The 57,671-nt window shown below is 38.3% G+C and carries 50 protein-coding genes, 1 tRNA gene and 1 pseudogene (2 of these 52 cut by a window edge); 24 read left to right on the plus strand and 28 right to left on the minus strand.

Going from position 1 to position 57,671, the window contains the following annotated elements:
• A protein-coding gene (locus tag AC1M9M_RS11365) for a flavin-containing monooxygenase (protein WP_481596382.1) crosses the window boundary here: on the plus strand, nt 1–315 show its final stretch. Its footprint begins 1,206 nt before the window's first position; only the last 315 of its 1,521 coding nucleotides appear in the window; its start codon lies beyond the left edge, outside the window; its stop codon occupies nt 313–315.
• Between the two features lie 38 nt (nt 316–353).
• Here the strand turns inward: AC1M9M_RS11365 and AC1M9M_RS11370 are convergent, their stop codons facing one another.
• Nucleotides 354–836: a glutathione peroxidase gene (locus AC1M9M_RS11370; RefSeq protein ID WP_035266096.1), complete on the minus strand. Its 483-nt coding sequence runs from the start codon at nt 834–836 to the stop codon at nt 354–356.
• Nucleotides 833–1,252 carry a peptide-methionine (R)-S-oxide reductase MsrB gene (gene msrB, locus AC1M9M_RS11375; protein ID WP_035266138.1) on the minus strand — a complete coding sequence of 140 codons (420 nt, stop codon included), beginning with the start codon at nt 1,250–1,252 and terminating at the stop codon, nt 833–835. Before msrB ends, AC1M9M_RS11370 begins: the two co-directional genes overlap by 4 nt.
• A 151-nt stretch (nt 1,253–1,403) precedes the next feature.
• On the opposite strand from msrB, the gene AC1M9M_RS11380 reads away from it, so the two are divergent.
• The 11 genes from AC1M9M_RS11380 (at nt 1,404) to AC1M9M_RS11430 (ending at nt 17,090) form a co-directional block, all read left to right on the plus strand.
• The gene (locus AC1M9M_RS11380; RefSeq protein ID WP_481596383.1) at nt 1,404–2,639 is read left to right on the plus strand and encodes a pyridoxal phosphate-dependent aminotransferase; all 1,236 of its coding nucleotides are present in this window, start codon (nt 1,404–1,406) and stop codon (nt 2,637–2,639) included.
• 186 nt (nt 2,640–2,825) lie between these two features.
• Nucleotides 2,826–3,884 (plus strand): type II asparaginase, encoded by a 1,059-nt coding sequence (locus AC1M9M_RS11385; RefSeq protein ID WP_481596384.1) that lies wholly within the window; start codon nt 2,826–2,828, stop codon nt 3,882–3,884.
• Nucleotides 3,885–4,057: 173 nt separating this feature from the next.
• Entirely contained in the window at nt 4,058–7,636 is a 3,579-nt protein-coding gene (gene dnaE, locus AC1M9M_RS11390; protein ID WP_481592097.1) for a DNA polymerase III subunit alpha, read from the plus strand.
• A gap of 13 nt (nt 7,637–7,649) precedes the next feature.
• Nucleotides 7,650–8,492 carry an RNA methyltransferase gene (locus AC1M9M_RS11395; protein ID WP_481596385.1) on the plus strand — a complete coding sequence of 281 codons (843 nt, stop codon included), beginning with the start codon at nt 7,650–7,652 and terminating at the stop codon, nt 8,490–8,492.
• The gene (gene cysE, locus AC1M9M_RS11400) at nt 8,485–9,297 is read left to right on the plus strand and encodes a serine O-acetyltransferase (protein ID WP_035266113.1); all 813 of its coding nucleotides are present in this window, start codon (nt 8,485–8,487) and stop codon (nt 9,295–9,297) included. The genes AC1M9M_RS11395 and cysE overlap by 8 nt, the downstream gene beginning before the upstream one ends.
• A gap of 110 nt (nt 9,298–9,407) precedes the next feature.
• Nucleotides 9,408–10,325, plus strand: a complete 918-nt coding sequence (locus AC1M9M_RS11405) for an ABUW_2363 family tetratricopeptide repeat lipoprotein (RefSeq protein ID WP_092767751.1) — start codon at nt 9,408–9,410, stop codon at nt 10,323–10,325.
• Between the two features lie 113 nt (nt 10,326–10,438).
• Nucleotides 10,439–12,442 carry an esterase/lipase family protein gene (locus tag AC1M9M_RS11410; RefSeq protein ID WP_481596410.1) on the plus strand — a complete coding sequence of 668 codons (2,004 nt, stop codon included), beginning with the start codon at nt 10,439–10,441 and terminating at the stop codon, nt 12,440–12,442.
• 229 nt (nt 12,443–12,671) lie between these two features.
• Nucleotides 12,672–14,108: an anthranilate 1,2-dioxygenase large subunit gene (gene antA, locus AC1M9M_RS11415; protein ID WP_035266117.1), complete on the plus strand. Its 1,437-nt coding sequence runs from the start codon at nt 12,672–12,674 to the stop codon at nt 14,106–14,108.
• Nucleotides 14,109–14,110: 2 nt separating this feature from the next.
• The gene (gene antB / locus AC1M9M_RS11420) at nt 14,111–14,602 is read left to right on the plus strand and encodes an anthranilate 1,2-dioxygenase small subunit (protein ID WP_035266119.1); all 492 of its coding nucleotides are present in this window, start codon (nt 14,111–14,113) and stop codon (nt 14,600–14,602) included.
• Nucleotides 14,603–14,613: 11 nt separating this feature from the next.
• On the plus strand, nt 14,614–15,648 hold the full coding sequence (gene antC, locus AC1M9M_RS11425) for an anthranilate 1,2-dioxygenase electron transfer component AntC (protein ID WP_180028207.1): 1,035 nt from the start codon (nt 14,614–14,616) through the stop codon (nt 15,646–15,648).
• Nucleotides 15,649–15,746: 98 nt separating this feature from the next.
• On the plus strand, nt 15,747–17,090 hold the full coding sequence (locus tag AC1M9M_RS11430) for an MFS transporter (RefSeq protein ID WP_092767747.1): 1,344 nt from the start codon (nt 15,747–15,749) through the stop codon (nt 17,088–17,090).
• Between the two features lie 43 nt (nt 17,091–17,133).
• On the opposite strand, the gene AC1M9M_RS11435 is transcribed toward AC1M9M_RS11430, so the two are convergent.
• Nucleotides 17,134–18,114 carry an AraC family transcriptional regulator gene (locus tag AC1M9M_RS11435; protein ID WP_481596386.1) on the minus strand — a complete coding sequence of 327 codons (981 nt, stop codon included), beginning with the start codon at nt 18,112–18,114 and terminating at the stop codon, nt 17,134–17,136.
• A 460-nt stretch (nt 18,115–18,574) separates the two neighbouring features.
• Here AC1M9M_RS11435 and AC1M9M_RS11440 point away from each other — a divergent pair, with 460 nt between their 5' ends.
• On the plus strand, nt 18,575–19,612 hold the full coding sequence (locus AC1M9M_RS11440) for an AraC family transcriptional regulator (protein ID WP_092767742.1): 1,038 nt from the start codon (nt 18,575–18,577) through the stop codon (nt 19,610–19,612).
• Nucleotides 19,613–19,660: 48 nt separating this feature from the next.
• Here AC1M9M_RS11440 and AC1M9M_RS11445 read toward each other — a convergent pair whose 3' ends face one another.
• The 5 genes from AC1M9M_RS11445 to AC1M9M_RS11465 are packed head-to-tail and all read right to left on the minus strand — an operon-like array spanning nt 19,661 to nt 24,520.
• Nucleotides 19,661–20,605, minus strand: coding sequence for a SphA family protein (locus tag AC1M9M_RS11445; protein ID WP_481596387.1), 945 nt, complete (start codon nt 20,603–20,605; stop codon nt 19,661–19,663).
• 53 nt (nt 20,606–20,658) lie between these two features.
• Nucleotides 20,659–21,183 (minus strand): flavin reductase family protein, encoded by a 525-nt coding sequence (locus AC1M9M_RS11450; RefSeq protein WP_035266396.1) that lies wholly within the window; start codon nt 21,181–21,183, stop codon nt 20,659–20,661.
• A 19-nt stretch (nt 21,184–21,202) separates the two neighbouring features.
• The gene (locus tag AC1M9M_RS11455) at nt 21,203–22,441 is read right to left on the minus strand and encodes a styrene monooxygenase/indole monooxygenase family protein (protein ID WP_481596388.1); all 1,239 of its coding nucleotides are present in this window, start codon (nt 22,439–22,441) and stop codon (nt 21,203–21,205) included.
• Between the two features lie 21 nt (nt 22,442–22,462).
• On the minus strand, nt 22,463–23,248 hold the full coding sequence (locus AC1M9M_RS11460) for an SDR family oxidoreductase (protein ID WP_481596389.1): 786 nt from the start codon (nt 23,246–23,248) through the stop codon (nt 22,463–22,465).
• Nucleotides 23,249–23,269: 21 nt separating this feature from the next.
• Nucleotides 23,270–24,520: a dienelactone hydrolase family protein gene (locus AC1M9M_RS11465; RefSeq protein ID WP_481596390.1), complete on the minus strand. Its 1,251-nt coding sequence runs from the start codon at nt 24,518–24,520 to the stop codon at nt 23,270–23,272.
• Between the two features lie 298 nt (nt 24,521–24,818).
• Here AC1M9M_RS11465 and mutS point away from each other — a divergent pair, with 298 nt between their 5' ends.
• From mutS to AC1M9M_RS11485, 4 genes are all read left to right on the plus strand, one after another.
• Nucleotides 24,819–27,470: a DNA mismatch repair protein MutS gene (gene mutS, locus AC1M9M_RS11470; RefSeq protein WP_481596391.1), complete on the plus strand. Its 2,652-nt coding sequence runs from the start codon at nt 24,819–24,821 to the stop codon at nt 27,468–27,470.
• Between the two features lie 235 nt (nt 27,471–27,705).
• Nucleotides 27,706–28,029 carry a ferredoxin FdxA gene (gene fdxA, locus AC1M9M_RS11475; RefSeq protein WP_035266386.1) on the plus strand — a complete coding sequence of 108 codons (324 nt, stop codon included), beginning with the start codon at nt 27,706–27,708 and terminating at the stop codon, nt 28,027–28,029.
• Between the two features lie 131 nt (nt 28,030–28,160).
• On the plus strand, nt 28,161–28,880 hold the full coding sequence (locus tag AC1M9M_RS11480; RefSeq protein ID WP_035266384.1) for a D-Ala-D-Ala carboxypeptidase family metallohydrolase: 720 nt from the start codon (nt 28,161–28,163) through the stop codon (nt 28,878–28,880).
• 135 nt (nt 28,881–29,015) lie between these two features.
• Complete coding sequence (locus AC1M9M_RS11485; RefSeq protein WP_035266381.1) at nt 29,016–29,681, plus strand: O-methyltransferase; 666 nt, start codon at nt 29,016–29,018, stop codon at nt 29,679–29,681.
• A 279-nt stretch (nt 29,682–29,960) separates the two neighbouring features.
• Here AC1M9M_RS11485 and AC1M9M_RS11490 read toward each other — a convergent pair whose 3' ends face one another.
• The 11 genes from AC1M9M_RS11490 to AC1M9M_RS11540 all read right to left on the minus strand — a co-directional run bounded on the left by AC1M9M_RS11490 (nt 29,961) and on the right by AC1M9M_RS11540 (nt 41,772).
• Nucleotides 29,961–30,803, minus strand: coding sequence for a universal stress protein (locus AC1M9M_RS11490; protein WP_035266378.1), 843 nt, complete (start codon nt 30,801–30,803; stop codon nt 29,961–29,963).
• A gap of 110 nt (nt 30,804–30,913) precedes the next feature.
• Entirely contained in the window at nt 30,914–31,531 is a 618-nt protein-coding gene (locus AC1M9M_RS11495) for a DapH/DapD/GlmU-related protein (protein ID WP_092767727.1), read from the minus strand.
• Nucleotides 31,518–32,120: an IMPACT family protein gene (locus tag AC1M9M_RS11500; protein ID WP_481587668.1), complete on the minus strand. Its 603-nt coding sequence runs from the start codon at nt 32,118–32,120 to the stop codon at nt 31,518–31,520. Before AC1M9M_RS11500 ends, AC1M9M_RS11495 begins: the two co-directional genes overlap by 14 nt.
• Nucleotides 32,121–32,228: 108 nt before the next feature.
• On the minus strand, nt 32,229–33,416 hold the full coding sequence (locus tag AC1M9M_RS11505) for an HlyD family type I secretion periplasmic adaptor subunit (RefSeq protein WP_035266373.1): 1,188 nt from the start codon (nt 33,414–33,416) through the stop codon (nt 32,229–32,231).
• Nucleotides 33,413–35,548 (minus strand): type I secretion system permease/ATPase, encoded by a 2,136-nt coding sequence (locus AC1M9M_RS11510; RefSeq protein ID WP_481587669.1) that lies wholly within the window; start codon nt 35,546–35,548, stop codon nt 33,413–33,415. Before AC1M9M_RS11510 ends, AC1M9M_RS11505 begins: the two co-directional genes overlap by 4 nt.
• A complete protein-coding gene (locus AC1M9M_RS11515; protein ID WP_481596411.1) occupies nt 35,545–36,951 on the minus strand; it encodes a TolC family outer membrane protein in 1,407 nt (468 codons plus the stop codon). The genes AC1M9M_RS11510 and AC1M9M_RS11515 overlap by 4 nt, the downstream gene beginning before the upstream one ends.
• A gap of 1,425 nt (nt 36,952–38,376) precedes the next feature.
• Nucleotides 38,377–39,123: an LPS export ABC transporter ATP-binding protein gene (gene lptB, locus AC1M9M_RS11520; protein ID WP_481589320.1), complete on the minus strand. Its 747-nt coding sequence runs from the start codon at nt 39,121–39,123 to the stop codon at nt 38,377–38,379.
• Entirely contained in the window at nt 39,123–39,653 is a 531-nt protein-coding gene (gene lptA, locus AC1M9M_RS11525; RefSeq protein ID WP_373683313.1) for a lipopolysaccharide transport periplasmic protein LptA, read from the minus strand. The genes lptB and lptA overlap by 1 nt, the downstream gene beginning before the upstream one ends.
• Nucleotides 39,654–39,678: 25 nt before the next feature.
• Complete coding sequence (gene lptC / locus AC1M9M_RS11530) at nt 39,679–40,224, minus strand: LPS export ABC transporter periplasmic protein LptC (RefSeq protein WP_180028221.1); 546 nt, start codon at nt 40,222–40,224, stop codon at nt 39,679–39,681.
• A 39-nt stretch (nt 40,225–40,263) separates the two neighbouring features.
• Nucleotides 40,264–40,803, minus strand: a complete 540-nt coding sequence (locus tag AC1M9M_RS11535; RefSeq protein ID WP_179999563.1) for a KdsC family phosphatase — start codon at nt 40,801–40,803, stop codon at nt 40,264–40,266.
• 3 nt (nt 40,804–40,806) lie between these two features.
• Entirely contained in the window at nt 40,807–41,772 is a 966-nt protein-coding gene (locus AC1M9M_RS11540) for a KpsF/GutQ family sugar-phosphate isomerase (protein WP_481596412.1), read from the minus strand.
• 222 nt (nt 41,773–41,994) lie between these two features.
• Between AC1M9M_RS11540 and cysS the strand changes: the two genes are divergently transcribed.
• The 6 genes and pseudogenes from cysS to AC1M9M_RS11570 all read left to right on the plus strand — a co-directional run bounded on the left by cysS (nt 41,995) and on the right by AC1M9M_RS11570 (nt 46,562).
• Nucleotides 41,995–43,416, plus strand: coding sequence for a cysteine--tRNA ligase (gene cysS / locus AC1M9M_RS11545; protein ID WP_481596392.1), 1,422 nt, complete (start codon nt 41,995–41,997; stop codon nt 43,414–43,416).
• Between the two features lie 64 nt (nt 43,417–43,480).
• Nucleotides 43,481–43,556, plus strand: a tRNA-Gly gene (locus AC1M9M_RS11550).
• 486 nt (nt 43,557–44,042) lie between these two features.
• Nucleotides 44,043–44,287: pseudogene (locus AC1M9M_RS11555) on the plus strand (PAAR domain-containing protein); the annotation flags it as partial.
• A gap of 304 nt (nt 44,288–44,591) precedes the next feature.
• On the plus strand, nt 44,592–45,188 hold the full coding sequence (locus tag AC1M9M_RS11560; RefSeq protein WP_481596393.1) for a hypothetical protein: 597 nt from the start codon (nt 44,592–44,594) through the stop codon (nt 45,186–45,188).
• Nucleotides 45,181–45,672 (plus strand): hypothetical protein, encoded by a 492-nt coding sequence (locus AC1M9M_RS11565; RefSeq protein WP_481596394.1) that lies wholly within the window; start codon nt 45,181–45,183, stop codon nt 45,670–45,672. The genes AC1M9M_RS11560 and AC1M9M_RS11565 overlap by 8 nt, the downstream gene beginning before the upstream one ends.
• Before the next feature lie 230 nt (nt 45,673–45,902).
• Nucleotides 45,903–46,562, plus strand: a complete 660-nt coding sequence (locus AC1M9M_RS11570; RefSeq protein WP_481596395.1) for a cupin domain-containing protein — start codon at nt 45,903–45,905, stop codon at nt 46,560–46,562.
• Between the two features lie 48 nt (nt 46,563–46,610).
• On the opposite strand, the gene AC1M9M_RS11575 is transcribed toward AC1M9M_RS11570, so the two are convergent.
• Together AC1M9M_RS11575 and AC1M9M_RS11580 are read right to left on the minus strand one after the other, a co-directional pair.
• On the minus strand, nt 46,611–47,687 hold the full coding sequence (locus AC1M9M_RS11575; protein ID WP_180028226.1) for a nitrilase-related carbon-nitrogen hydrolase: 1,077 nt from the start codon (nt 47,685–47,687) through the stop codon (nt 46,611–46,613).
• A 97-nt stretch (nt 47,688–47,784) separates the two neighbouring features.
• A complete protein-coding gene (locus AC1M9M_RS11580; protein ID WP_092767707.1) occupies nt 47,785–48,234 on the minus strand; it encodes a MarR family winged helix-turn-helix transcriptional regulator in 450 nt (149 codons plus the stop codon).
• A 172-nt stretch (nt 48,235–48,406) separates the two neighbouring features.
• Here AC1M9M_RS11580 and AC1M9M_RS11585 point away from each other — a divergent pair, with 172 nt between their 5' ends.
• Nucleotides 48,407–49,768: a spinster family MFS transporter gene (locus AC1M9M_RS11585; RefSeq protein ID WP_481596396.1), complete on the plus strand. Its 1,362-nt coding sequence runs from the start codon at nt 48,407–48,409 to the stop codon at nt 49,766–49,768.
• Between the two features lie 606 nt (nt 49,769–50,374).
• On the opposite strand, the gene AC1M9M_RS11590 is transcribed toward AC1M9M_RS11585, so the two are convergent.
• The 7 genes from AC1M9M_RS11590 to AC1M9M_RS11620 form a co-directional block, all read right to left on the minus strand.
• Nucleotides 50,375–51,361: a TauD/TfdA family dioxygenase gene (locus AC1M9M_RS11590; protein WP_481596397.1), complete on the minus strand. Its 987-nt coding sequence runs from the start codon at nt 51,359–51,361 to the stop codon at nt 50,375–50,377.
• Nucleotides 51,362–51,378: 17 nt separating this feature from the next.
• Nucleotides 51,379–52,122, minus strand: coding sequence for a class II aldolase/adducin family protein (locus AC1M9M_RS11595; RefSeq protein WP_481596398.1), 744 nt, complete (start codon nt 52,120–52,122; stop codon nt 51,379–51,381).
• Nucleotides 52,112–53,113 carry a ketopantoate reductase family protein gene (locus AC1M9M_RS11600; RefSeq protein ID WP_481587678.1) on the minus strand — a complete coding sequence of 334 codons (1,002 nt, stop codon included), beginning with the start codon at nt 53,111–53,113 and terminating at the stop codon, nt 52,112–52,114. The genes AC1M9M_RS11595 and AC1M9M_RS11600 overlap by 11 nt, the downstream gene beginning before the upstream one ends.
• A 38-nt stretch (nt 53,114–53,151) precedes the next feature.
• Nucleotides 53,152–53,925 carry an ABC transporter ATP-binding protein gene (locus tag AC1M9M_RS11605; protein WP_481596399.1) on the minus strand — a complete coding sequence of 258 codons (774 nt, stop codon included), beginning with the start codon at nt 53,923–53,925 and terminating at the stop codon, nt 53,152–53,154.
• On the minus strand, nt 53,922–55,724 hold the full coding sequence (locus tag AC1M9M_RS11610; RefSeq protein ID WP_481592084.1) for a branched-chain amino acid ABC transporter ATP-binding protein/permease: 1,803 nt from the start codon (nt 55,722–55,724) through the stop codon (nt 53,922–53,924). The genes AC1M9M_RS11605 and AC1M9M_RS11610 overlap by 4 nt, the downstream gene beginning before the upstream one ends.
• On the minus strand, nt 55,721–56,758 hold the full coding sequence (locus AC1M9M_RS11615; protein ID WP_481596400.1) for a branched-chain amino acid ABC transporter permease: 1,038 nt from the start codon (nt 56,756–56,758) through the stop codon (nt 55,721–55,723). Before AC1M9M_RS11615 ends, AC1M9M_RS11610 begins: the two co-directional genes overlap by 4 nt.
• Nucleotides 56,759–56,843: 85 nt before the next feature.
• Nucleotides 56,844–57,671, minus strand: the 3' portion of a protein-coding gene (locus AC1M9M_RS11620; RefSeq protein ID WP_481587680.1) for an ABC transporter substrate-binding protein. 312 nt of this gene lie beyond the right edge of the window; only the last 828 of its 1,140 coding nucleotides appear in the window; the start codon falls outside the window, past its right edge; the stop codon is at nt 56,844–56,846.

Raw genomic sequence — 57,671 nt, forward strand, 5'->3', positions numbered from 1 at the left:
CTTTTAGGCCCGAATACTGTTTTAGGTCATAACTCTGTAATTTTTATGATCGAATCTCAAGTGAATTATATTCTGCAATTGATTGAAGCTGTCGAAAAATCCAAGACTAAAGCAATTGTGGTCAAAGATGTAGTCCAAGAAGAATTCAACCGTAAAATCCAAAAAAAATTTGCAGGCACAGTTTGGCAATCTGGCTGTGTGAGTTGGTATCAGCAAGAAGGCGGAAAGAATTTTTCACTTTGGCCGAGTTATACATGGAAGTATTGGCTAGAAACCAAAAATGCAAATCTAGCCGATTATCGTTTCTTAAATTAAATGAATAAAAAAAATCAGCTCAATTGAGCTGATTTTTTTTACTGAGCCAGCGCTTTTTGAATATCATCTTCAATGCTTTCTGGTTTAGTTGTAGGTGCATATCGATTAAGCACTTTGCCATCTTTTCCAATCAAAAATTTGGTAAAGTTCCACTTAATTCCACTTCCTAAAATGCCTTTGCTGTTGTTGGTGAGATACCGAAAAATCACATGGGCTTCAGGACCTTTTACATCCACTTTAGCGAACATCGGAAAGGATACACCGTAATTTCTCTGGCAAAAACTACCAATTTCTTCGTGCGTACCCGGATCTTGCCCACCAAATTGATTACACGGAAATCCTAATACCTCAAAACCTTGATCTTTATACTTTTCATACAGCGCTTCCAACCCTGCAAATTGTGGCGTAAATCCACATTTGCTGGCTGTGTTGACTATCAATAGCACTTTACCTTCATAGTCCGAAAATTGCTTATTTTCCCCTTCTAGCAATTCTGCCTCAAATTGATAAATATTGGTCATGGATAGGTTTCCTCATCATTTTTTTCTTGGGTTTTTAATTCTAATGAAGCTGAGTTTACACAATAACGAAGACCTGTAGGTTCAGGTCCATCCTCAAAAACATGACCTAGATGTGCGTCACAATGATGACAAACAATCTCAGTACGAATCATGCCATGTGAGTGATCATCATGTTCTTCAATGACTGTTTGGTTGATTGGACGATAAAAACTAGGCCATCCACAACCACTGTCATATTTGGTTTCTGAAGTAAATAAAGGTTCGCCACAGCAACGACAAACATAAGTTCCTTCTTGTTTGGTATTCCAATATCGCCCTGTGAAAGCAGGCTCAGTTCCCTTTTGACGGGTAATGCGATACTCCTCTGGTGATAACTCTCTTTGCCATTCTCGGTCTGTTTTATTGAGTTTTCCCATGATTAACTCCTTTAAATCTTTGACATTCAATGTCATGCTTCAGTACCTTCATATTTACGCTAGAGCTTGAAAAATTTCTAGCTAAATTTCTACATAGATTGTGATATTTAGTAATCTATTTTTATTCACTCAAAAATAATTGGATGGGAATATGTCCGTTTTAGGTAACACTACTCCACGCGAAATTAAGAAATCGTCTAAGCTCGAGCATGTATGCTATGACATTCGTGGACCTGTGTTACGCGCCGCCAACGAAATGGAAGAAGCCGGACATAAGATAATTAAACTCAATATCGGCAACCCAGCGCCCTTCGGTTTTGAAGCACCTCAAGAAATTATCAATGATGTTGCGTTGAACTTACCAAATGCAATTGGCTATACAGACTCAAAAGGGATTTTCCCTGCCCGCAAAGCGGTTTGTCAGTACTATCAACAAAAAGGTATTTTCAATATGCATGTCAATGACGTTTATATTGGGAATGGTGTTTCTGAGCTGATTGTAATGGCTATGCAAGGCCTGTTAGATGACGGCGATGAAATGCTGGTGCCAATGCCAGATTATCCATTATGGACTGCTGCCGTTAATCTTTCTGGTGGTACTGCAATCCATTATAAATGTGATGAAGAAAACAATTGGTATCCTGATATTCAGGATATGGAAAACAAAATTACGCCTAATACTCGTGGGATCGTGATTATCAATCCGAACAACCCAACGGGTGCTGTTTATCCACGTCATGTCTTAGAAAAAATTGTCGCTCTTGCAAAAAAATATGACCTGATTTTATTTGCTGATGAGATCTACGATAAGATCGTTTACGATGGAATCGAACATGTATCGGTCGCTGCCCTTGCGGGTAATCAACTGTGTATTTCATTTAACGGATTATCTAAATCCTATCGAATTGCTGGATACCGTTCAGGCTGGATGGCAATTACGGGTGATAAGACACGTGCAGCAGATTATATTGAAGGTCTAGACATGCTCGCGTCAATGCGCCTGTGTGCTAACCATCAAGCTCAATATGCTATTCAAACTGCATTGGGTGGCTACCAGTCTATCAACGATTTAATTCGTCCAGGTGGTCGTTTGTATGAGCAACGCAATATTGCTTGGCAAATGTTGAATGAAATCCCAGGTGTAAGCTGTATTAAACCTGAAGGTGCAATGTATTGTTTCCCTAAACTTGATCCTGAAATTTATCCGATTCAGGATGATGAACAGTTTATGCTTGACTTCCTCAAAGCAGAAAAAGTGTTATTGGTTCAAGGTACAGGATTCAACTGGCCTACCCCTGATCATTTCCGTGTGGTGTTCTTACCTGCTGAAAATGAACTTCGTGAAGCGATTAACCGTCTAGGAAGATTCTTGGCGAAAATGCGTTAATTCAGTCGTTTTATGTGAATGATGTATTTAAAACCCCCAGATTTCAATGTGGGGGTTTTATATTTAATATTTTGATTATTTCATGATATTAATTTCATTTTGATTATATACAAGCACCCTTCTTTTCCTTTATCGTGATTAAGCATTATCCATGCACAATACTATAAAAAACATTTAGGAAAAAAGATGAAAAAGACGCTAACCGCACTGACTCTATCGATTGGCTTGTTATTACCCCTAACGAGCTTTGCTAAAAATAACGTTGTCGTCGTTGCAACTGGGGGAACGATTGCGGGTGCTGGTGCAAGCTCAACCAACAGCGCCACTTACACTGCCGCAAAAGTTCCAGTGGATGACTTACTGAATGCCGTTCCTCAAATTAAAGATTTAGCCAATGTGAGCGGCGTACAAGCAATGCAGGTTGCTTCTGAAAGCATTACAGACAAAGAATTACTTTCCCTTGCCCGCCAAGTCAATGATTTGGTTAAAAAGTCAGATGTAAATGGCGTTGTCATTACACATGGCACAGATACTTTAGAAGAAACCGCTTTTTTTCTTAATCTAGTCGTACAAACGGAAAAACCTATTGTTGTTGTCGGCTCAATGCGCCCATCGACGGCTTTATCTGCGGATGGCCCACTAAATTTATATAGTGCAGTTGCTCTGGCAGCAGACCCGAGTGCAAAAAATAAGGGGGTGTTCGTCCTTATGAACGATAGTATTTTTGCAGCTCGAGATGTGACTAAAGGCATTAATATTCATACTAATGCCTTTGTAAGCCAATGGGGAGCTTTAGGGACGTTGGTAGAATCTAAACCTTATTGGTTCCGAAGTTCTGTTAAGCGATTTAATCAGCGGTCAGAATTTAATATCGAGAATATTAAGGGTGATACACTCCCATTAGTTCAAATTGTCTATGGCTCTGGCAACATGATTCCTGATGCTTATCAAGCGTATGCCAAGGCTGGGGTTAAAGCCATTGTCCATGCAGGTACAGGAAACGGCTCAGTCGCGAAAAATATTGTTCCCACGCTGAATCAACTTCAGCAAAGTGGTATACAAATTGTACGTTCTTCACGAGTGCCACATGGATTCGTTCTCCGTAATGCCGAACAGCCAGATGACAAATATGGTTGGGTAGTTGCACATGACTTCAACCCTCAAAAAGCTAAAATTTTAACCGCGCTTGCTTTAACCAAAACCAAAGATGCAAAAGAAATACAACGCATGTTCTGGGAATATTAAGCCCAATTTTCATGTTATAAAAAAGTGCCGAATGGCACTTTTTTTGATTGATATAAAATCGCCTTTATTCAAATCGAAGATAATTTGTGCGAATCATATAAAATATCGTGGATTCTCAGCTCTAAATCACTTTGCATGATAAAATACGCTCTGCTCTTGTAAAGGACTCATCTATGCAGTTTGTTCATCTCGGTGTTCATACAGAATTTTCTATTACTGAATCAATCGTACGTATACCTGATCTAATGAAGTCTGCTGTACAGGATTCTATGCCTGCACTCGCGATGACAGATTTATCGAACTTACATGCAGCAGTGAAGTTTTATACCTCGTGTCTTAAAAAAGGGATTAAACCTATTTTAGGAAGTGTGATTCGTTTGAATGATGAATCACATCGTATGACTTTACTGGCGATGAATAATGAGGGTTGGCGTAGTTTAACTGAAGTAGTATCGCGCGGCTTTATTGAAGGACAACAACTCAGTATCCCGTGTGTAAAAAAAGAATGGGTGTTAGAACAAGCGCCGGGCATGATTGCACTTTTAGGGATTAAAAGTGATGTTGGAGAAATGCTGTGTTCAAGTAGCCCTGAAAAAGCTGAACCCTTACTTGAAGCTTGGATCGAAAAATTTGGCAATCGTGTCTATTTAGCACTCACGCGCACCAATCGCCCACAAGAAGAAGATTTTATTATTGAAGCTGTTAAATTAGCCGCAAAATATCAAATCGGTGTTGTCGCTCATAATGATGTTCATTTTATTAGAGAAGAAGACTTTGAAGCCCATGAAGCGCGCGTCTGCATCGCAGATGGCTATGTTTTAGGTGATAATCGTCGTCCACGTACTTACAGCCCTGAGCAATATTTCAAAACAACAGCGCAAATGGTGGAGTTATTTGCTGATATCCCCAGTGCTATTCAAAATACAGTTGAAATTGCTAAACGCTGTAATGTGACACTTCGCTTAGGTAAATACTTTTTACCTGACTATCCAATTCCTGAAGGTCATACAATTGATACCTTCTTTGCCCATTTGTCTAAAGAAGGATTAGAAGAACGTCTTAATCACCTTTATCCTGTGGAGAAACGTGGAGAAGACTGGCCTGAAATTCGCAAAGAATATGACGACCGATTAGATTTCGAAATCAAGATCATTAACTCGATGGGATTCCCAGGTTACTTCTTGATTGTCATGGACTTCATTCAGTGGTCCAAGAATAATGGCGTACCTGTAGGCCCGGGCCGTGGTTCAGGTGCAGGCTCATTAGTTGCATACAGTTTAAAAATTACAGATTTAGATCCACTACCATACGGACTTCTTTTCGAACGTTTCTTAAACCCTGAACGTGTTTCGATGCCAGACTTTGACGTGGATTTTTGTATCGCAGGTCGTGATCGTGTAATTGATTATGTAGCACGAACTTATGGGCGTGACGCTGTATCTCAAATTGCAACCTTTGGTACGATGGCAGCGAAAGGTGCAATTCGAGATGTTGCACGAGTTTTAGGTAAGTCTTACGGCTTAGCAGATCGTATTTCTAAAATGATCCCGACTAAACCTTTGGGTTTAAGTTTAGAAGAATCTTTAGAAGCCGAACCACAACTTAAAGATATTGTAACCAACCCATCCAACCCAGATTATGAAGATGCATCAGAAATCTGGGAAATGGCGCTTAAACTTGAAGGAATAACGCGTAACACTGGTAAGCACGCAGGTGGTGTTGTAATCGCACCGACCAAGATTACGGACTTCTCAGCTGTACTGTGTGACGAAGATGGTACCGGTCGTGTCGCTCAATTTGATAAAGACGATGTTGAGGCGGCAGGACTTGTTAAATTTGACTTCTTGGGATTGCGAAATCTTACTGTAATTGAAGATGCTATTCAGCACATTAACCAACGATTGAAGTTTGATATACCTCTAAAGATTGAGAATATTCCGCTAAATGACAAAGCTGCATATTCTATATTTGCCGAAGCAAATACCACTGCGGTATTCCAATTTGAATCCGTGGGCATGAAAAAAATGCTCAAGGAAGCACGCCCAAGTAAATTTGAAGAAATTATTGCTTTCGTGTCATTGTACCGCCCGGGCCCAATGGATCTAATTCCAGACTTTATTCATCGTATGCATGGTGGAGAGTTCGAATACTTACATCCCCTATTAGAAGGTGTCTTAGAACCTACCTATGGGATTATGGTATATCAAGAACAGGTTATGCAAGCAGCTCAGTATTGTGCCGGATATAGTCTAGGTGGTGCGGACTTACTTCGTCGTGCGATGGGTAAAAAGAAACCTGAAGAGATGGTTAAACAACGCCAAATCTTTATTGAAGGTGCTGCAAAAAAAGATATCGATGAGCAAACGGCGAACCATATCTTCGACTATATGGAAAAATTTGCAGGCTATGGTTTCAACAAATCACATGCTGCAGCCTATGCATTAGTGGCTTATCAGACGGCTTGGTTAAAAGCACACTATCCTTCTGAGTTTATGTCCGCTGTACTGACTTCGGAAATGCAAAACACGGATAGTATCGTATTCTTGATTGATGACTGTCGTAACAATGGTCTCGACGTGTTACCACCTTCCGTCAATATGTCGATTTATCAATTCCATGCAATTGATGAAAAAACCATTGTATATGGTCTAGGTGCAATCAAGGGTGTTGGTGAAGCAGCTATGCAATCCGTCATTGATTCACGTAAGCAACTTGGACCTTATAAAGATTTATTTGATTTCTGCCATCGCATTGATCTGAAGAAAATCAATAAACGTACACTTGAAGCTTTGATTCGCTCAGGTGCATTAGATTGTCTCGGACTTGAACGCGCGACTTTAATGGCTCAATTGCCTGAAGCTGTACAAGCTGCCGAACAAGCTCGTTCAAATCGCGAAACTGGCATTATGGATTTATTTGGTGAAGTTGAAGAAGTTCAACGTAAACCCACTAAACCTGTAAAACCTTGGTCTGATGAAGTCCGTTTAAAAGGTGAAAAAGACACCTTAGGTTTATACTTAACGGGACACCCGATTGATGTGTATCGCCCCGAGTTAAAAGCATTTATTTCTAACAAAATTAATGAGCTGACTCCAACACGTCGTGGCGTGACTACAGTATTTGCCGGCTTGGTTGTGGATGTCGCAAATTTCCCTAACCGCATGATGATCACACTCGATGATGGTACTGCTCGAATTGAAGTCTCAGCAAATCATGAACGCTTCCAACGTTTTAAAGACATTATTGTGAATGAAAGAGTGATCGTGATTGAAGGTGAAATTTATGAACGTGAAGGCTTCGACCGTCCGATGGGACGTCTTACAAAAGCGTTTACATTAAATGAAATTCGTCAAAAACGTGCGAATCACATCCTCATCAAATTACAACCTGAGCATATTCAGCCAAATCTTGGTCAAGAGCTTTCACAGATCATTCAACCATTTTGTGATGTAGATATGTGTCAGCATGTGCCATTACAAGTACAACTCGACTTTCCATATGCAACGGCTGATTTTCATTTACCACCACAATGGAATGTCGCACCACTCGATGACTTATTGTTCAAACTGCGCGACTATTTTGGTAAAGAGGCCTTACATGTGGAGTATCATGTCAAGTCAAAAGCTGCACGTTCCCACGCCGCAGAACCAAAATCAGAACCAGTCATCACATCACATGCCTCTCCACCTGACCAGATCAGTATGGATGAAGCAATGGATCAATACATGACGGAAGTCAGTCAATACTCTTAATTTTGGAAGATTTATGAATTTAATTGATAATGCTGCTGTCTCAGCGCATTTGTCTCATGTGCGTATTGTCATGGTGAATACTACCCTGCCTGCGAATATCGGTAGCGCACTTAGAGCAATGAAAACCATGGGGCTTTCAAAATTGGTTTTAGTTGCACCTAAAACTTATCCTCATCCTGATATTGATGCACTTGCAGCCGGTGCAACCGATTTAATTGATCAAATTCAGATTGTAGAAACGCTTGAAGAAGCCATCGCAGATTGTCATTTAGTCTTTGGTACAAGTGCTCGTAGCCGAACTATTCCATGGCCTTTATTAGATGCTCGACCTGCTGCTGATAAATCGATGCAAGCGGTGATCAAAGAACAACAAGAAATTGCCGTAATATTTGGGCGTGAAGATCGCGGATTAACCAATGAAGAGTTGGCCTTGGCGAATTACCATGTGACCATCCCTGTGAATACAGACTATGGGGTACTCAATGTCGCTCAAGCCATTCAAATTATTTGCTATGAAATGCGAATGGCGACCACGGCTATCATGGAACAAGTTGAAGATCCTCAAGCAGTTATGAAAGTGACTGATGAAGATTCTATGCATTGGGATGAGCCGTTGGTAACACATCAACAGATGGAACAATTTTATCCTCATTTTGAAAAAATGTTGCACGAAATCGAGTTTTTAGACCCAGAAAACCCACGATTATTGCCTTTACGCTTGCGTCGCTTATTCGGACGTATACAATTAGATCGTATGGAGTACCATCTTCTTAGAGGTATTTTCAGTCGTGTTCAGGCATTGAACAATGGCACATGGAAAAAGTCAGATTCTAAAGAGAAATCAAAAGATGCTTAAACAGCTTAAAGAAGATATTCAAGCTGTGTTTGCCCGCGATCCTGCGGCGCGCAACACATTTGAAGTTTTAACCACTTATCCAGGAATTCACGCACTGATTATGCATCGTGTTGCGCATGAGCTTTGGAAAAAAGAGTGTAAAACTTCAGCCCGCATGCTGTCTTCTTTTAGTCGTTTTGCAACTGGTATCGAAATTCACCCAGGTGCCAAAATTGGCAAACGTTTTTTTATTGATCACGGTATGGGTGTGGTCATTGGGGAAACAGCTGAAATTGGTGATGATGTGACGCTCTATCATGGCGTGACATTAGGTGGTACCACTTGGAATAAAGGCAAACGTCACCCAACTTTAGAAGATGGTGTAGTCGTTGGCGCAGGTGCGAAAATTTTAGGACCATTTACCGTGCATAAGAATGCGAAGGTGGGTTCGAATGCTGTGGTCACCAAAGAAGTCCCTGAAGGTGCTACTGCCGTAGGTAACCCAGCGCGATTTATTATTAAAAATCAGCAAAAAGATTTGGACAAAGAATCCGAACGACGCAATTATGCAGAAAGCATCGGTTTTCAGCCTTATGCGACAACCCAAGATCAATCAGATCCTATGTTAGAAGGTATGCGAGTATTATTGGATCGTATACAGCACAATGAAAAGCGCATGAACACTCTATGTCAGCGACTTTCATTACTTGATCCAACATTTAATAACGCTCAAAGTAATGGACAACCATTTAGTGCTGAAGAGTTAAAAATCATTGACGAAGTTCGTCGTGAGTGCGAAGCTCAAACTGCACAATCAAAAGCTTAATGTATAAGTTTGACTAAGTTAGGTGAATCTGAGTTGCATGTTGTTTCGACTTTTCATAGACTCAGATACAACCTGAACTAGAATTTAAAAACATAATATTGGAAGAAAATATGACGATTAAGCCCCTCATTGCCACCATGATCGCTGTTTCATTATTGAGTGCTTGTAGCTCTCCAGCAGTAAAAAAACAATCTAAAACAAACGATCCAATCGTCTTTTCTGAGCCTGATTTAAGTGCGCCATTTTATGCATTAAATCCTTTTAATTATAGCCAACCACCAGTATTCGAGCTTGAACTAAAAAAAGCTGCTGCTGCACCACTTCAAAAACTTGAGGTGACTGATCCAAATAATCCAAACAGAAAGATGATCCTCGACCAAAACAAATTAATCGTACCAACTGTGAATAGTTCACAACGTGCGATGAAATACACGGTTTTAGCGGGTCAAAATGAAATCGATATTACAGAAATTGATGACTTCCTCCAGATGGTTGAAGGTAAAGCACGTCACTATCCTCCTCGCTTTACAGATCGTCAAGAACGTCGCGGTTTTGAAGCTAAATTACGTGAAGTTTCAGCTCAACTAGATACTTTAGCAGCGAAAGATAACGCGTCATTCGATATCCTAATTCGTGCATTTAAAGCAAGTATATTGGGTCGTAACCTCGATCTTGGTTCTGCTTATACCACTAAATCATTAAAATATGCACAACAAATCCTGAAGATCAACAAAGAAGACGCTGAAGCGAACTTCTGGTTTGGTTTCTCTTTGTCTGAAGGTGGTGGTCAAAAAGAAGCTATTCCATATATCGATAAGGCCATCAAAGCGGGTGTTCAAGAAGCTTATCTCGTAGCTGTTAATAACTACCTCGCATTGAGCCAAAAGAAAAATGCAATCACAACTTTAAAAAATTACAAGGTGAAATATCCTGAAGAAACTGAAGTTGCTGACCGCTTGATTCAAGAAATTGAGAAACAAGGTCGTTACAATGTTTGGCAAATTTTAAACAATCCAGCGAAATCATAATCTTATTAAAAAAAATAGACTGATCATTCAGTCTATTTTTTTTAGCACTTATTTTTATCTCCCTAAAAATAACGTATGCTCAGCGTTAATGATTCATGCTGACAGTTGAAAATATGTTTATGATGAACAATAAATACATCGGCGTCCTACTGCTCGCAACACCACTATTTATGACAGGTTGCCAAGTCGTCAGTGTAAAAAATCAAGCGCTTAATGTTTCGATCGCGAATGAACGAGATAGCATATTAACGCGTAAAAAAATGAGTGAAGCGAGTCTTAATGTCCTCTCCATGACAGGCAGTGAGGCTGAAAGTTGTTCTAATGATCCAGATAAATGCGTATCTGATCTAAAAAAAATAAAACAAATTCAAGATGAACAACTTTATTCAACTGCAAGTGAAGCATATTTGACACGGGCATTAACCCTCAGTAATTCTTCTGATTGTAATACCAGTTTAATTAATAAATATCAGTCAGAAGAAAAGCAAAAACTTCATCAAGAAAACTATAGTCAATGTCTTGACCAACAGTTAGCAATGCTTGATAAAAGTATTCGTTATAGTTATGCCTATCTATTCAAGACAAAACGCCAACCAAGCGACCGTATTTTCGATAATAGACAAGTTCAAATACGAGATTTCTACAATCAAGCCTTGGCGAAAATGGTGATGACCTATGGTATGCGCTATACGGGTGAAAAAGTTCCCAAACAAATAAAAATTGGTGAAAGCATTTATACCATCAACTATGACCATTACCCTCAGATTGCTAATCAAAAATTAGATAGCCTGCTTTCAAGCTACAACCTCAATTTTAGTGGCTTGCGTTCGATTAACCGTCGGGATGGTTTCGGTGCGGAATTTGTCGCAACGCTTCCAGCGCCAGAGCGAAATAGCGATTCAGGTAAATATATTGTAGATCCATTAAATCACGCTTATAAAAATGGTCGTAACCCTAATATTCATCCACCACGTTATCTTTCAGTCACGATGACCGCTGAGCCTGCGCGTCAAACTAATGTAGAGGATATTCTGAATGAACCGCATTTCACCCTGAATATTTATGATCCTTATGGATTAGATCAATTAAAAGTAGGTGGAAAAGTTTATCCTTTAGCTGCGAATTACTCTGCACCTTATGGTTTGTGGCTTGCCGAAAATAACTTAGGTGCTGCTGCATATTTGAGTTTGATTGATCGTGACAATACAATCACAATGCCCCATCTCTTTATGCTCGAACCCTATAATCCAAACAAAAAAATTATTGTTTTGGTGCATGGACTTGCAAGCAGTCCAGAAGCTTGGATTGCATTAACCAATGACATTATGGGAGATAATGTTCTAAGAGAGCATTATCAAGTTTGGCAAGTATTTTACTCAACCAATATGCCAATTTTAGAAAGTCGCTTTCAGGTGAATGCGATCATTCAACAAGCATTTAATTCACTTGATCAATCTACGGCGTCAGCTAAAGATGCAGTTCTGATTGGACATAGTATGGGTGGTATTATTTCAAGATTATTGGTGAGCCAAGCTGATTTAACACAACCTGCATTGTCTCAATTAAAAAATTCTCAAATTAGCCGCTTTAAGAATGAACCTTTATTTAAAGCTCGTTTACAAATCAAACCTGTGCCGCAGTTTAATCGTGCTATTTTCTTAGCAGCACCTCATCGAGGTACAGATTATGCTGATCGTTGGTTTACACGAGCTGCGCGTAAAGTGATCAAGTTGCCAGGTGCATTTTTGGGTGCATTTGCTGAATCGCTCTCAGATAAAGATATTAATATTAAACATTTTGTCAAAGACTTAGGTCATGGATTGATTCAAAATGGTCCGAGTGATCTGAGTCACAACTCTCCTTTCACCAAATTAACCTCACCTGTGACGCCAGTTAAAGGGTTTAAATTTCACTCCATCATGGGGAATGTGACTGAGAGTAAAGATCCTACTGTTATGTCAGATGGGATCGTGCCTTATCAGAGTGCGCATCTTAAAGGGGCACAATCTGAGATTATTATCAAAGGTGGTCACTCAATTCAGGAAACGCCTGAAGCTGTTTTGGAATTAAGACGAATCCTAAGACTTCATTTGACAGAGCTTGGAATTGCCAAATAACGATTTCCTTTAGCTTTTATCAGCCGATGTATCAAAGATGCATCGGCTTTTTGTTTTTATAGTCCCAAAGTACAACTTTTGAATCCCACTCATATTTTAACTACCTTCTCCATAAAATATTTGAGAAAAAATGGATAACGATTAGAACAAACTGGATAGCCTGACTCCGTTAATCACTGTTCAATAGATTCAAAGATAAATGAAATCAAGTGATATAAGGAGTTAGACCATGGGATCTCGTAGCAGCATCGAATGGCATGATTTTATTGAAGGATGTATCGATTTTCGACCAGAGGATGGCGTCTATCGTATCGCACGTGACATGTTTACTGAACCAGAACTTTTTGATCTAGAAATGGAAATGATCTTTGAAAAGGTGTGGATCTACGCGTGTCATGAAAGTGAAATTCCAAAACCAAATGACTTTGTCACTGTTCAAATTGGTCGCCAACCGCTCATCATTAACCGTGATGGTCAAGGTAATTTAAATGCAATGGTCAATGCCTGCGAGCACCGTGGTGCTACATTGACCCGAGTTGCTAAAGGTAATCAATCCACATTTACCTGCCCGTTCCATGCTTGGTGTTACAAATCGGATGGTCGCCTCGTAAAAGTTAAAGCTCCTGGTGAGTATTGTGATGACTTTGATAAATCATCACGAGGTCTAAAAAAAGCACGTATTGCAAGTTATAAAGGATTTGTCTTCGTTAGTTTAGATACAACAGCTACAGACACCTTAGAAGATTATTTAGGAGATACACGTGTTTTCCTTGATCTTATGGTTGAACAATCACCTACAGGTGAATTAGAAGTTTTACCGGGTAAATCAGCATATACCTTTGCTGGAAACTGGAAGCTACAAAATGAAAATGGTGTAGATGGCTACCACGTAAGTACTGTTCACTATAACTATGTCTCTACAGTTCAATATCGTCAGCAACTGAATGCACAAAAAGGGACAGGACCAAAGGACACACTTGATTACAGTAAATTAGGTGCTGGTGATGACACAACTGATGATGGTTGGTTCTCATTTAAAAATGGTCATAACGTTTTGTTTAGTGACATGCCTAACCCAACTGTACGTCCTGGTTACGCAACTGTGATGCCATATCTGGTTGAAAAATATGGTCAAAAACGTGCTGAATGGGCAATGCATCGTCTCAGAAACTTGAACTTATACCCAAGCCTTTTCTTTATGGATCAAATCAGTTCGCAACTTCGTATTATTCGTCCAGTTGCGTGGAATAAAACTGAAGTCATTAGCCAGTGTATTGGTGTTAAAGGTGAGTCGGCTGAAGCACGTCGTAACCGTATTCGTCAATTCGAAGATTTCTTCAACGTATCGGGCTTAGGCACACCTGACGATTTAGTCGAATTCCGTGAACAACAGCGTGGTTTCCAAGCTCGTTTAGAACGCTGGAGTGACATTTCGCGCGGTTATCACAAGTGGAATTATGGCGACAGCCCGAATGCTCAAACATTAGGGATCAAACCAGTCATCACGGGTACTGAAATCACTCAAGAAGGTTTATATGTCAATCAACACCAAGTTTGGCGCGATCTCATGTTAAAAGGCTTAAAAAATAAAGCACTTAAACTCACTGAAGATACTTCTGAACCACACGAATGCCCTGCATCACAAGCGACAACTGAGGAGGCTTAATCATGACACAAGCTCTTGTACATCAAGTTTCTCAATTTTTATATGAAAAATCTGCGCTTTGTGACAACTATGAATGGGACGCATATCTAGAACTCTATGACGAAGACAGCGAATACCACATTCCACAATGGATTAGTGACCATGAATACGTCACTGATCCAAACCAAGGGCTTTCATATATCTACTATGAAAACCGTGCTGGCCTTGAAGATCGCGTATTCCGTATAGGAACTGGTAAAGCTGCATCAGCTACGCCCCTTCCGCGTCTCATGCATGCGATTCACAACATCCGTGTAAAAACACTTGAAGACGGATTATTAGAAGTTAAAGCGGGTTGGTCGACATTCTATAACCGCCAAGGTTTAGAAGGCTATTTTTACGGGCATGTCACTTATATCCTTCGTCAACATGAAGACACTTTCCGCATTCGTAAACAGCACACCATTTTGTTGAATGACAAAATTGATTCTGTGCTCGACTTCTATCACGTTTAAGGAGTAAAAGAATGAGTCATTCTGTTGCACTCAACTTTGCAGATGGTAAAACGTTCTTTATCTCTGTGAATAATGATGAGCTTTTACTTGATGCTGCGTTCCGTCAAGGTATCACATTGCCTTTAGACTGCCGTGAAGGCGTTTGCGCAACCTGTCAAGGGCAATGTGAAAGTGGCAATTACACTCAAGATTATGTCGATGAAGAAGCATTAACCGAACGTGATCTGGCAGAGCGTAAAATTTTAGCTTGTCAAACACGAGTGCAATCGAATGCTGCATTCTATTTCGATCATGACTCAAGTTTCTGTAATGCTGGTGAAACACTTCAACTCGAAACCAAAGTGACTCACGTAGAATTAGTCTCTGAAACTACGGCAATCATTCATGTAGATGCCAGTCAACATACGCAGAAAATTGATTATTTACCGGGTCAATATGCTCGATTAAAAATTCCTGGTGCAAATGATTGGCGTTCTTATTCCTTTGCCAATTTACCCAATGAAGGTAATCAATTACAGTTTTTAATTCGCTTACTCCCGCAAGGTCTCATGAGTGACTATCTGCGAGATCGAGCAAAAGTTGGGGATACAATTTTACTCGAAGCACCTTTAGGAAGTTTTTATCTTCGCGAAGTGGAAAAAGAAAAGCCATTAGTCTTTGTCGCAGGAGGTACTGGATTGTCAGCATTTTTAGGAATGCTAGATCAAATTGTGAAACAACCTCAAATTCCACCAGTACATCTGTATTATGGTGTAAACAAAGAGCAAGATTTGTGTGAACAAGAAAGGTTAAAAGCATACTCAGCTAAGATTCCACACTTTGAGTATCATCCCGTAATCGGACAACCTTCTAATGATTGGACTGGAAAAAAAGGATTTATCCACGAACATTTAGATCAATCGCAATTAAGCGAATCAGCATTCGATATGTATTTGTGTGGTCCGCCACCAATGATCGATGCTGTCAAAAATTGGTTAGCTGATCACCAGATAGACAACGGACGTGTTTACAGTGAGAAGTTTATTCAAAGTCATAGCTCTAGATAATTAAATGAGCTGATGACAATCACTAAGGACTATCGTTAATATTCTTTGCAAACGATAGTCCTTTTTTGTTCTAACGTTTGAATATATGGAAATTTTAAATGCAAAAAATAATTGTAAATGACGTTATTGATCGGGAAAAAATGTCCCCTTTACAATGGACAGTTTTCTTTCTGGGGTTTTTGGTTTTTTTCTGTGATGGATTAGACACTGGCATCTTAGGCTTTATTGCACCAGCATTGTTAGATGATTGGGGGATTTCAAAACCAGATCTAGCACCTGTGCTGAGTGCGGCCTTAGTAGGCATGTCGATCGGCGCCATTATCTCAGGACCATTATCTGATAAATTTGGACGCAAGGGTGTCATCGTAATGACGACTTTGTTGTTTTCAATTTTCACCATCATGTGTGGATTTGCTTCTAACACACAAGAACTTATGATCTATCGTTTTATTACAGGGGTCGGACTTGGTGCGGCTATGCCGAATATCAGCACAATGGTATCCGAATACATGCCTCTAAAACGTAAAGCATTCCTGACCGGATTAGCAGGTTGCGGATTTATGTTAGGGATCTCAAGTGGCGGTGTCTTATCTGCGTTCTTATTAGAGAATCAAGGGTGGGCAAATGTCATTATTATTGGCGGTGTAATCCCACTCATTGTATTGGTATTTTTGATTACCAAGTTACCTGAATCACCTCAATACCTCATCAAACAAAATCGTCAAGAAAAAGCAAAACCAATTCTTGAGAAGATTCACGGTCAAACATTTGATCAAAGTACTGTATTTGTTCTACCTGAAGCAGAAGTATTAGATCCTAAACAAAGCCCTGTTAAAATTTTGTTTAGCAAATACTTTTGGGGTTCGGCAATGCTTTGGCTGTGTTGCTTTACCAGCCTAATGGTGTTTTATCTGTTAACCAGCTGGATGCCAACTATTCTTAAAACCGCTGGATTTACAACAGAGCAGTTTAGTTTAATTGCAGCGATTTTCCCATTCGGCGGTGTAATAGGTGCATGCTTTATGGGGTGGTATATGGATAAAGTTAATCCAAATACTGTGATTAAATATTCTTATCTCGCAGCATTTGTATTGTTCTTCGTTGCAGCATTCGTAAGCCAAAGTATTGTTTTACTCGGTATTGCAATTTTCTTAATTGGCGCATTATTAGTGGGTGCTCAATCATCACTACTTCCATTAACAGCACTGTTCTACCCTTCAGTGTGCCGCGGTGTAGGTGTTTCATGGATGCATGGTATTGGTCGTATCGGTGCGATCTTAGGTGCGTTCTACGGATCACTGATTTTTACTTTTGAATTATCTCTTGCAGGTATTTTCTATGTCCTAGCAATTCCGACATTTATTTCGTTTATTGCGCTCGCATTAAAAGGACTAAAACAACCTGAATCAGCCAATACTGCAACTGCAGAGGTAACGCAGTAATCTCAACTCAGTCATTAAAAAGCCCCAATCAAGGGGCTTTTTTTTAAACCATTATTTTAAGTGTTTCACTCGGGAGAACCCCATATTTGGCTTTGTATTCTTGAGAAAATCGTCCTAAATGTCTGAATCCCCAGTCATAAGCCAATCTCGAAATGGAAATATTTGCATTGTTCTGCAGCAAAGCATGATGAATCTGTTCAAGTCTATAGTTTTTTAAATAATCCATAGGACTCATATGCAGCGCTTGTTGAAACTCACGGTATAAAGTCGATTTTGAAGTTCCCGATATCATGACTAAATCTGATGCATCCAACTCTTGATCAGCAAAACGATGGATAAACTCTCTGACCAACATGACTGGCTTCGGAAGCTGATACTCTTGGAGCGATCTTAATTCATTGGAATAATTATTGTGCTGGGTTAAAAGCAAAGCCTTAATCAAAAAACTTTCATAATCTTGAGAAAGCAGATTTAAACCATCAAAACGAGAATAATCTTGCCTGAGCGATAAACATTGTTGAATATTATTCCACCACAATCTTAGGAAGTTATCTTCACTAAATGGCATATCTGGCTCAAAAATCACCCGCTCTTTAACAGGTTTAGAAAGCAAATTGGAAAGTACAGATTTGACACTTTCTTCAGGAATCACCACTTGAAATTTTTTACAATTACGGTGAATGATGAGTTCTTGCTGATCCTGACTAGAAACAATGATTCCATTATCACTGTGTGATAAATGAGTTTCTCCATTCATACGCAATGTTTGCTGTCCATGAATAGGCAAACTGATACTGTATGCACCTAGCTGCTGAATTTGAATAGACACATCTGTGCCATAACTGATACAGCCAATTGCCATTTTTTTACTCGGCAAGCGTATACCTGAATAATGAAAATCAAGCTGATCTTTACGAGCAGTTTCTAATTGATGTGAACCACAAATAAGGCTCATTAATCGTTGAGCAACATTCAATTCACGCGATGCGTGACTAAGATCCTTATGTTGGCTGAGTGTGATCATCCTGTTCACCTAGCTATTTTGAATCATGATAAATACTATAAAACATTTTTAATAATAATGTCGAAATAAAGTCTCTTTGCTTCGACTAAATATTTAGATATATTTTTGAACACAGATTAGTAAATTAAAAAATACTAATTTGGTATCTTATATTACTTAATAGGTATTTTTATTTTTTATAATATTTTCATTAACTTATATTAAAATCATAATGATAAAAAATTCGGTTTTATTTGACATTCAGCGATTATAGAGATAGATTTTTAAATAACGTCCTAAGGATAGGACTGATATAAATAAATGTAATTTTTTTCAATTACCACTATAGCTATTAAATTTTAAAATTATTATTTCTGGTCTGAATATTGCTTCATTTATTTATATCGTAAATCTCATTCCATGATATCAATTTAACACTACTGTCATGGTACGGACTACTAATGAGCCAAAAGGATTCACAATGAACCAGCTTCATTCCTCTCAGCTAACTGGGCAAAATTTTAGTAATGAATCAATTTTCAACAGTCAAAACTTGGTCTTCAATCAAGCAGATTTGAGCGAAACTTGTAAAAATGTAGGGCAAATTTTTAAGCCTCATGCTCTAAAAGTGTTAAAATCAGCTAAAAATTTTAGTGCAAGCATGCATCATGTTCAAACTGGGGCTCTTTCTATCAGCCGCTTGGAATATGGCGCAGATGTATTGATCGAACCAGATCAACTTGAAAAGTTTTATCTTATTCAGATTCCTACTCGAGGCTATGCTGAAATTGAATTTGGTCAAGATAAATTTATTTCATACTCAGAAGTAGCGTCAATTATCTCACCTGACCAGTCACTCAGAATGCGCTGGCGTGCTCACTCCCCTCAACTCATTCTCAAAATTTCAAAAGATGATTTTGCACATCATTGTCAGCAACATATCGTGAAATCTGAACAAAAAAATGTAATTTTTAATCCTCGACTTGATTTTACCACCCAATCTGGTGGATATTTTCTGCAACTTTTGAGAACCATGATGGATGCACTTAAATGTGAGCATCATCCTCTCCACCACCCACTTGCATTTAAGCAGTTTGAATCAAATCTATTTAATGCGCTAATTTATGGCCAACCAAATAATGCTTTTTTTAAAGCAAATTCTCATCATGAGAAAAAATTAGCGCCCTACTTTATCAAACGTGCTGAAGCATACATTCACCACCACTTACATGAACCACTCAACATAGAAGTCTTGGCTGAACAATCAGGTGTAAGTGCACGAACACTCTTTGCAGGATTCAAAAACCATTTTGGCATTACCCCTATGGCATATTTACGTGAGCTTCGTTTTGAACAAGCTCATCTTGAACTGATGAATAATGAACATGCCACGGTCACTGATGTTGCATTTAAGTGGGGCTTTACTCATTTAGGTCGTTTTTCACAAGAGTACAAACGTCGTTATGGCGAGCTGCCATCATCAACGCGTAAGATTACACAAAATTCACTCTTCTCTTAATTTTATGTCTGTCAATAAAAAAGCCTGTGAAATCACAGGCTTATTTGATTAGAAATGATGAATGTATCGAATTTGAAATCGATCGCCTTCAGTTCTATTTTTTGCATCATGCTCGAAATATGCATTTGCGATGACATGATTTTTTGGCGAGTGACTATACATAAGTCCAGGTCCAACTGCCCACACACTTTCTTTGCGACCATCGACTTTTACACCATCAACTTTAGTATCGGTAAGCTGTTTTAAATAGTACCCACTTAAACCCAATCGAATCTGATCATGTACAGCATATTCAGATGCTAGGTTAATGTGTACTGCTTGCCCCGCTTGGATGTCATCAGCAGCACCAAAACCATAAGTTGGATCATCATTTTTAAAATTATACAAATAATGAGCGCGTGTCGAAGCTGTCCATTTCGGATTAAACCAATACGTTGCAGCCCAATATGGATTGAAGGAAAATGCATTATTACCCGGATTAATATCACGGTTTTGCTGATATTCCCCTGTTGGCAAATTTAGCTGAAATTCAATTCGATGAACAAATTTTGGTCCCTGTTCACCCATGACTGGATCAAACTGGAGAAATGGACCAATCATCAAATCTCCAAATCCACTTTTAGCTTTTAAGGCTTGATTATTTAAACCATCGTCAACACTGATTTTACTTAAATAAGGGATAAGTAAATTCAGACCTAGACTTGAATGAGCAGTCGGTTTATAGGTCGACATGTAACTTAATTGCTCGACAATCACTTGATAATTTAAATCTGTTTTGGGCAGCGGAAGCTTTTGTCCACTCGTATCTCTCAACTTATCACTGTCATAATGTTGAAAATACGTTTGCGAATACCAACCAGCTCCAGCTGGTAGTCCACCATCTAGAAAGCTGGTCATACCCAAATTCACAGTCGGTAAATCATAAGCAAAAACATGTGATGAATTTGCTGTAGTAAACAAGGTTAAAGCACTTAATATAATTTTATTTTTCATGTGTATTTCCCATAAAAAACCACGATTGTTCATCGTGGTTTTTAAAGCAATGATTAAAGGTCTGGATGGCTCGCTGCAATTTGGTAACGACCAGCATGAAACACTAAGGGCTCACCAGCAGTTTGTTGATATTTTTGAATTTCACCGATAAAAATCAAGTGATCGCCACCTTCGTATTGCTGTACATTTTTACAGACAAGTGTAGCAAGTGCTTCGTTCAGTAATGGAACACCTGTATCACATTCACCATGATCAACTGTGGCAAACTTATCTTGTGCACCACGGGCAAAATGGGTAGAAAGCTGATGCTGCTCCTTCGTTAACATATGAATTGCAAAGTGCTCAGCTGCAACAAAATCGGGCAAACTTGGTGCTGTTTTCGACAAGCTCCACAACACAAGCGGTGGATCTAATGACAACGAAGAAAATGAATTGGCTGTCATACCCACTTTTCGTCCATCCGTTCCACGTGTGGTGATTACGGTAACACCTGTGGCAAACTGACCAAGAAGATTACGAATCTCGCGAGGATTACTGATGTCAATCTCTTGCAGATTAATTTTATCTAATACATCCATTTTTAACACCTCAGTTCCATCAAGCCACTTGAGAAACTTGATCTGTTTCTAATAATTCTTTCGCTGCGTTTTCGTCAAACCACCACGGTGAAAAGTTACGTGGATCATCAAAATTATTAACGATCTGAGAAGCTAAATTTTGATTCTGAGAGGCTGCACCCAGTAGCTCAACAACATGAGGTTGAGGTGGAACCAATAAACTATTTGTCCAGCTCACGACTTTTTCAGCATATGACCAATATTTCTCAAACGTTGACTCCATCCAATCTTCGGTAAACGCTTGATTACCGTGTGCTAAGATCGCATCGAAATAAACCTTGCTACACTTAGCTGCATTATTTGATCCTTGACCTGTGATTGGATCATTCACCACCAATGCATCTGCCATACCAAATATTTTTTTACCAGAAGCCAATGTCATGACAGGTTTACGTACCGTTGGTGGGAAACGTCCTGCTAAATATCCGCCATGATCTGTCAGCGTTACGTCTTTACAACGCTCATATTCCCACGGCAAATGTTGTTTCAGAATTTCTAAGCTTTTATTTAAATGTTCTTCTGGTGTTTTAACTTCAGCCCAGCAATCCATAGGACCATTAGGAATCCCTTCAAAAACCATAATGTCACATGGACCATTTACTGTAAGCGCAGGAAAACAAAAATACTCACCCACCCCAGGAATAATATTAAAGCTCACTCTCGAGTATGGCGAAATTGGCTTCATTCCATTCACATAAGTCAAAGCCAATGCACGCTGAGGTTTGTCAAAAGTACTTCGTTCTGCGTCACGTACAAACTCTTTAACCACTTCACCTTTACCCGCAGCCAAGAGCACTAATTCATACTCGTCAGCCAAATGTTCTAATTCGTTTAGACCAACGTCTTGGAGAACAAACTTGCCTCCACGGCGCTGAAACTCTTCAAGCCAATAAGGCATCTTGACACGTTGATCAACAGATTGAGCATAACGCTCTAATCGCGCACTCCATTTAAATGCTCTTTCACCACTTGCTGGATCAACCAAAGCAAAACTAATACCTTCTACCGCTGGACAATGCTCTTCCCAAAAATTTAATCCTAAATCACGCTCAGTCTGTAACGCAGTATGGAACATACATTGACTAGACATGACTTTACCTTGACGAATCTCATCAGGAGTTTTATTCGACAAAATCGTGATGTCATATCCCTTATCAAGCAGCCCTAATCCAAGTTGAAGTCCTGACTGACCTGCACCAACAATTGCAATTTTTCTCATCTTTATTCTCCAATATTTAATTTATTCTGCTAAACGTGGTATTGCGGGTTGATTCGTTTCAGGCCCCATGACTGAATACCCACCATCTACTGCATAGTCTGCGCCAGTCACAAAACTTGCAGCATCCGACAATAAGAATGTCACTACATTTGCCACTTCTGCCGGATTACCCAAACGTCCCAAGAGATGATAATCACTTGCTACAGCATCAGCTTTCGTACGATTTTGTCCACTCACTTCAGAAATCACTCTCGACCAAGTCCAACCTGGTGAAACTGAGTTGACACGGATACCATCTGGCGCAAAATCCATTGCCATCGATTTGGTCAGTTGTAAAATTGCCGCTTTAGAAACTGGATATAACCAACGTCCCGTTTGAGCACATTGCGCTGAAATCGAGGTGAAATTCACCACTGACCCTTTATTTTTTTGCAAATCTTCATATACGGCACGCGTTAGCTCAACAATAGACACCAAATTGATATCTAATGCTTTTAACCAATCTGATCGTGGTGATTTGAAACCATCATCAAGATAGGTACATGCCAAGTTCACTAAATAACTGACTTCACCTAGATGATTTCTAATGCTGTTCACCGCTTCATGAATTGCGATGTCTGAAGTTAGATCAGTTTGTATAAACATCACTTCATAAGGATGTTGCGCAGCTATGGTTTTTCCGTAGTCATCAATGTCTAAAATGGCAACTTTAGCCCCTAAATTCACGAGACTTTGAACCACAGCCTGTCCAATCAACGTTGATCCACCACTGACAATGGCAACTTTATCTTTAATATTTAATTCCATTTTTTGCCCCATATATTTTGATTATTCGATTGGCTTACCATCACTCGACTCCCAACTTGGCATCAAGCCATTTGAAGGAATATCTTCATCTAAAAGTTTTTTCGCTGTTTCTACACCTGCAACAGGCAATCCTTCTGGATTAAGTAATCCGATTTGGACAAGTACAGAAGCTTGATCCCAATAAATATGTTCGTGACAAAGTTTTGGACCTCTAAACTGAATGACCCCCAACATTGGAATTTCGACATATTTTCCAGTCGGTTTTACACCTGGTAATAACCAATCAATTTCAGTGTCGTGAGTGAAACTCATGATGAATTCATCCACAACCTGAGTAGATCCCACAGTTCTAGAAATTGAGGTGATTTTCATATCTTGAGGGTTTTGATGTACAAAATGATATCGATAGAATCGCGCTAACTGGCTATATCCCACACCACCTGTCAATGTTGGAATGTGATTCACATACGGTTGAGCGACCATCGTTGCCATGGTTGCTGGTACATCGCGCGTGTCGAACTCATGTCTGATATGCTCTTCCCACAATGCAACTAAGTCATAGTGAGGGCCAACCGTTTCATGTAATGCTGTTACGGTACGTTCATGGGCGAATCGCGCCGATAGTTTGTGATAATGATCGCTGTTCGGTCGTGCAAATGCGTGATCAACACCTTCATAAACATAAGCATGAATATGTTTAAATTGTGCGCATGCTTCAGTAATTTGATTTCGCGCTTCAGCTGGACAGAATTGATCAAGTTCAGCCATGTGTAACACAAGCTTACCCTTCACATTCGAGAGTTCATCGAGCGCTTTTTCAATGCCTACACCGTAGTAAGCGACCGAACACGCTAAGTTATCAATACGGCATGCAGCCAAATATGCAAGTTTTCCACCAAGACAATATCCGACCACTGACTGACCCGTAGTCGTGTCACACGCATCTAAAGTTGATAAAAAATCTAAACTTTCACGAATATCATTTAGACCCTGATCTTCATCATATTGCTGATAAAGTTGAAAAGCTTTTTCAAAATCCTCAGGTGTATAACCTAACTCAATGTTGGGTGCAGTACGCCAAAATAGATCAGGGACTAAAACGGTATAGCCTTCCTCTGCGAGAAAGTCAGCTTTTGCTCGCATCGCTGCATTGATACCAAATATTTCATGACACAATACAATCCCTGGACCTTTCTTAGCTTCTGGGACTGCCAAATACCCTGAATAGCGATTCCCCGATTTGGTAGTGATCTCAATCGTTTGACCTGTCATTTTTTCTTCCCTAAGACATCGAATATGATCTGATCATGAAATGAAATGCGATAACAAACTGTCCAAAAGATGCGGAGACTATCCAGAGACTGCTGATTCTTTACACAAAGAATTTGCATAAATGGATATCGAATTTAATTATTCAATGAACGAAATTGAGTCGTTGGTTATAATATTGGTTCGACTCATTTATCTTTTGCTAAAAATAGATCTTATAATCGATTTACGCATTTTTTCTCATGCTAAGCTTGAGCAGTACTTCTTCGTTTCAAAATTTAACTACAGGTTTTTTTCAAAGATGACTTTAGATCAATCCAATATCGATCTTTCAACATTGACGCCAATGATGCAGCAATACATGACGGTGAAATTACAGCACCCGCATTCGTTAATGTTCTATCGTATGGGTGATTTCTACGAGTTATTTTTTGACGATGCGCATAAAGCCGCCAAAATTTTAGGGATTACCTTAACCCACCGTGGTAAAGCGAATGGACAACCGATACCAATGGCTGGAGTTCCGTATCATGCAGCAGAAGGATACTTAGCGCGTTTAGTTAAAAAAGGTGAAACCGTTGTTATTTGTGAACAACTTGGGGAAGTCACTGGTAAAGGACCTGTCGAACGTGGTGTAGTCAGAATTATTACACCGGGTACATTGACAGACGACGCATTGCTGAATGCCCATCAGAGTTCAAATTTAGTATCCATCTGTATTAAATCTGATGAAATTGGTATCGCCCTATTAGATCTCAGTGCAGGTATTTTTAAAGTCCAACAACAAAGTTTTCAAGCTGAACAACTTCCTCTGGAACTTGCGCGTCTTATGCCAAGTGAACTTTTGATTGATGAGGATTTCAAGCATCCAGAAGTGGTTGAACAGATTAAGCAAATTCTTGATTGTCCCGTTACAAAACGCCCAAACGTAGACTTCAATCTGAATAATGCGCAAAAAACTTTATGTGATCAATTCGCCGTAAGTACTTTATCTGGTTTTGGAATTGAACATCTTGAGTTGGCGAAAGCAGCTGCGGCAGCTTTAATTCATTATGCCAAAGATACCCAAAAGACGGCATTGCCACATATTCGTTCAATTCGACTTGAACAAAGCTCCGACTTTATTGCACTTGATCCTGTGACGCGACGAAATCTAGAGATTATTGATCCTTTGTTTGAGCATGGCACTTCATTATTTGATTTAACCAACCAATGCCAAACGGCTATGGGTAGCCGACTGCTGAGTCGAACGTTAATGCAACCGATTCGTGATACTGCGTTGTTGGATCAGCGTCTAGATGCGATACAAACCATATTATCTGGCTATCATGAAGCTCCAATTCGTCTGGTATTAAAAGAAATCAGTGATATCGAACGCGTACTCAGCCGTGTGGCATTAGGAAGTGCGCGACCACGTGATTTAGTGCAACTACGTCAAGCATGTGCTCAGATCCCGTATTTACGCCATGCATTAGCACCAATGACCTCAACACCGCAATCCGCTTTAATCAATCAACTGAATGAGGAATTGGGTGACTTTAATGGTTTACATCATCGCCTCATGTCAGCCATTGTGGAAAACCCACCTGTTCTACTCAGAGATGGTAATGTCATTGCAAATGGTTTTGATCATGAATTGGATGAACTTCGTCAAATACGCGATCATGCAGGACAATTTTTAATTGATTTAGAAATCAAAGAAAGAGAAACAACAGGTATAAACACACTAAAAATCGGTTATAACCGAGTGAGTGGCTACTATATTGAATTAACCAGAGCGCAAGCAGAACAAGCTCCTGCCCATTATATTCGTCGTCAAACATTAAAAAATGCTGAACGTTATATCACCCCTGAATTGAAGTCTTTCGAAGATAAAGTGCTTTCAAGCGAATCACGTGCATTGGCTCGTGAAAAACTTTTGTTTGAAATGTTATTGGATGAATTACGTCAAGATATCGCCAATCTTCAAATGATGGCGAGCGCTATTGCTCAACTGGATGTTCTTACAAACTTCGCACATCTATCAAGATTATATAATTGGAATCGTCCGGAATTTAGCCCTGAAATTGGAATACACATTCAAGCAGGACGCCATCCTGTTGTTGAATCACTGATTAAAACGCCTTACACCCCAAATGATACTTATCTAGATGAGCAGCATCGTATGTCGATTATCACAGGCCCAAATATGGGTGGTAAATCGACATTCATGCGTCAGACGGCGTTAATTACGCTATTGGCATATTGCGGTAGTTTCGTTCCAGCGAAATCTGCCAAATTGGGACCTATTGATCGGATCTTTACGCGTATCGGTTCAGCAGACGATCTTTCTTCTGGCAAATCTACATTTATGGTGGAAATGACGGAAACTTCTCAAATTTTACATCATGCCACACAACAATCTTTGGTATTGATGGACGAAGTAGGTCGTGGCACAAGCACTTATGATGGTTTGTCATTAGCTTGGGCGTGTGTTCTTGATTTGACGCATCGCATTAAATGTTTATGTCTTTTTGCAACGCACTATTTTGAATTAACAGAATTAGACATGGATCCGTATATTGATAATTATCATGTCACTGCGCAAGAAGTGAATGGTCATCTCATCTTATTGCATAAGGTTCAAAAAGGTCCTGCAAGTCAAAGTCATGGTTTACAGGTCGCTAAACTAGCAGGTATTCCTCAAAACGTGATTAAAGAGGCTCAAGCTAAACTTAAAAAACTGGAGAAACTCCAACTGCAAACCCAACCTGTGCAAAAAGATTTGTTCTCTCAAGATTTATTTTCAAATAGTAACCCTGTAGAAAAAATTATTGAAGTTGAAAAAGTGGTTGAAATTCGTAAACCTTCTCAAGTTGAACAACTTCTTTCAGAAATTATTGTAGATGACTTAAGTCCAAGACAGGCTTTAGACCAACTCTACCAACTCAAACAATTACTCCAAAAATCTTAGTTCAAGCACACTCAATCAATAAGCCAGCGATCTGCTGGCTTTTTTTAATCATGATTTTTGAAATCAGAGGCAGAATGCCTGAGAATTTGCAAATTAGTACGATCTCATCATAAATATTACTGATTTAGTAGCATCCCCTATATTAAATATCAAGAAAAGGAATTGTTAGTTTCGTTCAATTTGCCTAAAATACAGCATTCGTTATTAGAACCATATTTTTTAGGTAGCTGACGCCATGACCTTTGTTGTCACTGAAAATTGTATTAAATGTAAGTATCAAGACTGCGTAGAAGTTTGCCCAGTTGACTGTTTCTATGAAGGTCCAAACTTTCTAGTCATTAATCCAGATGAGTGTATTGACTGCGCGTTATGTGAGCCTGAATGCCCTGCAAATGCCATTTTCTCGGAAGATGAACTGCCTGAAGGTCAAGAAGTCTTTATCGAACTCAATGCTGAACTTGCAGAAAAATGGCCAAATATTACGCAGATTGGTGATCAGCCAGCTGACCGTGAAGAATGGAATGGCAAACCAAACAAATTGCAATATTTAGAAAAATAATCCAATGAGAGATCAGCTTCGGCTGATCTTTTTTATACCCAATTGGTACATTTATTTGCAATTTATACGCATTCTTGATAATCAATTAGCATAAAATAGAAACTTATTTGCTTTAGTAAAATTTATTTATAATGAAATTAATTTTGAAGGGCTTGTGCTCAATCAGTGCAATATCGTTGATATTGATTGGATGTACGTCCTCCCCTCAAAAAGGACGAACAATCGTCACCAATGATGGTCAACGCATATATATTCCACAAGAAAAAATAACCTATGAACGTCCAGCGCGACCAAAAGTCATGCCGAATTCTTATCGTGTTTGGCTGATGCAAGGTAATAACCAAGCTCAAGCACGAGAATATGAACAATACTTAGAACGTAATAATGTTGGCAATATTATCCCAAGTTTTGAATTATTTAAATCAGCACGTGCTTGGCAGAAATGTGGTAAATCTGAATATATGGTTCCAAACCGTGAGCTATGGTCGAATCAGTTACCAACACTGAAAGTATTTAAATATCTCGTTGCAGCAAGGATTTTAACTGATTTTGAGGTTACATCTGTATATCGTGACCTTCCATTAAATCAGTGTGCTGGTGGCGCAGGTTCGTCTCGACACTTGTATAACTCAGCCATTGATTTCAGAATCGGTCCTGAATTTCCTCAGGCTGAAGATTATGCATTCATCGAAAATTCTAAATTTAAATTGTGCCAATTTTGGCAAAATTATGGTCAAAGCTTAAATATGGGCTTAGGTTTGTATGCGACTGGTCAAATACATATTGATACTCAAGGTTACCGAACTTGGGGACCCGATCTGACTCGAAATACATCTTTATGCCATTACTAATTTTAGATGATCACATTTAATTAAGAGGTCTTTGACCTCTTTTTTTTGACTGATTTTTCAGCATCAAAGCATCAGAAATTTGCACATTCACTCGAAACGATTACAATGCACTGAACTCCCTACAGGTACTCAGTTATGCAACAACAATGGTCAGATATTGATGCTTATATTGAATCTCATCTGATGCCAGAAGATCCAATTTTAACTCAGACTCTACAAAATACAGCTGATAAGGGTTTTCCTGACCATCTAGCAGTTGCTGCTAACCAAGGCATGTTATTACAAATGTTGATTCAAATGAATCAGTGTAAGCGTGTGTTAGAGCTTGGAACCTTTGCGGCTTATAGCACCATGTGGCTAGCAAGAGCTCTTCCTGAGGATGGATATATTCTCACGATCGAGGGTCGTGATACACATGCAGCACTCGGTCAAGAAAATATCGACAATGCGAAATTAAAGCAAACGGTTGAATTAAAAGTTGGTCGCGCTGCGGATATTCTCAAATCTTTACCTGAAAATTTTGAGCCATTTGACTTTATATTTATTGATGCTGATAAACAAAGTTACCCAGAGTATTTAGAACTATCACTTAAATTTTCACGCTCAGGTACCATTATTTTTTTAGATAATGTGATTCGCGCTGGTGATATTTTGGATGAAAAAAATGTCAAACCAAGCATCGAAGGTATTCGTGAAATGTACCGCCTTATGCAGAATCATCCTCGACTATTGTCGAGTACAGCATTACAAACCGTCGGCAGTAAAGGACATGATGGTTTTGCACTGGCGATTGTCAAATAAATCTTAATACTAGTCATTAGTATCACTTAAAGGAGTAATCATCAATTTGAATACTCCTTTTTTTTGCACTAAAGCCCTGAAAAAGTTATCCCCGATTCCTGTTTGTATTCCTGTGGATAAAAATAAAATATTATGGCAAACACCTGATTTTCATAAGCTTTAATCAAAAGATTATAAAATAATCAAACCATAAAACCCTACTGTTCTAAAAATTTATCCACCTTCTACCAGTAAAGTTGAACCAATATTTATCAAGTAAAATTAATCAAAATTGATTGATCATTTAGCAACCAACAATGGAACGACTGAATTTCTAAATATATTGGTCGTAATACTGCCCAAGAAAAATTGTTTTACTTTACTGCGACTATAAGCGCCTAGCACAATTAATTGAATTTGATGTTGTTGCTGATAATCTAAAATATTCTCAGCGACATCTCCAAAACGGTATTCAACAACCACATCCAATCCAGCTTCACGTAAATACTGAGCTGGGATATCAAGAATTTCGGGATGATCACCCACATAAAGCAAATGACACTGAAGTGTTCTTAATAAATCACTTTTAGCAACACGATGCATCATTTCTTTACAAGTCTGAGAATCTTCATAGGCGAAAATAAAACGTGTTGGTGGCTTAAAGGTTTCACCAACAGTTAAAACCGTACAACGAGCACCACGAATAAAATTCTCTACATTACTCCCTAAGCTTTTGTGTTTTTCCGCGGAGCGCTCACCTACTCGACCAATAATCGCAATATCATTTTCATTTAAAACATTGAAACTCTGTTCGAGGAAATCGCCTTTTTCTTGAATTTTTATCGGCGTAATACCATATTTTTCTTCAATCACTTCTGAAATATGTGAAAGAAGATTATTACTATAATCTAAAGCTAATTCACTTTGTTTTTGTTCTAATTCCGCGAGTTCTTTTAAGAGCATCGCATTACTTTCAAATCCAATCACACCACTAATTTCACCCAGATGATAACTTGCAGGATAGTAATCTAAAACCTGTAAAAGGACTAACTCACGTTTAGTTCGATCCGCAATCCAGGCTGCTGCTTCAGCTAAGGCATGAATACATGGGGATGAATCAATACACGCAATTACACGGTTCATGATTGCCTCACTTTGACATGATGTCTGATTGTTCTTTTCTTTAAACTATCATAGCTTTCGGGCAAATGAACATGGTTTATGTAATTTAATTCAATCTTTCGCGTTACGAATTATTCACGCATTCGTATAAATTGAGCTGGATTCCCTGCAACAACTTCTCTTGCCTGAATATCCTTAGTAACCATACTATTCATACCTACAATCACCTGTTCATGTATGGTCACGCCATCTTTAATGCCCACATGCGCCCCTAACCAAACATCACGATGAATCTCAATGCCTTTTGAGCGTACTGCTTGCTGGTAAATAGGTTGATCTAAACTCATGCCATGGTCAAATGCATAAAGATGACAATAAGCTGCGATCCGTACTTGGTCATGAATCTTAATCCCAACGCGTCCACCATCTAAAATACAATGATGATTAACGGCGACTTCAGACCCAATTTCTAAAGGACCATGCAAGGTACAATCCGCGGCAATAAAAGTATTATCTCCAATAATGATCTTCCGACCACGCTCAGCAAAAATATGGGCTAAAGGGGAAATGAAACAATTTTCTCCAATTTCAACAGTCTCCATGTCCATTAAATAGGCTTGATAATCTTTTTGCCAAGCTTCAGCCCATTCACGATGCTTTGCCTTGAGTGACCAATATAACCAAGGCATGTAATTCAAACGATGTTTATGCTGTTCTCGGTACTTGAGTAAAGGATCATGTTCCGTCACGTTCGACATCCTCTATATTCAATTGCTCACGTCCACGAGTCACATCTTGGATTTTCAGTTTAAACGGCTCAATTTCATGAATTTGCATACGTGCAGTAATCAACACCCCAGAGTCAACATATTCCTCAATATATTCAATTTTTTGTTGATTTAACTCATATTGAAAAATCGACCACTCATTAAATTGGCATTTAAAATTTACAGTTTTCTTTTCGATGAGTTCAATTTTTTCGACCTGTAATAAGCATTGCCCTGCTACACCTCCGTATGCTCGTACCAAGCCTCCAGTTCCGAGTTTGATACCACCATACCAGCGGTTTACCAATACAATAATATTAGTGAGCTCATTCCCTTCAATCGTTGCAAGTATGGGTCTTCCAGCTGTTCCTGAAGGTTCTCCATCATCATTAAAACGGACTTGCTGCCCAATTTTCCATGCCCAGCATTGATGGGTCGTCGAGGCATCAAAATACTGGTTTAAAAACTCTTTTACATCCTGTTCATTTTCCACAGGTGCGGTGATCGCCTGAAAACGGCTTTTCTTAATATCTTCTTCATATATATAAGTCTGAGCAAGAGTAAATGGCATGGTAAATTACAACAATTGAACTCAAATACATTATGCGTGATTCAATCATATTAAAAAACCCAATCAAAAGATCATTGATTGGGTTTTAAACAGACTGAAAAATAAAGATTATCGTTCGCGTAACGCTTCCTTCGCCTTATTGAATGGTTTCAACAGGTATTCAAGAATCGTTTTTTGACCTGTCTTAATATCAACCGTTGATACCATACCCGGCGTGATTGGGAAAGCTTGCCCAGCTTTGTTATAAAGCTTGTCTGAATCAGTACGAATATACACACGATAATAAAACTGATCTTGTTTAACTTCATCACGTAGCGTATCAGGAGAAATGACCGTTACCTCTCCTTTCAAGCCACCGTAGATTGAATAATCGTAAGCAGTGATTTTAACTAAAGCTTCCTGTCCAGGATGAATAAATGCAATATCACGCGGTGAAATTCGCGCCTCAATTAAAAGTTGTTCATCTAAAGGGACAATGGTCATCAACTTACCATTCTGAGGAATAACACCACCCAAAGTCATCACATCAATTTCTTTTACCACACCGCGGACTGGTGCTTTAAAGATTGTACGATTCAGACTATCAGATTTACCTTTGATCACTTGTTGTTGAGTTTCGACATCAGTGCTCGCCTTAGATAACTCTTCGCGTGCCTGCACATAGTACTGGTTACGAATATCGTTAATTTGGTTGGTCAATTCATTTGCTTGACGTTTTAAACGTAAAACTTCAACTTCACTCGCAGCACCTTTGGCAACAAGCGGTTCTGTCATTCTCAATTCTTGCTGAACTAACGTAAGTGCTTGCGTTAAGCCAGCAATAGATTCTTCCATATTGGCACGTCTAGAACGATAAAGCTGAGTTTCTTCAGCAACCAATTTTGGAATTTTTTGAACTGATTCTGGAAATACCAGTGGACCACCATTCACTTCCGCACGTAAACGCGCAGCTGTTGCTTGCGATGATAGTAGTAACGATTCTGATTCACCCACATTTGAAGCAAATCGTGTCGGATCAAGTTGAGCAAGGGTTTGCCCTTTTTCAACAATATCACCTTCTTTAACTTCAAGTTTGGTTAGAATCCCGCCCTCTAAAGATTGAATCACTTGTTCCTTAGAAGTTGGAACCACTTTACCTGTACCATTAGAAACTTCTTCAAGTTTGAAAATAGCTGCCCAAATAATGAGTGCAAGCAAACCCAGACCAATAATCCAAATCGTAATACTGACCTTCGGTAATGGTGGCTCTAACTGAGACACTTTTAATGAACGTTGTTGTTTTAATTCTTCGCTCATGATTTAGCCCCTGAATTTGCTTGTTGCTGGCCAGAATTATTTAAAATTTGATCACGTGGGCCATCCATAACGATACGACCATCATTCACCACGATAATTCGATCCACTAACTCTAAAACTGCACGGCGGTGGGTTGCCACAACCAATGTGCGATGTCCAAGCCAGTTCTTCATATGATCAATTAATTGTTTTTCAGATACATCATCAATCGCAGCTGTAGGCTCATCTAACAACAGAATATTCGGCTGACAAATGAGGAGTCTTGACAATAAAAGTGCCTGACGCTGTCCACCTGAGAAGCCGACACCACCTTCTAAAATAATATGATCTAGTCCTTCTTTCTTTTCTTGAATGAAGTTGAGTGCACCGGTTACTGCAAGTGCTTTTAATAAATCATCATCTGTAGCTAATGGTGCACCTAACGTTAAATTTTCTCTGACTGTACCAAAGAATAGGTGCGCATTTTGATTCAACAAACCTACGTCACGACGAACGTCCGATGGATCCAACAAGGTAATATCAATATTATCTAATTGTACTTTACCTTGAACTGCAGTTTGCATACCTGAAAGTAATTGAAGAATGGTCGATTTACCTGCACCGTTACGCCCAAGAATCGCAATTTTTTCACCTGGTTTAATTTCAAGTTTAGGAATCACAACACTTGGTTTAGGATCTTCTTCGCCGTATTTAAAGACCACACCATTTAATTCATAATGACCATCGAGTACTGATCGCTGAATCAATTGTGAACGCTCAGGATGGTCAACCTGTTTACTCATTAATTCATCAAGACTTTCTTTCGCTGTTTTAGCTTGCTGATAACGACCAAGAACACCAGTTACCTGTGCAATTGGCGCTAACATACGTGATGATAGAATCGAACATGCCACCAACGCACCGGTGGTCATTTCTCCATCCATTACCGCAAAACAACCCACCAATACTACAATTGCAAAGGTCAATCCCTGTAATTTTTGTGTCCAAAGATTCAATACGCCTACAATTTTACGTTGTTTCATGCTGATAGAAGCTGAAACATCATTCATGTGATTCCACTGATTTTGAAAGCGGGACTCTGCACGTAGCAGTTTAATATCTTCAATACCTTGAACAGCTTCAACGAGAATCGCATTTCGTATTGATGACTCACGCATACCCTCTTTAGCCAATTGCGCTAATTTTTTTTGCGCCAAAAGCCCTGGAATAATCATCAGCGGCACAACCACCAAAATTACCCAGAAAAGATTGCCACCAATAAGCCAAAAAATACCAAGAAACAGAAAGAAGAATGGTAAATCAGCAAAGGCGGTAATTGTTGTAGATGTTACAAGCTCACGCACACCTTCTAGTTCACGAATTTGTGAAATAAACGTTCCCGTGGACTTAGATCGTTCACTATTTTTAATACGTAAAGCATGCCCAAAGACCCGATCCGAGACTCTTAAATCCGCACGCTTACCAATCATATCTGAAAGAATTAATCGTGAGTATTTCAATGCGAATTCAAAGATTGCAGCAAGTAATACACCACCTGCCAATACCCACAAGGTTGGAATAGATTGTGCTGGAATAACGCGGTCATACACATTCATCGAGAATACGATTGTCGCGAGTGCTAATACGTTTGCAAGCAATGATGCAAACATAATATCGATATAGCGTTTCCAATCGCGTAATACAATTTCCCAAAACCAATTTTTTTCGTACGGTTTAATGTATTCGTCAATACGCGCATCAGGTACTGAGGTTTCTGGTCTTAAAATATAGACTGAGTCGATGACATCTAATAATGTATCTACTGAAAATGTCTGTGCTAACCCTTCATCACCGCTCAGTTGAACACTTGCGTTACCTTGTGCATCTGCACGATCAATGACGCCAACTTGCCCATCTTTAAATCCGACCAATACCGGTAAACGCCACGGATTTAAAATATCGGGGCTAAAATCCACTTTACGGACATGCAAACCTACTTGGCGTGTCATAATTGCCAAGATGTCATCGACTGACTGGTTCTGATTCCAATTTAGTTCTAAGCGAATACGTTCAGCAGAGGTTTCAATTCGATAATGACGTGCAACCGTCAGGACACCTTGTAACCATGGTTGATAATTTATTCTTGTATTCATGGTTTCAATTCTACCCCTTGAATGGTCAAATTATTAAGTTGATATACATCGCGGCTCTTACCAGAAGCGGCAATATATTGAACTAAGTTTTCATAAATATCATAACGTGCCGTTTCAATATCTGAATTTGAACGGTGAATCGCTTGCTCAGCATTTAAAAGATCAACAGCTGTACGAGTGCCAAGTTTATATTGTTCTTGATATAACTCTTTTGTTCTGACTGATGTCGCTTGTTGATCAATTAATACTTTCATTTGTCGCTGTTTATTTTCAACTTGTTCTTGAGCACGACGAATTTCATCAATTGTTTCTAAATAAACTGCATTTACTTTTGCTTTAGCAGCTTCTTCTGCAAACGATGCCGCACGACTGCGTGAACTAATTGCACCACCTTGGAAGAAAGTACTATTTGCTTCAAGCATAATAGAACTATCTGTTCCATCGTCTTGATTGTTATTCGGATTACGTCCGTTGACTGCTTGACTTAATGTACCTTTAACATTTAACGTAGGATAACGACTCAATTGAGTTTGTTTTTTTTCCAATTCTGCAACATCAACTTCAGCTTTAGCAGCCATCATTTTCGGAATTTCGTTAAACTTTGGCTCTGAATAAATATCTGAAGCCTTAATTAAACTCTCAGGAATTTCCCAGTTATATTTTGATATATCTGTTCCCATCAAAGTTCTAAGACGTTGTTTAAATACATTGAGCTGTGTTTCTTGCAGAATTAAATTTGATTGTGCAGATTCATAATATGATTGCGCTTGGATTGGATCGGCCTGACTGCTGATACCTGCCTCTGCACGTAAATTAGCAATTTCTCGGATTCGTGATATACCAGCAATTTGCTCACGTGCAATACGTGTAATTTCTTCATATCGCTTAATATTCACGATGGCAGAAGCCACTTCAAGAGCAATTTGGTCAATTGTGACAAGAACTTGAGCTTGGCTAAACTGCAACTTGGCTTCTTCTGTACTAACTAGTGATTTTTGTTTACCAAAGTCAAAAAGTAGTTGTGTCGCATTGACATTAAATAATTGACGCCCTCTTTCTCCTGAAGTCATATCTCCAGTTGAAACACCTGCACTCAACTGTGGGTAATAACCGGCTTTAGCAACATCAATAAATGCATTTTGTGATGCGAGTGAAGAAACACTTTGTGTCACTTCAGGATGTCTCGCTACTGCGATCTTGATAGCATCGTATAAGCTTAACGTTTGTTTATCAGCCGTCCCATTCACAAGTGGCATCATAGATACTGGAGCACTTGGCGAAGCTTGTGTCGTGATCACAGGCAATTGTTCGACCTGTTTAGGATCAAAGCTAAAATCACTCAGTTCATTTAACTTAACTTGTCTAAAGTCATCGTCAGCTTTAGGTTTAAAAAACTGATCCATATTTGATTTTAATGCAGTTAAACTGAATTTTTTCTTTGCTTGCGGTTCAGCATTCACCGTATTGTATTTTTGTTCAGAGACGACATGATCAGCTTTAGGCTTAATATTTACAACTGGCTTAATCGACTGCGATTGTTCAGATATTTTCGCTTTCTGCTCTATTGGTTTTGAATAAACAATTGTAGGTTTATTTACAGCCAAAGCACTAGTCGGTTGCTGAACGATCAAGTTTGGACGCTCAATTACATTCTGTGTTTCTAACTTATTATGAGAACCTGATTTAAAAGGCCAAAAAGCTTTGGCTTTAGATACAAGACTTTGGCGATGTTCAACTTTCGCTACAGTTGAAGGTGGAGCTTGTAGCAAGTTGTTTTGGCTGTTAATTTGTTGATCATTAACAATCTTCGGTTTTGGTGTACTAGACACTTTCAATGAAGATTCACTCACCGATTTTTGTAAAGTCGGTGTCAAAACTTTTGTATTTGAAACATTGCCAGTAGCTTGGTGATGACCCTCATCCAACTTAGTTTTATCTTTGCCTATATTCCCAATAAATGTAAAGAGTTTACTTTTTGGTTTTTCTGTTTTGTCTTCTGAAACCGATGTTTCATTTTCTAGTAATTTTGCGTGTTGCGCGTCAATTAAAGATTCTGTTAGTTGATTTTGGATCGTTGGTTTAAGCGGTTTTAAAACCTGACGAGTGTCTTTAGTAGCGGGTTGTACAGTAGATGAAATAGTAGGTTTTAGAACATTTGGCGCTGAAGCCTCTTCAATATCCTGCTTTACCTTTGGCAGCAATACTTTTAGTTCAGATGCCGCTTTTTCACGCTTAACAAATGCAAAGAAAGATTTCTTTTGAGTCTTTTCCTTCGACTCATTCTGAGACTGCGAATTAGATAAAGGTATAGTGTTAACTTGAGCAATTTCATTTTCGACTATGTCGTCTAAATCAGGAACTTGTTCAATAACTTTAGGAACAAGAACCTGTTCTTTCACTTGCTCTTTCGAGATTTTGGATTTCGATTGGAATAATTTAAAACGTGGCTTTTCAAGCTGTTCAGGTATATCTTCAACAGTCTTTTTTTCCAAACTAAAATTGATTTTGGGTTTTTGTAATTCTGCTGATAGTGCACGTTGGGTATCGTCAATTGCTAGAGGAGCGATTGCATCTTCAGCATGTACTTGTGTCGCACATAAACTGATCGCAAACAGCGTGATATACCCCATATCCTTCTGACTTAATTGATGTTTAGCCACTTGTAATCTCTATTAAAAAGTGTGAACTACGTCACATAAAATCAATCGTATTCTACAATGATTTTTATATTATTTCTGCGTCAATTGTAAACTTACGATTTGTTTGAGTTAATTTACAGTCTAAATATCTATAAAACAACATTATTTTATAGATATCACACTATTTTTTTAAACTGTGAAATCATCACCTAAATAAACTTTACGGACAGTTTCATCCATAAGTACTTGATCTGGGGTCCCTTCTGCAATGACGGATCCTTCACTAACTATATAAGCATGCTCACAAATCGCGAGCGTTTCGCGAACGTTATGGTCTGTAATGAGCACACCGATACCACGTTCTTTTAAATTGCGAATAATGTCTTTGATATCACCTACAGAAATTGGATCTACCCCAGCAAAAGGCTCATCAAGGAGCATAAACTTAGGATCGGCGGCTAATGCTCGAGCGATTTCAGCACGGCGACGCTCCCCCCCTGACACACTCATCCCCAAAGAATCTTTAATATGTGTAATTTTAAAGTCTTCTAATAACTCTTGAAGTCTCTCTTTGCGTTGTTGCTTATTAAGATCCTTGCGCGTTTCAAGAATCGCCATAATATTATCTGAAATACTCAATTTACGAAAAATTGAAGCCTCTTGTGGCAAATAACCAATTCCATGACGAGCACGCTCATGCATTGCAAGGTCCGAAAGATCAAGATTATCTAAATGAATTTCACCTTTATCCATTCGAACCAGTCCGACTACCATGTAAAAGCTTGTCGTTTTTCCCGCCCCGTTCGGTCCAAGCAAACCCACAATTTGACCACTTTGCATGCTAAATGAAACATCTTTCACCACCCAGCGTTTACTATAAACTTTGGCAAGATGTTTAATTTTTAATGTTTGGATTTGTGATTCATTGACACTCATTAATCACGTACTCCAGAGAATGATTTTGAGGCAGAAGGTGGAATGATAATTTGTACACGACCTTTCGAACTGCCTGTGCCACTACTGCCACCACCTACAACTTCGATATCACCCTTATTCATACTGTAACGCAAAGTGTTCCCACGAATACTTGCGCCATCTTGATACAAGTATGCATTACCCGACAAAGTAATAATGCCTGTATCAGCGTTATATACAATTTTAGAGGCTTCACCACGTGCAATGCCACGTTTAGACTCTAATTGCTGTTGGAATTTTGCAGGGGAACCTGACGCATTTACTGAGCTAATTTGGCGATTGGCATTGAGATTAGCAACTATAGAGGCTGCATTTAACTTGAAAGTACCTTGTTCAACAGAAACATTCCCCACATAGGTCGTTATACCTGTTTTGTCATTATAGGTCGCACGATCAGCTAAAAGCATGATGGGTTGATTACGATCACTTGGCAATGCAAATGCCATAACAGAAATAGAACTGAGTGCCACCATTGCTATTGCTTTAAGCATTTTTGAACCTGATAAATAAGAAGGTTTAGTTTGGTGCATACTTTCCTCGAATATTTTTAAAATCGTACTGACCTTCATTCAAATCTGCTTCTAAGCCTTGGCTGACAAAATCTGCATTTGGTGTTTGTACAGTAACTTGCTCAGATGTTTCAAGCTTTCTTGTTTTTGGATATCCTGTAAGCGCATCGGTTCGAAAAACCATTTTGCCCATTTCTCCTTGCTTGGTTGCAACAACATCTCCAGATAACACAATCTTCTCATTGTCATTGAAACCATGTGCTTGTTTAGCATAAAACGTAGCGTCTTCTACATTATTAGTAAACATGCTGGCATTTAAATTCTGCAAGCTTGATGTTTTCTGTTTCATATCTTGGTTCAGCTCATCCACTGTAGCCTTAACATAAAGCATGCCTTTTTCATCAGTTTGCAAAAGATTAATATTCTTTGCTGAATATGTCATCGATTGAGCGGATGAACCCTCTAATTTTTTCCCTTTACCGCTGTAATAATAATAGCCACCACTTATAGCAGCGACAATAACAGCAGTAATATATAAAACTTTAGTATCCATAAATCATCAACTATATTCAGCGTTCATATCAACTGCGTATTAGTGCGTTACAGCCAAATATTTTTCAAGAAGTTCATGGTAAACCCCTTTTGACAACAATAACATGTCACAAATTTCACGCACAGCGCCACGACCACCATAAGCTTGGGTTACAAGGTCTGCACGACGACGAACTTCAACATGACCATTTGGCACTGTTACTTTCATTCCCGCAATCGCAAAAGCTGATAAATCTGGCCAATCATCCCCCATATACAAGCAATCTTCTGGTTTTAAACCCAGTTGCGTACAAGCTTGCTGTAAGGCAGTCCCTTTGTCTTCACGCCCCTGATAAACTAAGTCTACACCTAGATCACTCATACGCTTTGTCACAATATTGCTTTGGCGACCGGTAATAATGACAACTTTAATTCCAGCTTGCTGAACAAGTTTCATCCCAAGTCCATCACGAATATCAAATGACTTAATTTCATCACCTGAGTTCGTCAACGTTACAAAACCATCACTTAGAATACCATCTACATCCAAAACCAATGCTTCGATATGTCGTGCTTGTTCTAACAATACATAAGATGCCATGAATTAATTTACCCCAGCTTGAATTAAATCGTGCATGCTAATCACACCAATCACTTGTTTGGCATCGTTGACTACTACAAATTGATTGATTTTTTTAGCATTCATTTGCTCTAGCGCTTCAACCGCTCTTGCTTCTTGTGAAATGGTTAGAGGATTTTCAATCATAACCTTTGATACAGCAAGATTAACATCAAAACCTTGTTGCTTATCAATGAGACGTCGCAAGTCGCCATCGGTAAATATACCTAACAGAACATCATTTTCATCCACAATTGTGGTTAATCCGAGACGTTTGTTTGATATTTCGTATAAAACTTTATTCATTGGTGTATCAGGTGAAACTTTTGGTAGAGAGTCACCCACGTGCATCAGATGTTTAACATGCAACAGTAATCGCTTACCGAGTGCACCAGCTGGATGCGACATGGCAAAATCATTTGCAGTAAATCCACGCGCTTCAAGTAAAGCAACAGCCAAAGCATCACCTAAAGCTAAAGTCGCTGTGGTGCTTGAAGTTGGTGCCAAACCTAATGGGCATGCCTCTTGAATATGACCAAGTGTAAGCGCAACATCAGCGTTCTGTGGCATTGGTCCACGGTCATCACCTGAAATTGTTATCAATGGCACACCCAAATGTTTGATGAGTGGCATTAACATCATGATTTCATCACTTTTACCAGAGTTCGAAATCGCGATCAGCACATCTCCACGCACTAACATCCCGAGATCACCATGACCAGCTTCACCTGGATGCATAAAGAAAGACGGAGTTCCTGTTGATGCAAATGTTGCAGCCATTTTTCGACCGATATGACCAGATTTCCCCATACCAGTGACCACTAAACGACCTTGACACTGTAGGATAATTTGACATGCTTGGGAAAAACGATCATCAATCTGACTGGATAGTACCGATAAAGCTTGACGCTCAATCTCTAAGGTTTCCTTTGCAACCTTTTGAAAATCAATTAGATATGTAGTATTTTCAGAATTCAAATCTGGGCACCTTGAGGCTGGATTCAGCCACAATTTCAATCATTAAATTATTCTTCATATATTAACATAAGCATGCAAGTATCTTTTTCTTAAATGTATAAATTTCATTTGCATAGATTTTTTACGCATAAAACTTTGTGAAAGATAAGCCTTAGGTTAAGATGAACCACCATTTTTTTAGCTTTTTGAAGACCTATGCAACCATTTGTTCTATATAACTCAGAGCAACGAAAAAAAGTTGAGTTTGTACCACGCAAAGAAGGACATATTGATATGTATGTCTGTGGGATGACAGTTTACGACTACTGTCATATCGGTCATGCTCGGGTTATGGTTGCATTTGACTATATTATTCGTTTTCTTCGTAGCCAAGGTTGGAAAGTTAAATATATTCGCAATATTACTGACATTGATGACAAAATCATTGCACGTGCAAATGAAAATGGTGAAAGCATTACAGCACTCACTGATCGCTTTATTCAGGCAATGAATGAAGATGCTGCCAATTTAGGATGCTTAGCACCTGATGAAGCACCTCGTGCGACAGAGTACATCGATCAAATGCAAAATATGATTGGTACTTTGGTCAATAATGGCACTGCATATCCTGCGTCAAACGGTGATGTGTACTTCGAAGTTGAAAAATTTAAAAAATACGGGCGTCTATCTGGTCGTAAACTCGAAGACATGCAAGCAGGTGCTTCCGAACGAGTCGATGTTGAAGTTGAAAAGAAACATCCTTTCGATTTTGTGCTATGGAAGCATGCAAAAGAAAATGAACCTTCTTGGAAATCTCCTTGGGGGAATGGTCGTCCAGGTTGGCATATCGAATGTTCAGCAATGTCTACATGTTGCCTTGGTAATCATTTTGATATCCATGGTGGTGGTTCTGACTTAACCTTCCCCCATCACGAAAATGAAATCGCACAAAGTGAAGCTGCAACTGGCGAACAATATGTAAACTATTGGATGCACGTAGGCTTTATCAATGTCGATGGTGAAAAAATGTCCAAATCTTTAGGCAATTTTTTCACGATTCGCGATGTCATGGAAAAATTCCATCCTGAAGTTATTCGTTACTTCATTGTTTCATCACACTATCGTAGTCCTGTGAATTTTTCTGATACCGCGCTTAAAGAAGCTAAAAACACATTAAGTCGTTTTTATCATTCATTTAAAGCATATCAACAGATATATGGTGCCGAAATTAATTCGCAATACGATGAAGTACTCGTTGAAAAGTTTAATGCAGCAATGCGTGATGATTTCAACACATCAGAAGCGATTGCCGTACTTTTTGAAATCAATAAAGAATTAAATCGTGCCGTAAAAGACGAACTTGCTGAACAGGCGGCCATATATTATGCCACCTTGCGCCATCTGACCAATATCTTAGGTCTTGTTCAACATAATGTTGATGAATTCCTAAAATCAGATATTGGTCAAGAAAGCTTATCTTTGAGTAATGATGAAATTGAAGATCTCATTCAACAACGCAAAGATGCCAAGAAAGAGAAAAACTTTGCACGTGCAGATGAGATTCGCCAAAATCTTCTTGATCAAGGCATTGTACTTGAAGATACGCGTCAAGGAACTTTATGGCGACGTGCTGATTAATTCATCAATTAAATTTTGGAAGTGTTGACAGGGTGTGCAAAATCACTATAATTCACACCATATTGCGGGAATAGCTCAGTTGGTAGAGCACAACCTTGCCAAGGTTGGGGTCGCGAGTTCGAGTCTCGTTTCCCGCTCCAAAATTTTAAAAGCTTCAGTCGAAAGATTGAGGCTTTTTTTATTGACTTAGATTCTCAAATAAAGTCGACATAGATTAAATTATTGGAAAGAGGCAACACTTCACAGCCAACAGCCAACAGCCAACAGCCAACAGCCAACAGCCAACAGCCAACAGCCAAATTATTTATAAAAAATGAGATTTTAAATGAATAGTTATAAGTCAAAAATTTAGAAATCGATTACCGCATTTATGCAAAAACGTTAAAGTGTGAGTCAACAAATAAGTGCCTAGCTATTATTCCCATATTAATATTAAAAAAACATAAAATTATTCAATTCCAACGCTAAATTACAACTTAATAATGACCATAGATCCTAGCAACTACGTAATTTTGAAATAACATTATTATTCAATATGTTTTGTTTACAAAAGAGCATCACATGTCACAGCCTTTTTATCGATAATATTTGACTATTCAATTGGGTTAGTCAACTTGAGACTTAAAATGCAAGCAACAATAACAATAGGCGATAAAACAACTCATGGTGGTGTAGTTACTGAAGTTGATAGTACTTTTATTGTTCAGGGAAAAGCTGCTCATCTTCAAGGTATGAAACACTACTGTCCGAAATGCAAAACAATGGTTTCAGCAATAGCTAGTAATAGTCTTGTCTTATTAATGGCAAGGCAATGATTGTCGCTGGAGATAAAACTACATGTGGGGCGACTTTTATTCCAGGTCAAGTTCTAGTTGGAAAGTCACCAGGATTGGGAATGGGTTCATTTTCTCAAAGTACAAATGCTTTAGTTGAATCTAACAATTTAATTGATAACAAAGAGCTTTATAAAGCTCAATTTGAATTCAAAGATGAACACAACGGAACACCTCTTGCTGATTTTTTCTATATTTTAACATTACCAAATGGTGAAAAAATTGAAAACTTTACCGGGAATGATGGCAAAACAATAGTTCATGAAATTGGTTATCAACCTGCTGAGGTGAAAGTTGAAACATTCGATTTATCTAAGCCTATGAAACCTTTTGAGTAAAATTATGAGTGATAAATTAGGTCCAAACACTGAAACAGTTCCTGGTAATGCTAAAGCATGGGAAGGCTACCCTGATAAAATTGAAAACTGTTCTGTCAGTCAACCATTTTGCCTTTTAGAGTTTAATCGGAAAATAGTTCAACCATACAACTTTATGATGTCTGCTCATATGTGGAAACACTTAGCAAATACAAATAAGCTAGAATACGCATTGGCAATTCGTTTTGGATTAGAACATGATGTATTACCACATGAGAATCTATTATCTGCAACAGGCTACCACACAAGAATGTACGTTCTGTTCCAGAGATATTTGAAAAAAAATGTTGTGAAAGAAGCAGCATTAATCGTTGCAGAATTTAAAAGTAATGAGTTTAAAACTAGGTTTGGAACAACTTTCGCTATTCAAGATCTGATTGGACTCAAAGGTACTTTAGATGATCTTAATATTAGTGATGTAATGGCTGGTGCGGCAGTTTTACAGATGAAAAATAGTGGTGAGAAAATCAACCGCTCAATGTACAAATTACTCTTCAACCAAGATTATAATCCAAAAATGCTAAAGGTTTTAGCTGAACAAGGAATTTATCCCGATGTTTAAAAATTCACATTTATTAATAGTTACTATTTTAACTGCTGCATTGTTTTCTACTGGATGTAATTCATCGCCTTCACTTCAACAAGAAGTGGATATTCAAGCAAGTTTTTTACCTACAATGTTACGTATTGATGGAAATATTTTTGCTTTAGCTAATCAAACCTCCCCAAATAATTTAACAATGGAGTTATTCGAATCTACTCTTTTAAAAGCAACTATGCTTCGTAAGTATGAAAAAGAAGCCAAAAATAACTTCAGTCTTGAAAAAGATCGTAATCCTGTAGAGCTTAACTCTATGTGCTTAATGACTAAATTTCTACTCAATAAATCTTACATTGAAAAAGCTAATTTAAACTCGGAGTTCTATGAAGATATTTATGGTTGGATTAATACCAAAAATAAACTTTGGTCAAATTTATTGAAAGATACTACCGCTGGAACGTTTGAATATCCATGTATCGTAAAACAATCAAATATCCCGAACTAGTTCATTCTTATGTTGCAATTAAGCACTTATAAAGTGCTTTTTTATTGACTTAGATTCTCAAATAAAGTCGACATAGATTAAATTATTGGAAGGAGAAAAGAGGAGCTAGCCGACCAAAGTCAAAGTTGCTCCACGCCCAATCACTCTCGAACTTGAACAGGTTTTCATCTTAAATTCACGCTTTTTTTGATAAAATTAATCACTTTAATGCACTTTTTTAGGCTAAAAGCATGAGATTAAATGCTGACTTCTCTCAACCTGTGATGATTGCTCCAGAGGATTACCAATGGATTCAATCCCCAACAGGCGAAGTTAAACGAATGATGTTCGATCGTGTTGGCTTAGAACAAGCAAGAGCAACTAGCCTAGTTGAGTTCCCTTCAAATTCTCAGTTCCCAGAGCATCAACACCCCTTCGGTGAAGAAGTTCTAGTGTTAAAAGGGACTTTTACTGAAGATGATCATCAGCACTATCCATCTGGATGGTATATGCGAAATCCTCACCTTTCTAAACATATTGTCTCGAGCTTAGATGGATGTCTGATCCTGGTGAAACTCATGCAAATGTCTGAAGAAGAAAAATTAGCTACCCGAATTGATACTCGTGACGAGCGAAACTGGACCTATTTAAACAACAGAAAGATTTGCCAACTGTTTCAATCTGAGTATGAACACACCTTTCTCGAAAAACTCGAAAGCCAACAATTTTTCGAATCAACATATCATAACGGTATTGAAATTTTCATTATCGAAGGTGAACTGGTGATGAATGAACGAAATTATTCAGCTGGTTCGTGGATGAGGTTTCCGACTCAACATCGTATTGAAATCAAAGCAGGTGGTTCTGGCGCTTTGATTTATGTAAAAAAAGATCATTTAAAAAATATATGAACCCAAAAAAACCCAATACATTATTGGGTTTTTAAGCTAGTGCATTGATTAAGACTCATCATATGCGCTTTTTTTCCAGACACCCATATCAATAAGCTTCTGAATTTGCTTATCAATCACTTCCGCTTTATATTCGTCGTGATGTCCCTGTTTTTGCTGCAAATACAAATTTTTAGGATATATATTATTTTTATAAATTAATTGTGCGCATTCTGCACGTATATCTTTCATCCAATTGGTCACCTGAGCGTGTGTACGATGATAACGAAGTGCCTCTATATCAACTACACCAGTCACATAGGTAGATCCATTGGTATCATGCTGTTTACCCACTATTTTACCTTTATGGTCCACAATCATAGAAAGACCACCACCACAATCGATCGGTGCTAATGTATTTTCATCAAGATACATCCCCCCAATATTAGGTGCTACTACGTACATATTATTTTCTAAAGCACGAGCACGATTGGAGATTTCAAATACATCATTTTCAGTAAATGAAGCTGGTAAAGATGCACGATAGACGACTTCAGCACCATTCATCGCTAGGCCTCGACCATTTTCTGGAAAATTACCTTCCATTGCCATCATGATGCCCAATCGACCAATTTCCGTATCAACTACTGGCCAAAATGATTGAAGCTCTTCGCCATATTTTTTTACCCACTCATCATACAAATCATGAGGTGATGCTGAACGCTCGCATGGCAATAAAGCAGACATTTTGTGGTGTTTTAAAATAATTTCGCCTTGAGGATTTATAATAAATCCGACATTAAACATAATGCCTGGCCAATCCTCATTTTTAGCTTTGGCTTGCGCCATGATAAAAACATTATGTTTTTTAGCTAACTCACCTAAACGATCTGTTTCAGGGCCTGGTATATCGATCGCACCATCATCCAAAAATTCTTGAATATCAACATCGAGTGCTTCATCGTTGAAGCCCTGTAATGCCCCCTCTGGGAGAACCAACAGTCTTACTGGAATATCTAAAGAACTCAACCATAATGCACCGGATGTAAGTTCCTCTAAATGAGAGATATTTTTCATAATATCTGCTCTACAACTTGTGCCCCATATTGTTGGAACTAATCCTACTACACCATAAGGTTTGATCATTTTATTTTCCTCTAAATCCATTCAGTTTTTTTATGTACTTAAAAATTATCAGTGTACTGATAATTATGCAAGTTCAAAAACCAAATAATTTAGAAAATTATTCTTCATTAATTTTTTTCATCCAATTCCTGACAATTCTTATTTCACTTTCACTAAAACCATCGACTAGAGAATCTTCTAAACGATCAATAGCATCACCACAATCTTCCATAAGTTTTTTCCCTAAATCTGATATCTCAATTAATTGAATTTTCTTATTCGTAGAATGAGAAGTTTTATAGAGAATATTTTGTTTTTCTAATTTTGAGATCATCAAATTTACTGTTTGCGGTGTTAATGAAGCAAAACGTGCTATTTCCGCATTTGTGAAACCTGGGTAAGTCAAAATAATTTTCAAAATTGTGAACTGTGGTGGAGTGATTGAATATTCAGCAAGTACACGCTCCATTTTTAAACGATATACATGAGATGTCTTTCTTAATAAAAATCCAAGGTAACCCGATTCATTATCAAATATTTCAGGTGAATTCGTATTTTTTTTAAACATACCTATTGCCCTTTTATAAAATCATAAATATTATCAGTATGCTGATAAAAAGTATTTGAGTTTAACTTTGCATTATATATGACTAATGCTGCTTAAATTTGAATACCTAGTCACAGTTTAGCTAAAAAAATAATGGAATAAAATCAAACCCTTAAGGATATAGGATACGAAAATGCAGAATACTCTAAATGCTGAAGAACCCGCTTCGGTCAAAAAAAATACGAGATACGCTTGGTACGTAGTCACACTATGTATGTTGGCTTATATATTTTCTTATATTGATCGACAAATTTTAGTCTTGATGATTGAACCGATCAAAGCAGATTTAAATTTAACTGATACTCAGTTTAGTCTATTGCACGGTTTAGCTTTTTCCCTATTTTACGCATTTATAGGATTGCCTATCGCTTATTTAGCAGACCGATTTTCCCGACCAAAAATTATTGCAATTGGCATTATTTTTTGGAGCTTAGCAACAGCGGCTTGTGGTCTAAGTAAAAACTTCATTCAACTTTTTCTTTCAAGAATGGGGATTGGCATTGGTGAAGCAGCATTATCACCCGCAGCATATTCCATGTTTAGTGATATGTTCAGTAAAGACAAATTAGGTAAAGCCGTTGGTATTTACTCCATTGGTTCTTTTATCGGTGGAGGGATGGCTTTTCTCGTTGGCGGCTATGTAATCAGCTTATTAAAAGATGCAACGTTTATTGATGTTCCTTTACTCGGCATGATGAAGGCTTGGCAAGTTGCCTTTATTCTCGTTGGATTGCCAGGCGTTTTTATTGGTCTTTTATTTATTTTAACAGTAAGAGATCCGCAACGAACAGGACAAAAACTCGATGCCTCAGGTAATGTCGTAAAAGTTAAATTTACGGATTCGTTTAAATTCTTAAAAAAGCACAGTAAGACATTTACCTGTCACTACATGGGCTTCACATTCTATGCAATGGCATTGTTTTGTGTCATGAGCTGGTCACCTGCATTTTATATGCGTAACTTTGGTCTAAGTCCTGTTGAAACAGGTTATATGTTAGGAACGATTCTACTTATCGCAAACACATCTGGCGTTTTCTTTGCAGGCTGGTTAACTGACTATCTGACAAGTAAAGGTCGACGTGATGCTGCAATGTATGCTGGTTATTTAGGTGGTTTAGGAATTATCTTACCGATTATTAGCTATACATTAGTAGACTCACTGTGGTTATCTGTTGCTATTTTTACAGTGGCTATGTTCTTTGCATCTTTCCCAATGCCAACCTCTACAGCAGCTATGCAAATTTTAGCTCCAAATCAATTACGAGCTCAAATTTCTGCAATTTTCTTGTTAATCAGCAGCTTAATTGGTTTAGGTATTGGAACTACTTTAGTCGCATTAATTACCGATAAAGTATTCGGGGATACCAACATGGTGGGTTATTCAATTTCAATCGTAGGTGGATTCTCAGCGTTATTGACGATTATTTTACTCAAAACAGGATGTAAACATTTTGTGAAAAGTCTAGATGTAGAAAAAGATGAAATGGTCATATAAGAAGTGATTTATGCAAAATTACATAAAGCATTTTCTAAAATCTAAGCTCATATTTAGTTTATTTTAGAAAAAGAACTCGAACATCTGTTCGAGTTCTTTTTTCTCAACTGAGAATCAATAATGATTAAACTAATCAAAGGTAGAAAAAAAATAATCAACGTCTACTTGTTGCAAGCCAAAGCCGCATTATGATGAATACCCATGTCCGATGCCCGATTAAATAAAGATAAACGACGTATCCCCTGTCAGGTCTAGGCTTTCAACATTTTTCGTTTGAAGAGCAGATTATTCTCCCTACTTGAATAGAAATCACTCTCAAATTTACTAAAATGCGTTCAGGACTGCTGAATGAGGAAAACTCACTTCCAGAAGCTGATTTAACTTAACTCATTCAAAGTGTGAATATTGTTAGACGATATGATGCCGAACCATATAGCGCGTTAACAAAAAAAGAATATTGTTTAGGTGATCAATCAGATGAGTGCGTAATTATTATTTATACTCATCTCTGAATCAGATTCAGTCTTACAACTTTTGAGTAATCGCAAAAAAAAAGACTCGGCCTTAAAAGTCCGAGTCAGGTTGTAGTCAAATATTGAACATTTTTTAAGAAAGATTTACTTTTTGAATACCATTTCTACCTGGGAAATCCTTGGCTAAAGATCGGGCATTAGGCATTTTTAACCATAATCTTAATAATTTTCTTCGCTTTGAGATGTCTTCATCATCTACAAATGACGATCGTGAATGCATTACACAATAGTTATTACAGAACTGCATATCACCCGGTTCAAGCATCATATCTAGTCTGAGATCAGGATCTTGTATGTACTGATCGAAAATATCAAGCGCATCGACTTGAACTCTGGATAAAGGTATTCCTTTTCGCTCATGCCCAAGTTCAATATAAGCTCTTAAATAGCGACAGCTTAATTTGTTTTCATAATAACTAAAAATTGGTGTCAAGGTAGGTTCTAGATCTCCCAAATGATCACAATATGTTGGATGATAATAATAACCAAGATATTCAGGATAATTTTCTAAAATTCTATTGTAGACTGTTGCAGCACTGACGAGACTACTCAATCCTCCACTCTTTGCTTTTCTAATTGATAGCAATCCAACTACGTCAGATAAGTCAGTGTGGTAAGGGAGATATGCGTTTGTTTCATAAACTCGCGTTGATTTGTTGTTAAGATCACCAACGTTTTCTACTTTACCCAATAAATCGCCTTTAGGATTTTGGGTAACGGGTTGACCCATATACATGCCTATTAAATAGTAAATAATCGCCAATTGGCGTTCACTAAATTTAGAGACATCCAAACCTTTTAATAGAAAGAAACCATATCCATTCTCAAGCTCATCGGCATATTTTTTAAATTCAGATAAAACTTGTGAATTATTAATCGTTAAATGCGTGTTATTCAATTGATCAATTTCTAGATCTTGTTGTTCTATCAATTGCAAATTTTGGCTTAATTCATGAAGCATTTCTGCGCTTAAATAATAAATCCAATCTGTCTGATTTTTTAGGTCTTTGCCCACCCATGCCGACTTATGACTGATTTTCTCTTTTAATATCGTATTCATCGCAATTTATCCCTGAACTAGTGTTTGTTTTCCTGCATTTTTCGAACCATCGCATTAAAAAACTTATCTGCGAAAGCACTTTCTTGAATTAACATTTGAGTTAAGTCTGCACACTTCTGTTTTACGATATGATCTAATTCAACATCGTCACCACGCATTGAATCCGCTTGGCATTGTATTTCTGCCGCACGTTGAACTGTCCAGAGTAGGAAAAAAGCTTTTTCAATCGTACTCTCTCCCACAGCTACACCATGATTTCTAAGTACCAGAATGTGATGATCACCTAAACTTTTGATCATTCTTTGTTTTTCTTCTTCGAATAGGGTAATGCCTTCAAAGGCATGATAGCCTACCCGACCATATAACTGCGCACCATAAAAATTGTCATTTTTAAAGCCATCTTTCTTTTGTGCAATGGCACTGATTGGTGTGGTATGTGTATGTATTAAACATCGAATATCATCACGAGCACCATGAACAGCACTATGTAAAGCAAATCCTGCAGGATTGGCATCATATTCAGAATGAATCACTTTATTACCGTTTAAATCAACTTTTAATAAATTTTCGGGTGTGATTTCCGTATAGTTCAAGCCGAAAGGATTTACTAAATAATAGTGTTCAGCTCCTGGTAAGCGCGCTGAGACATGATTAAAAATTGTTTCCGTCCAACCAAAATAATCAATAAGGTGATAACAATTCGCTAATTTAACTCTGAGCTCCCATTCAGCTTCAGACACATTCAATACATTATTTTTCATCTTCATTATTCCTTGTTCTGGCTTGTTCGCTTAAATAGACCGTTAATTCATATATAAGTTTGGATGTCGGCATCGGACATTCATAAGCATCTGCCAATTCAAATACAGCTTCTGCAATGGGTGCTAACTCTAAAGGGCGATGATTTTTGTAGTCATGCCACATTGATGTATATGTTTCCCCCATCTCTGAACCCAATTTTAAAAATGTGTTTGGGTCGATATTGATACGAGCGCCATAGCAAGCCGCAACAGCTCGAACTTCATATAAAATTTGTTGCGTAATTCGAGTTAAATTGTGATCAGAATAAATTTTACTTAGCGGAGCATCAGCCACAACCGATAATGGGTTGGAGCTCAAGTTAGCCATAACCTTGGTCCAAATTTGATCTCGGATGTTCTCTACGGGTCGTGCTTCGATACTTGTATTTTCAAACAATTCAACAAGCGCATGTAATCGTTCAGTCATTTGATGACTTGGCTCACCAAAGATCAACAAATATGGATTGTCTGATTTGACCTCATTTCCATTGACACTTTGCGCTGTAATAAATACGACAGCGCCAATTAAATGTTCTAATGGAAAATGGTCATTTAAAACGCCCTGTTGATCTAAACAATTTATGCTTGAATGTTCAGAGTTATTCTCTAAACCGTAAAAATACCAAAAGGGTATGCCATTCATTAACGGCACGATGACTGTCGCGTTATGCATATAACGCTTCAGCTGAGTTGAGATTTCGTATAAAGCGTTAAACTTGGTTGCTATAAATATAAAATCCTGTTTTTCAATGCATTCTTCAGTATCCACAATTCGAGATGGATGTACTTGAAATTCACCCAGTACATCTTTTAAATGAATCCCTTTTTGCTTTAGCGTTTCGACTTTTTCCCCTCGCGCTAGAACAGTGACTTGGTGTCCTGCTAGCGTTAATCTAGCAGCAACTACACAGCCTATGGCTCCAGCACCATATACCAAAATTTTTTTTGACATCCATTCAAATCCCTGAAAAGCGTATGAGTAGTTATGTTCTAAATAGATAATACGTCTTGATGCTTACTATTAATTCCTAAGTAACTTTCGATGATTCTTGGATCTTCAACTAAATCAGAGCCCCTTCCTTCCATTGATAGTTCTCCCATTTCAAGGACATAAGCATAATCTGCAAGTTTTAAAGCAGCTCTGGCATTCTGCTCAACTAACAAGATAGACACGCCATGTCCTCTTAATTGGTCAATGACCTTAAAAATTTCTCGAGTGATGAGTGGTGCTAATCCCAAACTCGGCTCATCAAGCATCAACAATTTAGGTTTAGCCATGAGTGCACGACCCACTGCAAGCATTTGTCGTTCACCACCAGAAAGTGTTCCTGCTTGCTGAGATCGTCTTTCTTTCAAACGAGGAAAAATGTCATACACTTCATCTAAAGTGCTGAAAATTTCTTTGTCTCTTTGGCGATAGCGTTGAAAAGCGCCAAGCATAAGATTGTCTTCAATAGACATTGTTCCAAATAACTCCCGTTTTTCAGGCACTAATCCGAGCCCACGAATGACCATTTGCTCAACCTGTGGACATTGCTCCACATGCCCATCGAAATCGACGTTTCCTTTAGAACCCAGCACCCCCATAATTGCAGACAATAAAGTTGTTTTACCCGCACCATTTGGACCAACAACAGAAACAATTTGGCCTTGATTAACACGCATATTAAAATTTGAAAGCGCTTCGACTTTTCCGTAAGCAACACTCAAATTATTTACTTCTAGCAGAGGCGTGCCCTCTTGATTTCCAAGCATTGTGATCATGCAGCACCTCCTAAATAAGCTTCCAATACAGCTTCATTTTTTTGAATTTCTTCTGGTAATCCTTCAGCAATTTTTTGACCGAACTCCATGACCACAATTCGGTCTGCGAGATTCATGACAAAGTCCATATCATGCTCGACCAAGAGAATTGCCATACCTTCAGCACGTAATTTAGATAGAAGTTCAGCTAAGGCTTGTTTCTCTTTAAATCTTAATCCTGCTGCGGGCTCATCAAGTAGTAATAAGCTTGGGTTCGCACATAAAGCACGTGCAATTTCTAAAATACGTTGCTGCCCGAGTGCTAAACTGCCAGCTTCGACATACAAATATTCTCCAAGCCCTACACGTTCTAGTTGATATTTAGCCTCATTGAGAAGTTCATTTTCTTCAACTCGATCAAGAAGTAACATGGATGAGATGACACTTTTTTCTCCGCGCAAATGTGCACCTATGGCTGTATTTTCTAATACAGTCATTTCAGGCAATATTTTTACGTGTTGGAATGTGCGACTCAATCCTAATTTTGCAATTTCTCTGGATGGTATGCCATTTATTTTTTTACCTTTAAATAAAACTTCACCACTTGTTGGAACATCTACACCTGATATTTGATTGAACATGGTACTTTTACCAGCACCATTCGGACCAATTAAAGCGAGAACCTCTCCAGCGTGAATTTTCAGATTCATTTCATTGTTCGCAACCAAGCCACCAAATTTTTTCGTGATGTTCTTCGCATCTAATATCAATTCACCCTTGTTGATTTGATTTTCTACTTTGTCCATTTGAGGAATGGGGTGGATTGAAGGATATAAATCTACAGGCTTATATTTATTTGGGATCAACTTAGTAATAAATGACCAAATCCCTGATGGTGCTTTTTGCATCAATACAACAATGATTAATCCAAATACGATTGTTTCATAATGACCTTGTCCGCCAAAAATAATAGGCAAAGCGTCTTGCAACCATTGGCGTACCATGGTGAATATGCCTGCACCTAATATTGCACCCCAAATACTACCGACACCGCCTAACAACGCCATAAACAAGTAGTCGATACCCATTTGGAGTCCAAAAGGTGTCGGGTTAATAAAAGTTTGCGTGTGTGCATAAAGCCACCCTGAAATTGATGCAAAAATTGCAGCAATCACAAAGATGATCATTTTTGCTCTAAACGTATTTACTCCCATAGACTCAGCCATTACTTGTCCGCCTTTCAAAGCACGGATTGCTCGCCCCTCTCGAGAATTTAAAAGATTTTTTGTCAAAATAATGGCAATAAATACAATGAGCCAAATGAGGTAGAACATTTTGTTGCCGTTATCAAAGGCAAATCCTGCGATAGAAATAGAGGGAATATTCGAAATTCCAGAATGCCCACCTAAAGTTTCAATGGTCGAAAAGAAATAATAAAGTGAAATGCCCCAAGCGATCGTACCTAAAGGCAGATAATGCCCTGAAAGTTTAAGTGTTAAGCCACCCACCAAAATCGCAGATGCGACTGTAATGAATATTCCGAGCAGAAGTCCAAACCAAGGATTGCCACCTGTCCATGCGAGGAAACTTGGTAATTGTTCAGTCACAGTTAAGTAAGCAGTTGCGTATGCGCCAATTCCAACTAAGGCTGCTTGACCAAATGTAGTCATGCCTCCAACGCCTGTCACCAATACAAGACCTAACACGACTAATGCATTTAGACCAATATAGTTCAATAAAGTGACTTGATAGGTCGGTAAAAAAAATGGGCTGATGAATACAATTAGCGCAAATATAAAGAAATAAGTTTTTGATTTCATTCTTCATCCTCCTCAACATGACGAGTTGTGAGTGATTTCCAAAGTAAGAAAGGAATAATTAATGTAAAGACGATGATTTCTTTGTAATCACTTGCCCAAAACATTGAGAAAGACTCAATAACACCAACAATCACGGCACCAATTGCTGCGACTGGGAAGCTGATTAGTCCTCCAATGATTGCTCCTACAAATCCCTTCAGACTTAAAATAAATCCTGAGTCGTAATACAGGGTTGTGATCGGTGCAATTAAAATGCCTGATAACGTTCCGATAAATGTAGCTAAAACAAAAGTCAGTTTGCCCGCAAAGATTGGAGAAATACCCATGAGCTGTGCACCGACTCGATTGACAGCGGTTGCATGCAAAGCCTTACCATAGAGTGTTTTTTCAAAGAAATACCAAAGCACTAAAATCATCACAAAGAATGAAACGATAATGATCAAAGTTTGACTGCTTAAAACAAGAGTTCCAATCTCAAAGCTTTTGTCACTAAATGGTTGTGTTTGAGCACCATTTGGACCGAATATCACGAGTCCTAAACCGACTAATGCCACATGAACCGCTATCGACACGATCAACAAAACTAAAGGTTTGGCTGCGACTAAAGGTTGAAAAAAAGTGCGATACATTTGAGGACCAAGCGGTGTAATCACAGCCAAAGTCAATAAAACTTGAATTGGCATTGGAAGCGTCGCTAAAGGTAGTGTGTACATTGCGATAACGATCAAAGAAATATAAATCAATGACGCAATAAAAATTTTGATATTAAATATTTGATTTTTAGAAAATTTAGCGTATAAATCCAGACTTGTATTGACAATAAAAAACGCAACTACCAGCCAAACTATTAAGCTTGGAATACCTGCTTGAATGGATGCCAAAGTCAATGCACCAAATACAGCAAATTCACCCAATGGAATAAGTAATATCCGAGTGACAGTAAAAACTAAAATGATACATAGCGCTAATAATGCATAAATAGCACCACTGGTAATACCATCCTGCCCCAAAATTAACGCGATATTTAAATCCATAACATCTTCCTACCCTTTTTTGAGGATGAATTTACCTAGAGCGATATATGCATATCGCTCTGAGTTCATTTATGAAAAGCTAAATTTACTTCAGTAGTTTCCACTGACCATTTTTAACAATGATCATTTCACGCCCACGCTTGTCAAATCCACTATGATCAGATGGGCTCATGTTATACACGCCTTGAGTTCCTGCGACTTCTTTTGTAGATTCCAATGCATCACGTAGAGCTTCACGGAATTGCACGGTGCCAGGCTTTGCTTTTTTCAAAGCAGTCGGTACAGCTTTTTCAAGCAAAATACCTGCGTCATACACATTTGCCCCGAAGGTTGCAGGTGTTTGTTTATATTTTGCTTTATAATCATTGATATATTTAGTAGCAATTTTCTTAGAAGGATGTGTATTAGATACTTCATTTAAAACAAGCATTAAACTGGCAGCTAAAATCGTATTTTCTACTTTCTTGCCACCCATTTTTAAATATTGATCTAAAGCCGCACCATGTGTTTGATAAATTTGCCCTCGATAGCCTCGATCATATAAAGCAGTTTGTGGAGGCACTGCTGAACTACCTGGTGCTGCAACTAGAATTGCCTGTGGTTTTTTACTTATGAGTTTTAACGCTTGACCAGTTAGAGAGGTATCTTGACGTTGAAATGATTCTTGAGCAACGATTTTAATCCCATTTTTCTTTGCTAAATTCGCTAAGACTTTTCCCCAGTTTTCTCCATACGGATCAGCAGTACCGATAAATCCTAGAGTTGTAATTTTTCGCTTCACCATATCTTGCACAAGCGCTTCTGCGATGATTTCATCATTCTGAGTGGTCTTAAACACCCATTTTTTTTGATCCGTCATTGGCATGACTATCGTAGAAGTACCAACAGGTGCAAGAAGAGGTACTTTCGCTTT

The sequence above is a fragment of the Acinetobacter sp. ANC_7503 genome, assembly GCF_056780035.1.

What these genes read in the sequence shown, in the direction of transcription:
- AC1M9M_RS11560 (WP_481596393.1), top strand. Translation starts at nt 44,592, where the DNA reads ATGAGTGATAAATTAGGTCCAAACACTGAAACAGTTCCTGGTAATGCT.
- mutS (WP_481596391.1), top strand. Translation starts at nt 24,819, where the DNA reads ATGACTTTAGATCAATCCAATATCGATCTTTCAACATTGACGCCAATG.
- AC1M9M_RS11565 (WP_481596394.1), top strand. Translation starts at nt 45,181, where the DNA reads ATGTTTAAAAATTCACATTTATTAATAGTTACTATTTTAACTGCTGCA.
- AC1M9M_RS11570 (WP_481596395.1), top strand. Translation starts at nt 45,903, where the DNA reads ATGAGATTAAATGCTGACTTCTCTCAACCTGTGATGATTGCTCCAGAG.
- AC1M9M_RS11450 (WP_035266396.1), bottom strand. Translation starts at nt 21,183, where the DNA reads ATGGATGTATTAGATAAAATTAATCTGCAAGAGATTGACATCAGTAAT.
- msrB (WP_035266138.1), bottom strand. Translation starts at nt 1,252, where the DNA reads ATGGGAAAACTCAATAAAACAGACCGAGAATGGCAAAGAGAGTTATCA.
- AC1M9M_RS11580 (WP_092767707.1), bottom strand. Translation starts at nt 48,234, where the DNA reads ATGTTTAAAAAAAATACGAATTCACCTGAAATATTTGATAATGAATCG.
- AC1M9M_RS11500 (WP_481587668.1), bottom strand. Translation starts at nt 32,120, where the DNA reads ATGCCATTTACTCTTGCTCAGACTTATATATATGAAGAAGATATTAAG.
- AC1M9M_RS11590 (WP_481596397.1), bottom strand. Translation starts at nt 51,361, where the DNA reads ATGAATACGATATTAAAAGAGAAAATCAGTCATAAGTCGGCATGGGTG.
- AC1M9M_RS11380 (WP_481596383.1), top strand. Translation starts at nt 1,404, where the DNA reads ATGTCCGTTTTAGGTAACACTACTCCACGCGAAATTAAGAAATCGTCT.
- AC1M9M_RS11605 (WP_481596399.1), bottom strand. Translation starts at nt 53,925, where the DNA reads ATGATCACAATGCTTGGAAATCAAGAGGGCACGCCTCTGCTAGAAGTA.
- AC1M9M_RS11505 (WP_035266373.1), bottom strand. Translation starts at nt 33,416, where the DNA reads ATGAGCGAAGAATTAAAACAACAACGTTCATTAAAAGTGTCTCAGTTA.
- AC1M9M_RS11490 (WP_035266378.1), bottom strand. Translation starts at nt 30,803, where the DNA reads ATGAACCGTGTAATTGCGTGTATTGATTCATCCCCATGTATTCATGCC.
- AC1M9M_RS11370 (WP_035266096.1), bottom strand. Translation starts at nt 836, where the DNA reads ATGACCAATATTTATCAATTTGAGGCAGAATTGCTAGAAGGGGAAAAT.
- AC1M9M_RS11440 (WP_092767742.1), top strand. Translation starts at nt 18,575, where the DNA reads ATGAACCAGCTTCATTCCTCTCAGCTAACTGGGCAAAATTTTAGTAAT.
- antC (WP_180028207.1), top strand. Translation starts at nt 14,614, where the DNA reads ATGAGTCATTCTGTTGCACTCAACTTTGCAGATGGTAAAACGTTCTTT.
- antA (WP_035266117.1), top strand. Translation starts at nt 12,672, where the DNA reads ATGGGATCTCGTAGCAGCATCGAATGGCATGATTTTATTGAAGGATGT.
- AC1M9M_RS11610 (WP_481592084.1), bottom strand. Translation starts at nt 55,724, where the DNA reads ATGAAATCAAAAACTTATTTCTTTATATTTGCGCTAATTGTATTCATC.
- AC1M9M_RS11405 (WP_092767751.1), top strand. Translation starts at nt 9,408, where the DNA reads ATGACGATTAAGCCCCTCATTGCCACCATGATCGCTGTTTCATTATTG.
- AC1M9M_RS11515 (WP_481596411.1), bottom strand. Translation starts at nt 36,951, where the DNA reads ATGGATCAGTTTTTTAAACCTAAAGCTGACGATGACTTTAGACAAGTT.
- AC1M9M_RS11535 (WP_179999563.1), bottom strand. Translation starts at nt 40,803, where the DNA reads ATGGCATCTTATGTATTGTTAGAACAAGCACGACATATCGAAGCATTG.
- AC1M9M_RS11385 (WP_481596384.1), top strand. Translation starts at nt 2,826, where the DNA reads ATGAAAAAGACGCTAACCGCACTGACTCTATCGATTGGCTTGTTATTA.
- AC1M9M_RS11410 (WP_481596410.1), top strand. Translation starts at nt 10,439, where the DNA reads ATGTTTATGATGAACAATAAATACATCGGCGTCCTACTGCTCGCAACA.
- lptB (WP_481589320.1), bottom strand. Translation starts at nt 39,123, where the DNA reads ATGAGTGTCAATGAATCACAAATCCAAACATTAAAAATTAAACATCTT.
- AC1M9M_RS11465 (WP_481596390.1), bottom strand. Translation starts at nt 24,520, where the DNA reads ATGACAGGTCAAACGATTGAGATCACTACCAAATCGGGGAATCGCTAT.
- AC1M9M_RS11485 (WP_035266381.1), top strand. Translation starts at nt 29,016, where the DNA reads ATGCAACAACAATGGTCAGATATTGATGCTTATATTGAATCTCATCTG.
- AC1M9M_RS11600 (WP_481587678.1), bottom strand. Translation starts at nt 53,113, where the DNA reads ATGTCAAAAAAAATTTTGGTATATGGTGCTGGAGCCATAGGCTGTGTA.
- lptA (WP_373683313.1), bottom strand. Translation starts at nt 39,653, where the DNA reads ATGCTTAAAGCAATAGCAATGGTGGCACTCAGTTCTATTTCTGTTATG.
- cysE (WP_035266113.1), top strand. Translation starts at nt 8,485, where the DNA reads ATGCTTAAACAGCTTAAAGAAGATATTCAAGCTGTGTTTGCCCGCGAT.
- AC1M9M_RS11615 (WP_481596400.1), bottom strand. Translation starts at nt 56,758, where the DNA reads ATGGATTTAAATATCGCGTTAATTTTGGGGCAGGATGGTATTACCAGT.
- antB (WP_035266119.1), top strand. Translation starts at nt 14,111, where the DNA reads ATGACACAAGCTCTTGTACATCAAGTTTCTCAATTTTTATATGAAAAA.
- cysS (WP_481596392.1), top strand. Translation starts at nt 41,995, where the DNA reads ATGCAACCATTTGTTCTATATAACTCAGAGCAACGAAAAAAAGTTGAG.
- AC1M9M_RS11395 (WP_481596385.1), top strand. Translation starts at nt 7,650, where the DNA reads ATGAATTTAATTGATAATGCTGCTGTCTCAGCGCATTTGTCTCATGTG.
- AC1M9M_RS11430 (WP_092767747.1), top strand. Translation starts at nt 15,747, where the DNA reads ATGCAAAAAATAATTGTAAATGACGTTATTGATCGGGAAAAAATGTCC.
- AC1M9M_RS11460 (WP_481596389.1), bottom strand. Translation starts at nt 23,248, where the DNA reads ATGGAATTAAATATTAAAGATAAAGTTGCCATTGTCAGTGGTGGATCA.
- AC1M9M_RS11575 (WP_180028226.1), bottom strand. Translation starts at nt 47,687, where the DNA reads ATGATCAAACCTTATGGTGTAGTAGGATTAGTTCCAACAATATGGGGC.
- lptC (WP_180028221.1), bottom strand. Translation starts at nt 40,224, where the DNA reads ATGGATACTAAAGTTTTATATATTACTGCTGTTATTGTCGCTGCTATA.
- AC1M9M_RS11445 (WP_481596387.1), bottom strand. Translation starts at nt 20,605, where the DNA reads ATGAAAAATAAAATTATATTAAGTGCTTTAACCTTGTTTACTACAGCA.
- AC1M9M_RS11455 (WP_481596388.1), bottom strand. Translation starts at nt 22,441, where the DNA reads ATGAGAAAAATTGCAATTGTTGGTGCAGGTCAGTCAGGACTTCAACTT.
- dnaE (WP_481592097.1), top strand. Translation starts at nt 4,058, where the DNA reads ATGCAGTTTGTTCATCTCGGTGTTCATACAGAATTTTCTATTACTGAA.
- AC1M9M_RS11595 (WP_481596398.1), bottom strand. Translation starts at nt 52,122, where the DNA reads ATGAAAAATAATGTATTGAATGTGTCTGAAGCTGAATGGGAGCTCAGA.
- AC1M9M_RS11435 (WP_481596386.1), bottom strand. Translation starts at nt 18,114, where the DNA reads ATGATCACACTCAGCCAACATAAGGATCTTAGTCACGCATCGCGTGAA.
- AC1M9M_RS11510 (WP_481587669.1), bottom strand. Translation starts at nt 35,548, where the DNA reads ATGAATACAAGAATAAATTATCAACCATGGTTACAAGGTGTCCTGACG.
- AC1M9M_RS11480 (WP_035266384.1), top strand. Translation starts at nt 28,161, where the DNA reads ATGAAATTAATTTTGAAGGGCTTGTGCTCAATCAGTGCAATATCGTTG.
- fdxA (WP_035266386.1), top strand. Translation starts at nt 27,706, where the DNA reads ATGACCTTTGTTGTCACTGAAAATTGTATTAAATGTAAGTATCAAGAC.
- AC1M9M_RS11585 (WP_481596396.1), top strand. Translation starts at nt 48,407, where the DNA reads ATGCAGAATACTCTAAATGCTGAAGAACCCGCTTCGGTCAAAAAAAAT.